The sequence below is a fragment of the Methylobacterium sp. D53M genome (assembly GCF_053345625.1).
This window is the reverse complement of record NZ_JBKFAL010000016.1, coordinates 55,581-108,670: the sequence shown is the minus strand read 5'-3', so window position 1 is coordinate 108,670 and position 53,090 is coordinate 55,581. Positions and strand designations below refer to the sequence as shown.

Sequence of the window (53,090 nt, the reverse complement as noted above, 5' to 3'; positions counted from 1 at the left end):
TCGTCGCCGTCTACACGCTGGCCCAGGCCCGCTCGGACGTCGACGCCCCCGGCGCCGTCCTGATCGGCGTCCGCCGCGGTGATGACGGGCTTGCCCGCATCGTCGGCGTCGGCTGGCGCGGCACGATGGCCGAGGCCGCCGAGCTCGCCGCGGCTGACGGCGCCACCGAGATGCACGCGCACCGCCTCGCCGACTCCGACGAGGACCGCGAGGGGATCGTCGAGGACCTGGTGGGTGACGACGCGCTCTGAGCCGCGCCCCCACCTCGACCTCTGGTCGCTAGTCGCGATCTACGCGGCCGCGGCCACGATCGTCGTCGAGGCGAGCTACCAGCTGCCCATGGCTCTGCTCGACGAGTGGGGCCGGATCCTGCGGGACCGATGATGTTCCGCGCCTGGTACCGCCGCTTCGCGCTGGGCTTCGCCCGGGCGTTCGCCGCCTGATTGGATCCGGGTTTGGCCGGTCCAAACCGCACGCCAAACCGGCCAATTACTACACCTCTTGAGATGTAGTAATTGGCCCCAAGGCGCTCCCAAAACATAAGCAAAAACAGGGGCTTGCGGGTGGCTGCAAGTAGCGCCCGCGCCCGGCGCGCGCTGCGTAGGAATGCTGTCCAGGCGGCCGAGCGCGAGGAAGTCCGGGCGCTCGCCGTCGGCTACCTGCGGGTGTCGACCGACGAGCAGGCCCAGCGCGGCAACAGCTTGCCCGAACAGGAGCAGGCGATCCGCGCCTACGCCACGGCCGTCGGCCTCGAGCTCGTCGAGGTCCTCGCCGACCCCGGCGTCTCCGGCACTGTGAAGCCGGCCGACCGGCCGGGCTTCAGCCAGGTCCTGCAGCTCGCCGCCGATCGGCGCTTCAGCGTCCTCCTGGTGAAACGCTTCGACCGCCTGGCGCGCAACATCGCCCTGGCGGTCACCACCTCGTCCGAGCTCGACACGCTGCACGGCGTGACGATCCGCTCGGTGACGGAGGCGATCGACACGGGCTCGCCCTCGGGCAAGCTCATCTTCGGCGTTCTCTCGGCGATGGCAGAGCAGGAGCGCTCGGTCATCATCGAGCGCACCAAGGGCGGCCGGGTTCAGAAGGCGGGCCGCGGCGGCTTCGCCGGCGGCGTCATTCCCTACGGCTACCTGTCCGATGGGAAGGGCGGCCTGCTGATCGACGTCGAGCGCGCGCCGATCGTTCGCCGCATCTTCGACGAGAACGGCACCGGCCGCACCCTCAAGGCGATCGCCGACGGCTTGAACGCCGACGGCGTTCCGTCGCCCAAGGGCAAGCGCTGGTGGCCCTCAAACGTGAGCTACCTGCTCAACAACCAGGTCTATTCGGGCAAGGTCGAGTACGTCTTCGTGACGGACGGCGCCGTGACCCATGTGAACCGCCAGGGCGCGCACGCCCGCATCGTCCGGTGAGCCCCTTGGCCGAAGACATCGACCGCCAGCTGGACCGCCTCGAGGTCCGGCACGGCGACATCCTGGTGCTGCGCACGTCGCAGAAGCTGCAGCCGGCGACGGCCGCGCGCTGGCAGGACGACCTGATCCGCATGTGCGCGGCCGCCGGCGTCCGGGACGTGACCGTCCTGGTCCTCGACAACGCCGCCGAGCTGTCGATCGAGCGGCCGGCCACGCGCCTCGTGCAGCAGAGCCGGGACGTCCCGCAGCCGATGCAGGCCTGCTGACCATGGCAGCGCAGACGCTGACGATCCTCGATCCGGTCTCGGGCGAGCTGAAGACCATCACCGTCGGGCGCTGATCCCATGCTGGTCCTCGACGCCAGCGAGTTCGGGCTGAAGGCCGAGGCCGTCGGGCGCGCCGCCAAGCAGGTCCCGTTCGTCACGGCCGTCGCGCTGACCAACGCGATGAAGGATGCCCGGGAGGCCGAACGCGAGACCATGCGGTCCGTGTTCGATCGGCCCACGCCCTACACGCTCAACGCGCTGCAGGTGCGGCCGGCCACGAAGCAACGGCTCCAGGCGGAGCTCGGCTTCAAGGAAGGCTTCGGCGGCACGCCCGCCTGGAAGTACCTCGGGCCCCAGGTCGCCGGCGGCGAGCGGAAGCGGAAGCGCTTCGAGATCGCGCTGACCCGGGCCGGCATCCTGCGCTCGAACGAGTACTGCGTGCCCGGCCGCGGCGCCCAGCTCGACGGCTACGGCAACATGAACCGCGGGCAGATCGTCCGCATCCTGTCCGCCCTCGGGGCCGCGTCCGACGCGGCGCAGAACACGATCCGCCGGCCGAAGCGGTCGACCCGCAGGCGCAACCTGGATTACTTCGTCCTGCGCGGGACGCGGGCGCCCGACGGCGTCTACCTGCGCGAGGGGCGCGCCGCGGTACCGATCCTGATCTTCGTGAAGGGGACGAGCTACACCAAGCGCTTCCCCTATTACGAGAAGGGGCGCACAGTGGTGCCGGTCGCCTATCGGAAGCATTTCCGGGCGGCCTGGGAGCGCTTCGTCGTCAACGACGTGCGCCGGAAGGGCTGACCGCGCCGAGGCCGCCAGCGCTCCTCGCAGGGCACGGGCGGGGCCGACCAGGCCCCCACCCCCCCCAGCCAAATCCAGGGTCCTTCCCGGGAGGGGGTGCCGGTGAGGGGAATTCGGACCCCACCGGTTCACCCTCTAAGAAATTTTGAAATCGGGGGTTGTTGTTGATGTCCGGCGCCATCGATGGCCGGCTCGTGAACCGGGCTGACCTCGCCGGGATCTTCGGCGTCAGCGTCAACACGGTGACGAGCTGGATCGAGAAGGGCTGCCCCTACGTCGAGCGCGGCAGCAACGGCGTCGAGTGGCAGTTCGACACCGCCGCCGTGATCGACTGGAAGATCCAGCGCGCCGTCGAGAACGTGGCGATGAGCGCCGGCGACGACGGCACGAAGGACAGCAGCAAGGCCCGGCGCGAAGATGCGGACTGCCGCCGGGCGGTGGCCAACGCCATCGTCGCCGAGATCGGCGCCGATGAGGCGCTGAAGGCGGTCGTGTCCCGACACGACGCGGTCGCCGACATGGCGACCTTCTGCCAGGTCCTCCGGACCGGCCTCTCGAACATGGCCTCCAAGGTCGCCGGGCGGGCGGCCACGATGACCAACGCCTCCGAGATCGAGGCGATGGCCAAGGCCGAGATGAATCGAGCCTTCACGGCCGCTCGCGAGGAGATCGCGCGGCGGTGGTTTGCAGGACGCGACCCCGACGATGACGCTGGCGGAGCGGATCGGAGCCCACCGGCGGGGTGAGTACCCGGCTGGCCGCCGCGCGACGCGTACCGAGTTGGACCGGCTCTTCGACGAGGCTCTGGTCTTCAAGCCGCATATGTCCGGCTCGCAGTGGGCCGAGGAGCACGGCCGGATCCCGAAGAGCACCGGATCCGAGAGCGGGCCGGTGACCCTCTACGGGTACCAGCGCGGTCTCATGGACGCGATGTGCGACCCGACGCTGCCGCTGGTGACGGTGCTGAAGGCCGCCCGCGTCGGCTACACCCGGCTCGCCACGCTGGCGATCGGCTACCACCTCCACCAGGACCCGACGCTCTGCGCGGTGGCGCAGCCGGTCGAGGACGACGCGGAGGAGTTCGGCGCTACCGAGATCGCGCCGATGCTGCGCGAGACCCCGGTGCTCGCGAAGATGCTGCGGCCCGTCCGGAAGGGCGAGAAGCAGGACTCGGCGACCTTCTACCAGCTGTCGAACGGCGCCCTCGTGCGCGTCGTCGGCGCGGCCTCGGACGACGCCTTCCGGCGCTACTCCGCCCGGTTCCTGTTCGCCGACGAGATCGACGGCGACGGCTGGACGCCCGGCGCCAAGACGCAGGGCGACAAGCTCAAGCTGTTCTGGACCCGCGGCGAGACCTTCTACAACCGCAAGCAGGTCCGGGGCTCGACGCCGCTCCTCGAGGAGACCAGCCGGGTCTGGAAGCTCTGGCTGGCTTCGGACCAGCGGCGGTACTTCGTGCCCTGCCCGCAGTGCTCGGAGACCGCCGGCGAGCTCGACGGCTGGCAGTACCTCGACTGGGGCGGCAAGGACACGCCGCACGGTCTGAAGTGGGATCTGAACGAGGACCGGTCGCTCAAGTCCGTCTGGTACCAGGGCACCTGCGGCTGCATCATCGACGAGGGCAGCAAGGCCTGGATGGACGCCCACGGCGACTGGCGCCCGACGGCGACGCCGAAGACGCCCGGGCACGCCGGCTTCCATCTCTGGACCGGCATGTCGCTCAACGCGAACGCCGCGTGGCCGGTGATCGTGCAGGAGTGGCTGGAGGCCCAGGACGACCCGGCGAACCTCGTCCAGCCGTTCGTCAACCTGCGCCTCGGCCGGCCGTATCGGCAGACCTACGGCCAGGAGATCAAGCCGACGGCGTTCGTGGAGCGCTGCGAGGAATACGGCGCCGAGGTTCCGGATTTCGTCACCACTCTGACGCTCGGCGGCGACGTGCAGTCCGGCGCCAACGCCCGCATCGAGGGCGCCATCTGGGGCTGGGGCCCGGGCCTGGAGAGCGCCCTGATCGGCCATTTCGTCCTGATGGGCGACCCGGCCGAGCCGGGCGTCTGGCAGGCCCTGGACGCCCTGCTGAAGCGGACCTTTCGGAAGGCCGATGGCACCGAACTGCGCGTGACTGCGGCCGCCATCGACTCCGGCGGCCACCACACGGCCGAGACGTACGCCTTCTGCACCGAGCGCCGGAAGCGCAAGGTCTGGGCGATCAAGGGCAAGTCCGAGGCGCGCGGCGCCCGCACGAAGGTGTGGCCGCGGCTCGCGTCCACGAAGCTCGGCTCGTCCTGGTACATGATCGGCGGCAACGCCGCCCGCGACTTCGCCTACGGCTCGCTGCCGCTGGTCGATCCCGGTCCGCGCTACGTCCACTTCCCGGTGGTGCCGGCGCGCGGCTCCCGGCCGATCGACGCCGAGTACTTCGAGCAGCTGACCCGCGAGAAGCTCGTGGTGCGGCGGCAGGGTTTCACCGAGTGGGAGAAGCCCAAGGCCGCCCACGAGGCAGGCGTGTGCTTCGTCTACGCCTACGTCGCGATGTGCGGGCTCCAGAGCCTGTCCCGCCGCTACGTGGCGCTGGGCAAGATGCCCGACGCGCCCGACCCCTCCGACACGGTCGTGGCCGCTGAGGAGCCCGACGAGGCGCCTCCAGTCGCCGCGTCTGCTCCGGAGGCACCCGCAGCTCCGGCACCGCGGCCCGCACCGCCACCACCGCCGCCGGCACCCGCCGCGGCCACACCCCGGATCAGGCGTTCGTCATGGCTGTAGACCACACGGCGCAGATCGTGGCGATGGAGGCCGCGCTCGCGCAGGGCGTCCTGTCGGTGGCCTACGAGGGCAAGTCCGCCTCGTACCGCTCCTTCAAGGAGATGATCCAGGTCATCGCCTACCTGAAGCGGCAGCAGGCCAAGGCCAACGGCCAGGGCCGCGCCGTCGCCGGCGTGGCGGGCTTCTCGAACGGCTACCGGACCCGCGGGTCGGGCTACGGCGGGTACTAGCATGGCCGCCCTCAGGAAGGCGGCCCCCGGGCCCGCACCGCGCCCCGAGCGCGGCGTCCCGGGCAAGATGGCCCGCAGCTACGATGCCGCAGCCTCGACGCGCCTGCGCGAGCCGTGGCTGACGCGGTTCGCCTCGGCGGACACCGAGATCTTCGGGAGCGCGCGCACGCTGCGCGACCGCTCCCGCTACCTCGTCCGGAACAACCCGTACGCGGCCAAAGCGGTCGCATCCCTCGTGTCGAACATCGTCGGCGAGGGCATCGTCCCCCGCCCGGTGACCGGCAACAAGGCGAAGGACAAACGGCTCCGCGAGGCCTTCGAACGCTGGTCGTTCCGGTGCGACGCGGCGGGCCAGCTCGACTTCTACGGCCTGCAGACGCTGCTCTGCCGCGAGATGATCGAGGGCGGTGAGGTCCTGGTCCGCAAGCGGCTGCGCAAGAAGATCGGCGCCGGCGACGTGCCCTTGGAGCTGCAGCTCCTCGAGGCCGACTTCCTCGACCCGGCCCGCAACGGGATGCTGACGCCCGGGACGATCGCGATCCAGGGCGTCGAGGTCGACATCAAGACCCGCAAGCGGGCGGCCTACTGGCTCTACCCGCAGCACCCGGGCAACCTCTGGATCAACACCGGCGAGCCGACGGTCTCGGCGCCGGTGCCGGCCGATGAGGTCCTGCACGTCTACGAGCTGCAGCGGACCCAGACGCGCGGCGTCCCCTGGGGCACGCCGGCGATCGAGAACCTGCAACTGCTCGCCGATTACGAGATCGCGGAGATCACCCGCAAGCGCACCGAGGCGTGCATCGCCGGCTTCGTCGTCGACGCCGAGGATGCCGAGGACGAGGCGATCGCGCCCCAGGTCCTGGCGGCCGACGGCTCGGTCTACGAGAAGTTCGAGCCGGGCATGATCGCCCGCCTGCGCGGCGGCAAGGACATCAAGTTCAACGCTCCGAACGCGGTCGGCGGCTACGGCGAGTACAAGGTCAGCCAGCTGCAGACGATCGCGGCCGGCTACCGCGTCCCCTACGAGCTGGTCTCCAACGACCTCTCGAAGGTCAACTTCAGCTCCATGCGCGGCGGCCTCGTCGAGTTCCGCCGCCTGCTGCGCACCATCCAGTGGCACATCCTGATCCAGCTGGCCCTCCAGCCGATCTGGGAATGGTGGTGCGAGATCGCGTTCCTCGCGGGCGTGATCGACGAGCCCGTGATCCCCGTGCAGTGGGCGCCCCCAAAATTCGAGTGGGTCGACCCGATGGCGGACGCCCAGGCAGCCCAGCTCGCGATGCGTACCGGCATCCGCTCCTACCAGGACGTGGTGTCGGAGACCGGGCGCAACCCGGACGACGTGCTCGACGAGATCAACGACTGGAACACCAAGTGCGATGACCTCGGCATTGTCCTCGACTCCGACCCACGCGTCACGAACGTCGCCGGCCTCCAGCAGCCGGACCGGGAGATCAGCCCCGGGGACGAGCCGGAGCTCTCCCGACCGAACCGAGCGGCGCTCGTCCGGCTCGAGCGACGACAACGTGGTGCGCCTGCCGCCCGTGCACCGGGACGCCAGCGTTCGGCCTGAGAGCTTCGACGCCAAGGCCAACACGGTCGAGATCGTCTGGAGCACCGGTGCGAGCGTCCGCCGCTTCTCGTGGTGGGACGGCGAGGAGTACGACGAGGTCCTGTCGATGGAGCCGGGCGCGGTCCGGCTCGATCGCCTGAACGCGGGCGCGCCCTTCGTCGACACGCACGCGACCTACTGCCTCGACAACGTCATCGGCTCGGTGGTGCCCGGCACCGCCAAGATCGAGGACGGGCGCGGCATCGCGACGATCCTGCTCTCGGCCGCCCCCGGCGTCGCCGACACGGTGCAGAAGATCCGCGAGGGCGTGATCCGCAACATCTCGGTCGGGTACTGGCTGCACAAGGTGGTCAAGACCGAGGCCGACGACGGCAGCGTAGCCCGCCACGACGTCGTCGATTGGGAGCCGCTGGAGATCAGCGCCGTCCCCGTGCCGGCCGATGCCGGCTCACAGATCCGGTCCGCTGGGGGTGATGAGGGCGAGGCGATCGCCCGCTCCTCCTGCCTCATCGTGACCCGAACCCCGGCCTCCGGGCCGTCCCCGCAGAGCCGTGGAGACCAGTCCATGACCACCCGCAAGCCCGCCAAGCCGAAGGCCCAGCGCAGCAAGACCCCCGCCCAGATCGAGGCCGAGAAGAAGCGTCAGGCCGAGGCCCGCCGCGCCGCCGCCGAGCGCGCCAAGCGCGACGAGGACGACGCCGAGGACGAGGACGAAGCCGAGCGCGACGAGGAGATGGACGAGGAGCGCGAGGGCGACGAGGGCAAGAAGGACGACGATGCGGATGCCGACGACCAGCGCGACGGCGACGACGACGCCGAGGACGACGAGGATCGTGACGGCGACGACGACGAGGACGAGTCCAAGAAGGACGACGAGCGCGCCGCCGGCGCCGCGGCCAAGCGGGCCGCTGAGGCCGCGGTGAAGGCCGAGCGCGTCCGCTCCGCGAAGATCACCGAGATGGCCGAGCGCGCCGGCCTGCCCAAGCTCGGGCGCAAGCACCTCGACCAGGGCACGTCGGTCAAGCGCTTCGGCGAGCTCGTGCTCGAGCGGATGCTGAAGAAGCAGGAAGCCCGCGGCCACGAGACGCTCGCCGGCACCGGCGCGGAAGAGATCGGGCGCGACGTCGCCCGCTCCGGCTCGAAGGCCGCCTTCCAGCGCGAGGTCGAGGAGGGCGCGGCCTTCTTCCGCCGTCTCAGCGGCAAGCCCGACCCGAAGAAGAACTGATCCTGCCGGGCGCGCGGGCAACCGCGCGCCGCCCATCCGACGCGGCCGGCCTGAAGGCGGCCATCCAGGAGACCCGCCCGAATGACCGTCTTCACGAACTTCCATCCGACCGCGCTCTACGCCGGCGACTTCCCGCGCGCGACCCGCTCGCTCGTGATCGCCTCGGGCGCCAATGCCGCGGGCGTGCCCCTGAAGCGCGGCACGCCGCTCGGTCGCGTCACCGCCACCGACAAGTACATCCCGAGCGTGAAGACCGCTTCGGACGGCTCCCAGGTCCCGACGCACGTCCTGACCTTCGAGGTCGACGCCAGCGCCGCCGACGTCCGCGCGAAGGCCTACGAGACCGGCGAGTTCGCCGGCGAGGTCATGCCGATCGACGCCTCCTGGACGATCCAGACGCTGGACGACGCCTTCCGCATCGCCGGCCGGGACATCTTCATCCGCTCTGTCGGCACGGTCGCCTGACCGCACGCCGCTCCCCGCAACAATCCGGACTGACACAGGGCGCCTCGGGCGCCCTTCTCTTTTGGAGAGCCGCCCGTGCCCCTCGACAACACCTCCGTCTACTCCACCGCGTTCCTGCTCGGCGCCTACGGCGTCATCGACCGGCCGAACCCGTTCCTGTGGAACCTCGCGTTCGGCATGGAGCAGCAGTTCGAGACCGAGGAGGTCTACTTCGACAAGGTCGAGCGCGCCCGTCGCCTCGCCCCCCTGGTCCACCCCGGCGACGTCGGCCAGCCCGAGCGCCTGCGCGGCTTCAACGCCGCGAGCCTCGTGCCCGGCTACGTGAAGCCCAAGCACGTGATCGAGCCGAACCGCATGCTGCGGCGCCGGCCCGGCGAGCGGCTGCTCGGCGAGTTCTCCCCCGAGGAGCGCCGCGCCATGATCGTCATGGACACGCTCAAGATCCAGGACGACCAGATCACCCGCCGCGAGGAGCTGATGGCCTGTCAGCTCATCCAGACCGGCGGCCTGGTCCTCTCCGGTCCGAACTACCCGCAGCGCACCGCGGTCGACCTGCAGCGCAATCCGAACCACACCGTGGCGCTGACCGGCGGCGCGCGCTGGGGTGAGACCGGCGTCGACGCGCTGGACTTCCTGCGCACGTCCGCCGCCACGGTGCAGAAGAATTCGGGCTTCCACCCGAGCGTGGTGGTGCTGGATCCGCTCGCCGGCAACCTGCTGGTGAAGTCGCCCGGCATCCAGCAGATCATGAACTCGTTCCGCCAGACCAAGGGCAACGTCGACCTCGGCGGCGTCGTGGTCGGCGGCGTCGGCCGCGAGGCGAAGTACCTCGGCGACACCGGCGAGTTCGAGTTCTGGGTCTACCAGCAGTACTTCACCGACGACGTCGGCAACGTCACCCAGTTCATGCCGGACTACACCTGCATGATGCTGGATCCGGTCGGCGCGCAGGGCACCCGCCTCTACGGCGCCATCCAGGACGTCCGTGCGCTGCGCGCGATGCCGCGCTTCCCGAAGAACTGGATCAGCGAGGACCCCTCCGCGGAGTACCTCATGACCCAGTCGGCGCCGCTGCCGGTCCTGGGCTGGGTCGACGCGACCTTCTGCGCGACCGTCCGCTGATCCCGCCGGCGCCGCTCCGGCGGCGCCTCTCGCTCCCGCTGAGGTGAGGCCCGGCCTCCATGCCGAAGAAGACCATCGTCACCAAGATCGCCCTCGGCGTCGAGGACCCGGACCACGACGTCGCCGAGGTGCGCGACACCACCGGTACCGTGCTCGTTCCCGCCTCGCGCGGGATCGCGCACAAGAAGGCCGGCGAGGCCGTGACCCTGGACGCCGACGAGGCCGACCGGATCATCGCCCGCTTCGGCGGCGAGGTCCTGGAGGAGATCCCGGACGAGGGGCCGGCCGCCGACGCCAAGCCGGCCGGCAAGGCCGCCGCGAAGCCGGCCGCCGCGTGATCGACTTCGCCGCCCTGGCGCTCGGGCCCGGCATCACCGCGTTCGGGCGCCCGGTGACGGTGACGCCGCTGCCCTCGACGCCGCCTAAGCCGCCGTTCGACACGACCGGCGTCTGGTCGAAGCGGAACGTCGACGTGCCGCTGATTGAAGGCGGGAGCCTGAACACGGTCACGATCACGCTCGGGATCCGGCTGTCCGACTGGGCCGTGACGCCGGTCCAGGGCATGGCGATCTCGGTCCCGGCCGCCGGCTTCTACCCGGATGAGGGAACGCTCTGGATCGACGACGTCGATCCGGACGGCCAGGGCGGCGCGACGCTCACCCTCAAGACCAAGAAGAAACCCAAGGCGGCGTGATGTCATCGGAAGCCACCAAGATCCGCGAGGCGATCATCGAACGCCTCACGGGCCAGGACTGGCTGCCGGTGAACGGCTTCCGGCGCCAGGTCCGCCCGCAGCTCCAGGAAGAGGAGCTGCCCGCGCTTCTGGTGGTGATCGTCGACGAGCTGGAGTCGCCCGAGGACGAGGCCAACTGCGGCCAGCCGCGGTTCATGAACGAGGTCACCATCGGGATCTCGTACTGCGTCGACGAGATGCCGCCCGAGCAGCTCGACGAAGCGCTCGACGCGGCGACCAACGGGGTCCGGAAGCGGCTCCTGCAGGACCCGACCTTCGTGCGTGGCGTCGACCCGTCGAAGGCCCTGGACGACCCCGACCGCTGGCCGCTGTTCGAGGCGGTCACGAAGGTCCGGCGCGGGCGCCTGTTCCCGCAGGAGGGCGCCACGTACTTCGCGGAAGGCCGGCTGGAGATCACCTTCCAGTTCCGCACGTCCTACGACCCGGACATCGACGACGTGCTCCAGCACGTCGTCATCACCGCCCGGCCGGCCGGCGCCGGCCCGGGCACGCCCCCGATCGGGCTCACGATCGACATCCCCACGACCTGAGCCGGCCCCCGCCGCTCCCTTCCCGAAGGACACAGCCATGGCCGGTGAAACCACGGTCGCCGTCGAGGCGACCGAGGAGCGCTTCCGCGCGCTCAAGCACTACCCGTCGCAGACCGGCTTCGAGGCGGACGGCACCGCCCGCTGGCCGGCCGACCAGTTCACGTTCGCGCTCGCCCGGGACGGCACCATCCGCCTCCTGGAGGACCTGCACGATACCGGCGCGCCCGCCGCGTCCTCCGCCGCGCCTGCCGGCGCTCCCGCCGCCACCGAGCACCAGGGCTAAGCCGCGATGGGCATCACCACGATCCCGGACAACTACAAGCTCCCGGGCCCCAACGTTCAGATGGATCCCTCGCAGGCCGGTACGCCGGTCGCGCCGAAGTGGATGCTGCTCGTCGGGCACGCGATCGCGGCCGGCACCGCCAAGCCGAACGTCGCGATCCCCACCGGCACCAACAACGACGCCGACGCGCAGTTCGGCGCCGGGTCCATGCTCGCGCGCATGTTCAAGACCGCCTTCAAAGGCGTCACCAGCGTGCCGATCATCTGTCTTCCGGTGCCGGAGCCGGCCGCCGGCGTCGCGGCCACCGGCACCATCACCGTCGCGGCCGCCCCGACGGTCGCAGGCACCCTCGCGCTTTACATCGCCGGCCAGCTCGTCCCGGTTGCGATCGTCTCGGCCGACACGACCGCGACGGTAGCCGCCAAGATCGCGGCTGCGATCGCCGCGACCCCGGACCTGCCGGTCACCGCCTCTGCGGCGGCCGCCGTCGTCACCCTGACCTGTAAGTGGAAGGGGCTCACCGGCAATGGCATCACCGTGCTCGATAGCTATCGCGGCACATACGGGGGCGAGCAGCTGCCGGCCGGCCTCGCGCTGACCTATCCGACCGGCAACCTGCTCGCGGGCGGGACCGGCACCCCGGACTTCACCAACGCGATCGCGGCGCTGCTCGACCGACCGTTCAAGTTCGTCGGCCTGCCGTTCCACGACAGCGGCTCGTACGCGGTGTGGGACCAGGAGTACGGCTTCTCCGACTCCGGACGATGGGGACCGTACCGGCAGAGCTACGGCCAGATCTTCTCGGCGCGGCGCGGCACCTACGCCGATACGTTCCTCTGGGGGCAGTCGAACAACTCGGCGCTGATCTCCACGATGGGCTTCGAGCTCCAGAGCCCGAGCCCGGGCTGGGAGTGGACCGCGGCCTACACCGCGGCGGCCGCGTTCTCGATCAACGCCTACGCGGCGCAGCCGCTGCAGACGCTGCCGCTGCTCGGCGTCCTGCCGGCGCCGGCGGACTACCGCTGGAACAAGGCGCAGCTGAACTCCCTCGCCCAGGTCGGCATCGCCATCCAGGGCACGGACGTCTACGGCGGCTCCACGGGCCAGCCGATCATCCTGCGCGAGCAGACGAACTACCAGAAGAACAGCTACGGCCAGGCCGACAACGCCTACGAGCTCGTGACCACGCTCGCCACCCTCGACGAGCGCTACACCCGGGTGCGCCAGGCGCTGACGAACAAGTTCCCGCGCTGCGCACTCGCCAACGACGGGACGAAGTTCGGCGCGGGCAAGCCGATCGTCACGCCGCTGATGATCAAGGCCGAGCTCGTCTCGGAGTACCGGGACATGGAGGCGGACGGCCTCGTCGAGAACGCGGCGCTGTACATCGCCAACCTCTCGGTGACGCGCTCGGCCACCGAGTCGAACACCGTCGAGATCCTGGATCCGCCGGACGTCGTGAACCAGCTGCGGCGGCTCAACATCAAGGGCCAGTTCCGCCTCCAGTTTCCGCTCAGCGCCTCCGGCACCTGATCGGCCCTCCACCCTCTCGGCAACATGACCCGCCCCTGGTGGCGGGTTTTTCTTTGGAGAGCCCATCATGGGTCAGAAGATCGGCGGCACCGCCTACCTGAAGGCGGGCGGCAAGCAGTACGACCTGCGCGGCTCGTTCATCGTCTCGCCCTCGCGGATCAAGCGCGAGGGCGTGGCCGGCCAGGACGGCGTCCACGGCTACATCGAGACCCAGCGCGTCCCGTTCATCAAGGCGGACCTCTCGACCACCGCCGGCCTCAGCATCGCCGAGCTCGACGCGATGGAGGACGTGACGGTCACGGCCGAACTCGCCAACGGCCGGAACTACGTCCTCTCCGGCGCCTGGACCGAGGCCGCCCACGAGATCAGCACCGGCGACGGCAAGGTCGCGGTGAACTGGGGCGGCCAGTCCTGCGACGAGCTCTGATCCACGCGCTGACCTGAGGGCCGACGATGTCCTGGCGCGACGAGCAGCGGCCGGCCTCGTTCCGTGGCGTGCCGTTCAAGGTCCAGGCGAACACCCGCATCGGTGGGCGCCGGGGCTTCACCTACGAGTTCGCCAAGAGCGAGCGGAGCGTCGACGAAGATCTCGGCCGGCGCGTCTCGCGCGCGAGCGTCTCGGGGTACGTCATCGGCCTCGATTGCCTCGAGCAGGCCGACGATCTGGAACTCGCGCTCCAGACGGAGGGCGGAGGGCTCCTCGTCCTGCCCACGATGGGCCAGGCGATCCTCCGGTGTGAGGTCTACCAACGGATCGAGACGAAGGACGAGGGCGGCATCGTCCGCTTCGAGATGAACTTCGTCCGCTCTCAGTCCGGCGCGGCCTCGCAGGCGAGGCCCGAGGACACGCAGGCGGCCTCGACCGCCTCCGCGGCGCAGCTCGCCGACGCGTCGGTGCTGTCGGCCGGCACCGACGACGACTGGAGCTAAGACCGGATGACCTTCGCCCAGCGCCGCGTCGCCGTCGCGGCGCTGAAGGCCGTCCTCGACGCGCTGCTCGCCTCCGGCGTGGACGCCTCGAGCCAGGACGGGGCGACGCTCCGGCAGCTGTGCGGCGCGCTCTCGGCCGACGCCGTTGATCGGGTCCAGGCCGGGACGTTCGCCGTGCCGTTGCTGGCGTGCTTCCGGGCGGCGACCACGGCCGGCGCCACCTTCGCGGGCATGGATCGGGTCCGGCAGCAGGCGCAGAGCGTCACGGCGGCCGACCTGCCGGTGCAGCGCGTCGCGCAGACCGCGGTCCGGCTCGCGCTCGCCGAGATCGCCCGGATCCTGGCGACGACGACGTTCACGAGCCGCCAGGACATCGACGCGGCGCTGGCTCGGGTCAACGCGGCGTTCATCCCGGCCCAAGACTTCGCCGCCGCCCAGTTCAACAACGTGGTGTGGCGCGCGCTCCTCGCCTCGCACGGCGACGTCGTGCGCGATCTCACCGCCCGGGCGCGCCCGCTGCCGCGGATCGTCACCTACAGCTTCGGCACGCGCATGCCGCTCCTGACGCTCGCCAACCGCCTGTTCGGCGATGCGGGCCGCGCCGACGAGGTGCTCGCGGAGAACCGCGACACGGTCCACCCCCTGTTCATGCCGGCCTCGGGCCGCGCACTCTCCAACTGATCCGGAGCGATCCCTTGTCCGACGCCAAGCCCATCGTCGTCCCGCTGAGCAAGCCGTGGACGCTGCCCGACGGCGACGTGACCATGGTCCTGGAGATGCGCGAGCCGGTGGCCGCCGACTTCATGGCGCTGGACAACATGCCGGTGACCATCAACCTCGCGCGGAAGGACTTCGAGCCGGTGTTCCACCCGACGGCCATGACGGCCTTCATCGGCCGCCTGGCCGGGCAGCCCCCGTCCTTCGTGGGCAAACTCCCGCCGTCCGACTGGGTGGCTGCGGCCTGGGCGGTCGTCCCTTTTTTCGTGCCGGGTTCGGACCCCAAGCCGTCCGCTGCGCCCTCCAGCTCGGTCTGACTTTTCGCTGCGATCCGAGCGGCTTCCTGGACAAGCCGATCCCCGAACTCTTCGCCCTGTTCGACAAGACCATGGATGAGCTGGAAGCAGCTCGCGAGGCGTCGGACGACTGACCTGAGGGATTGCCGTGGCCGACGACCGTCTCAGGATCGTAGCGGCGGTCGACGATCAGTTCTCGAAACCCCTGGAGAAACTGCGCGGCGAGCTGGCGAACACGGCCCGGGTGCCGGGCCTGGACGACCTGCGCAAGCGCTTCAGCGACATCGAGGGGACGATCACGCGGCTGCGCCAGACCGGCGCGCAGCTCAACACCGCCGGCGGGATCGGCGGTATGCTCGGCCTCGGCAGCCTCACCGGCATCGCCTCGGTCGCGGGGTTGGCGGCCAGCATGCGCGATCTCGCGCGCACGCAGGTCGAGATGCGGCACTTCTCCCGGGAGACCGGGATCGCCGCCGGCCAGCTGCGGGAGTTGCAGGAGCTCGGCAAGCGCTTCCAGATCGCCCCGGAGGCGGTGACAGGCGCGGCGACCAGTTTCGCCGACACGATGTACGATGTCCGGCACGGCCTCGGTGAGGCCTACGGGCAGATGCTCCAGAAGGCGCCGAACCTCGCCAAGGAGCTGCGCAACTCGAAGGACAACACCGAAGCGCTCGGCCACGCCCTCGGGTGGTTGAGCAAGCAGACGGACGCGATCGAGCAGAAGCGCTGGGCCGACGCGCTCGGCCTGGGCGGCCTGACCCGCCTGTTCACGGACGGACCGAAGGCGCTGCAGGACGCCTGGAAGCAGGTCCAGGCCTCGGGCATCGGCAAGCCGAACCCCGAACTGGAGAAGCAGTCCAAGGCGCTAATCGACGCCATGAACCGCTTCGACACGTCCGTCGAGACGATGAAGCGGACATGGGGCCCGACCCTGTTGGGCGAGATGGCCGGCGCCGTCGACAAGCTGACGGGCTCGTTCGGCAAGTTTGCGGAGGCCTACGAGAAGTTCCGCAACGGCCACCCGATCGATGCGCTCAAGACGATCGACGAAGCGACCGATCTAGGTATCGGGCAGCGCAAGAACGCGCCGCCCTCGAAGCCCGCAACCAACCTCGACGAGCAGCTCGACGCGCAGATGCGCGGGCAGAGCGCGCAGTCGCCGGCCGAGAAGGATCGCGCCGCCCGGCTCGCAGCCGCGGAGGCGCGGCTCAACAAGGCTCGGGAGGACCTGGGTTACGAGCAGCGCCGCTTCCCCGTGAAGGACGAGGGGGCGATCAAGACGCTGACCGAGGAGGTGCGCAAGCTCAACGAGGAGCTTCGGCAGATCCGCGACGGCGGTGCGACGCGGCAGGGGGCCAGCTTCGACGGCGCGAGCCCCGGTGGGCTCGGTGGCCTGATCCAGAGAGCGTCGTTCGGCGGGTTCGGGGGCGGGTTCGGCGGTGGCTTCGGGGGCGGCGGGTTCGGCCCGGGCAGCCCCTACGGGGCCGGTGTTCAGCCCTTCAAGCGGTATCGCGGCGATGACGGTGGTGGCGCTGGTGACCGCCCGGGCGGCGGTACTCCGACCGGTAGTTCGGCTGGCAGCCTGACGAAGCTGGTCGAGGACGTGGCCAAACAGGTCGGGATCGACCCACGCATGATGCACGGTATCAGGGCGGGTGAGAGCGGGAAGAGGCACAACGGCAGCAACCCGGACGCAGCCTACGATCGCAAGGATGACGCGATCGAGAGCTCCTGGGGGCCGTTCCAGCTCAACCGTCGCCGCGGCCTCGGCGTCCAGTTCGAGAAGGAAACCGGCCTGGACGTGCGCGATCGGCGCACGATCCCGGACCAGGTCCGATGGATCGCAGAGGGACTGAAGAAGCACGGTCGGTCCTGGCTGCGGAACTGGATGGGCTATCGCGGCGATCGCGATGCTGGTCCGAATTGGGGCGACTCCGGCTATGTCCCAGAGGGCGATACCGCAGGCCTGCGCCTGAAGAGCGCCGAGGCGACCGCCGGCGGTGCCGCCGCTTCCGGTCTGACGACGCTGCTGAAGCGCCTGCAGGACGGCGAGCTACCCGGCGGCCTCGACCGCGTTACGGCGCTCAACGATCGCTTTCATCACCGGGCCAACCCGGCATCGAAGCACACGAAGGGCTTGGCCGGCGACATCACGCTGCGCGATGCGCGGCGGTCGGTGGAGGCGGCCGAGGCCATCCGGCAGCGACTCCGCGAGGCGGGCCTGTCCGACCGCGACTTCAAGGTGATGGACGAGTATCGCAATCCGTCGGGTCACGCGACGGGCGGTCACATCCACACTCAGTTCAGCACCCACGAGGCGGCGGAGCGGTACCGCGCCTACGTCGAGGCGCAGGACAAGAAGCGGGAGGAGGCGCGCGCCAACGGGCGGCGCCCCGATATCCTCGCCGACCCGAACGACGAGCGCCGCAAGGCGCCCGGCGGCATGCTTAAGCGCGCGCGGGAGGCGGGCGTGGTCGGCGGAGCGGGCAAGGGCGCGGACGGCCAGAACGGTCGCATCCTCGGCGAGATCAGCCTGAAGGGCTTCCCGGCCGGCACCCGCGCCGACTTCAAAGGCGAAGGCGTGGTCCAATCGGTCAAGCTCAACCGCGGCTCGACCATGTCCGCCGCGGAAGCGTGATCCGATGCCCAACCCGAAGCTCGTCGCCCGCATCGCCGCGGGCGGCGACCTCTACGACAACTGGACCACGGTCAGCGTCACGCGGACCTACGGCTCGCCGACCAGCGAGTTCGTGTTCAGCTGTGCAGAGCCCAGCTCAGGCACCAATGCCAAGAAGCTGATCAAACTCAAGCCGAACGACCGGGCCCAGATCTTCCTCGCCGGTATCCAGGTAATCGACGGGTTCATCGAGATCCGCAACGCCGGCTACGACGCGAACCAACATCAGGTCCTCGTCCAGGGCCGATCGAAGGTCTGCGATATCGTCGACAGCTCGGCCGATCCGCGGGAGTACAAGGGCTACAAGCTCGACGCGATCGTGCGCGGCCTGCTGAAGCCCCACGGCCTCAACCTCGTGACGAAGAGCCTACCGGCCGAGGCTCAGAAGGCGATCAAGGCGTTCCGCACCCACCATGGGGAGACCGCCTGGGAGGCGATCGAGCGCCTCGGACGAATGCGCGGGGTGATCTTCACCGACGACAAGGACGGCAACCTCGTCATGTCGCAGGTGGAGAACCAGGGCGGCTCGGTCGCTGATTTCGTGGAGGGGGTGAACATCCTCGCGGCTTCGGCAATGCTGCGCAGCGATGGGATGTTCGGCCGGCTCCAAGTGAGCGGCCAGGATCGCGGGTCGGACGAGAAGAACGGCGCCGCGGTCGCTCAGGTCGCGGCCGTCGCGAACGACTCGGGCACGCGCGCCAACCGCCAGCTCATCATGCTGGCGGAAGAGCCGCTCGACACGAAGGATGCGCAGGCGCGTGCCGATCGGGAGATGGCAGAGACCATCGCGCGCCAAGTCGAGGCCATCATCACCGTGCCGGGCTGGACGCGCCCCGACGGCAAGCTCTGGGACGTCGCCGATCACTGCACGGTCAAGTCGCCCATGCTGTTCCCGACACGGGACGGCTCACTCGATCTTGCGATCCGGCAGGTCAACTTCGTGCAGTCGGCGCCCGGTCAGACGCTGACGACCCTCTCGCTTTGCCTGCCGAACGCCCTGAACATCCTGCCGGGCAACGACGCGACGCGCGGGGCTGCGCCGAACATCCTGTCCGGTGCCTACACGCCGGCGCAACCGCAGGCGGGGTCGGCCTGAGGGGCGAGGCGCCGAGCCCGTAGAAGGATACAGCGAGCGCTAGCGGCGCGTGCGGGGGCGAGCGACAGGGAACACGTCACCGGCGCCCATCTCGTGCAGATAGCGACGCTGATCTTCGCACCATCGCTGCTCGCCGGTGATCTCGACCTCCGCGACCCGCCGTTTGATCTCGGTCGGCATCATCTCAGCCACACGATCGCTCGCGAAACGTTCTGCAGCCTTCATGTAGACACTGCCGTAGGTACGAGCGCGGCTCACGTCGGTTGGTATGAGCGTGGGGCAGACCCGCGCGATAGCTTCGAAGCGTGAGGCGGAGCGAATTACCTGCTCCAACTCGGCGTCGTCCGACGCGATCACGACGCTGGCCGATAGAAAAGTGGCGGCTAGCGCAGTGGATAGCGTGGCCCAGGCCATCCTCGAATGATCAACCCAATCGGGGCGTTCAACAGCAGCTCGGAGCATCGTCAAGGCTTCCGAAAATTCAGCGGATACAACGAACGTACGATTTTCCGTCGACCTGGAGGCGAGTTGCGCTTCGAACAGACCATGTTTCTGATCGCTGCTCGCCGTCTTTGTTCTTCTCGTAATCTTCCCAGAACTCGTGACACCGTAGCGTTACGCGAATGGAACGGCCAGCTGGTTCTCGGTCGAGGATTTTGCAATGCCATTCATAGCGGTCTGCGAGGGGGCCACCCTTCGATCCGAGATCAATCAGTAGCCGCGAGTTGGGACCCTCGTCGTCTCGGCATTCCTTGTCCGTGCGAGCCCAGACCCCTTCAAAGGGCTCGCGAGCCTGAGCGGGAGCGATCAGTAACGCGGCTGCAGCGAGTATCGCAGATGCGCGGACGTGAATGCCGATCATCGATCGTACCCACTGGCCGCCACGTATCGCTCTCGGAGCGTGAGATCCGCACCGTCCATCTGTTTGCCTCCCAGTGTGCCGGCGTTGTCGTTTTCGGGCGTTCGCCGGCCCGCTCAACAAGCCCGGTCGCAGCATGATCCGCAAGACCCTGTCGGCGGCCGCCCGCGGGGCGATGCTGGCATTCTCCCGTGGGACGCTGACCAAAGCGAGCGATGCCACGAAGATGCAGGAGGTCGACGTAAAGACCCTCCTGGGCGAGGCCTTCAGCGGCATCGAGCACTGGCACCCCTACGGGATCACCCACGTACCGCTGCCGCCGGACAGCAAGGGGGCCGCGGAAGCGCTCGTCGCATTCCTCGGCGGCTCTCGCTCCCATCCGGTGGTGATCGCGATCGCGGACCGGCGTCACCGCCCGAAGAACCTCAAGCCCGGCGAGAGCTCGCACCACGACGATCAGGGCCAGCACAACCACCTGACCCGGGACGGCATCAACCAGACCGGCAAGAAGGTCACGATCACGGGCGGAGACGACGGTTCGGGCCGGGCGGTGAAGCCCGCCACCGACAATTTCGAGCTCAACGAGCAGCTGAAGGGCATGGCGGCCCGCCTGTCGCAGATCGAGGACTCGCACCACGCCATGCACAACGTGTTGTCGATGCTGCGCGACAACACCGAGCAGTTCGTGCCGGGCCTCAAGGCCCTCAACCTCGCCACCAAGGTCACAACGGCACTCAGCGGTCTTCCAGCGGGTCTGGACGCCATGAAGGCGCTCGCGGAGGGCAAGCTCACCGGCTACCTGCAGAACGCCCTCCAGCGCGGCCTGAAGACGTTCCTGGACCCCGGCCGGCTCATGGGCATGACGAGCCTGCTGTCGGGCGGGATCGAGGGCCTGATCGCCGGCCTCGAGGCGCAGATCGCCGGCCTGATCGCCAACAACCCGGTGATCGGGATGGTGGACGACCTCGTCGACGAGCTCGAGGCGCTGAACGCGAGCGGCGGCCCCGAGGCGGCGGTCGCCGCGAAGACCGCGGAGCTAACCGGCCAGATCGAGCAGCTGACCGGCGCCAACCCGGTGATCGGCCAGATCGCCAACCTGCGCGGCCGGCTCCAGCAGCTCGCCGACCAGGCTGGGCCGGCCATGAACTTCCTGGAGCCGCAAAAGCGGCTCGTGCAGGGCCAGACGAAGTCGATGCGCTTCGGCGGCCCGGGCTGAGAGACCCGCCATGACGGACGTCCGGATCGCGCCGAAGGGCACAGGCCCGGGCCAGCCCTTCCAGGCCGTCGACCTCGACCTGCTGCTCACGCCGGCGGGCCAGCTCGACACCTCGGACGAGCTCGCCACGGCCGTCGTCGTCGCCCTGATGACCGACGCGCTCGCCGGACCGGACGACGATCTGCCGGACTCGCGCGACACCGACCGCCGCGGCTGGTGGGGCGACGTCGACGCGGCCGAGATCTGGGACGGCTGGCCGATCGGCTCGAAGCTCTGGCTCCTGTCCCGGACCACGATCACGGGGGCGGCAGCCCGCAAGGGCGCCACCACCGTCCAGGTCGAGGACTACATCCGCGAGGCGCTCCAGCCGTTCCTCGACCGGAAGATCGCGACACGCTTCGACGTCACGGTGGTCCGCGCCGGCGTCGAGCGGATCAAGGCGCGGATCGTGATGTACCGCGGCGACGAGCTGCTGCTCGACCTGCGCTTCTCCGACCTGTGGGCCGGGGTCGTCGTCTCTGCGCCGACCGGCTGACCACCCGCCACCACCCGAGCCGACCCGCCGAACGCCGCATCCGCGCGGCGCGCGAGAGGATGTCCCATGCCGTTTGCCCTGCCGGACCTGCCGACGGTCCGCCGGACCAACCGGGACAACCTGGCGGCCTTCCTGGAGGGCGCCGACGCGAGCGTGCCGAACAGCGCGCTGCGCGTGCTCTCGGACATGAACGCCGGCGGCGCGTTCCTGAACCTCAAGTACCTCCAGTGGCTCGCCAAGAACTTCCTGCCGGATATGGCGGAGAAGGGCTGGCTCGACCGGTGGGCCAGCATCCTGTTCGGCGGCCGGAAGGCGGCGACCTTCGCGTCCGGCACGATCTCGGTCACCGGCACGCAGGGGACGAAGCTCGCCGCCGGTTCGATCCTCGCGACCTCCGACGGGGTCCAGTACCAGACCGCGGCCGACGTCTACCTCTCGGCCGCCGCGACACCGGTCGCCGTCACCTGTCTGACCGCCGGCGCGATCGGCAACCGCGACCCGGGCGCGCTGCTCTCGCTCACGGTCGCGGTCTCCAGCGTCAACGCGCAGGCCACCGTCGTCCTGATCGACGGCGGCGCCGACACCGAGAGCGACGACGACCTGCGCGTTCGGATCCTGCTGCGGATCCGCAACCCGCCGATGGGCGGGTGCGCCACCGATTACGAGCAGTGGACCCTGTCCCTGCCCGGCGTCTCCCGCGTCTGGGTCGCGCCCATGGAGATGGGCATCGGCACGGTCACGGTGCGCTTCGCCTGCGACGTGCTGCGGGCCTCGAACGACGGCCTGCCGACCCTCGACGACTGCGCGATGGCCAAGGCCTACCTCGACACGGTCCGGCCCGTGACGGTCGCGGACCTGTTCGTGGTCGCCGCGCTCCCGCAGGGGATCATCCCGCGGATCCTCAACCTGTCGAACGACACGCCCTCGACGCGGCTGGCGATCGCGGCCGGCCTCCAGGCGATGCTCCTGGAGAAGGCCGCGCCCGGGCAGACGATCTTCGCCTGCTGGATCTCGGACGCGATCACCGAGGCCGTGGGTGACGCGACCTTCGACCTCGCCACCGGGGACTTCGCGATGGCCAACGCCGGCTCGATCGCCTCGCTCCGGCAGCAGTTCGGCGGCGGGATCGCGTTCACATGAGCGACGCCTTCATCCGCCGCGACGGCGAGGACTACGCGGAGGCGTTCGCGCGGCTCCTGCCGACCGGTGAGGCGTGGTCGCGCGATCCGGCCTCGACCCTGATGCAGCTTGTGCGCGGCCAGGCCGAGATCTGGGGCGCCGTGGTCGACCCACGCGCGGCCGACCTCCTGGAGATCGAGACCGACCCGCGCTTTACCCTGGAGCTGCTCGCGGACTGGGAGCGGGCCTACGGCCTGCCGGATCCGTGCGTGCCGGTGGTCCAGACGCTGCCCGAGCGCCGTCAGCGCCTCGCGCAGAAGATCGCCATGCAGGGCGGCCAGAGCCGCGCCTTCTTCATCGGCGTCGCGGCCTCGCTCGGCTACGCGATCACGATCAAGGAATACGTGCCTTTCCAGTTCGGGCTGTCCTCGTTCGGTGGCAGCCACGGCCGGATGAACCCGCCCGGCTTCCGGTACTGCTGGTCGGTCACAGTCTCCGGCGCGCGCCTGACGCGCTTCCAGTTCGGCGTCTCCTCGTTCGGGCGCGACCCGCTCCTGTCGATCCGCCGGGCCGAGGACCTGGAGTGCATCTTCGGGCGCCTCAAGCCCGCGCACACCCTGCTGTTCTTCAACTACGGCGCGCCGGCCCCGACGGTGCGCCAGCAGCGCTTCTCCTTCGGCACCTCGACCTTCGGCGGCGATCCGCTCCTGCGCCTGATCGCGAGCTGACGCGCGCCCGCGCCGACCACCAGCACCTCTGATCCGGCCGCCCGCGCGGCCCTCAACCGGCTCCCACCGGAGGCATCGTCTTGCGCAAGCACTTCCCGCTCAACAGCAACGGCGCCGAGGATGCCGGACAGCTGCCCTGGAAGGACGGCGTGCCGTCGACCGGCGTCGAGGGCTCCTACCCGGGCCAGGCGCTGTTCGTCGACACGGAGGCCGAGATCCTCGCGGCGATCGACGCCTCGGGCCAGGCCCGCAACGGCTCGGACCTGACGCAGTTGGTCCAGGCGATCGCCCGCGGCCTGTACCTCGGGCAGTTCACCGGCACGGCCAACGCGCTCACGGCGGTGCTCGCGAACAACGTCGCCTTCGCGAGCCTCCTGCGCGGCGTGCGCTTCACCGGCTACGTCACCGCCACCAACACCACCGGCGTCACGGTCGCGATCACCTGCCTGACCGGCGCCAACGCCGTCGTCCAGGCACCGCTCCTGACCAAGGGAGGTAATGCGCTCGCCGCCGGCGACCTTCCGGTCAATCAGGACTTCGAGATCCGCTGGGACGGTGCGGCCTTCCGGATGGTCGGCTCGGTCGCCAGCGAGGGAATTTCCCCGTCGCAGAGCCTGACGATCGTCCAGGCGGCCGGCGCACCCTTCGGCCTCAAGCAGTACGTCAACACGAACCGGCGCGTGATGTCCGGCCAAGGTACGGACGTGCAGCAGAGCGCCTGGGATGCCTTCACGCATCCGAAGCGTAGCGCGAATAGTCGCCTCCGCCTCGATCTGGGCTTCGACTTCCGATCATCGACGGCGCCCGGTCAGGGCAACGGTCCGTCGATCGTATACCTCAACGTCGGCGGGCAGATCTTCCGGATGCCGATGGTGAACTCCTATCCGGGGTCGCAGGCTCTCAACCGCATCAAGGTCTTCTTCGATGGGCTGCCGGCGGGGAACACGTCGGTCTCCGTCGGCTTCGGCCGCTACGACACGGCCGCGTGGGCGGGGACCTTCGGCCCGACCAACACGGATGACTCGGGTCGCCTTCCGGTCAGCACCAGCACCCTCGACATCGATGAGGTCATCCTGACGTCATGACTGCTCTCCTCACCGGCCCCTACGACGCGCTCGTCTTGAGCGACCTCCTTCATGCGCAAAAAGGCGGCGGCTTCGTCGAGCTGCAGCCGGTGGAGGAAGGCCAGCAGCCTTCCTTCCTGCTATCCGACGATCTCGCCCGCGACACGGACGGCACGCCGAGCGGCTACGCGGCTGCGGTGACCTCCCGCCTCCAGGGGGTGAAGAGCAGCCTCAAGGCGCAGGTCGACGCCGAGGCCGAGGCGCTGCGCCTGACGCTGATCACGCCCGGCTCCGGCCAGGCAATGGAGTACCAGGAGGCCTACGCCGAGGCAGTCCAGGTCGACGCGGCGATGAAGGCCAACGCGTCCGCCACCTTCGACCCGGCGGCGTTCCCGATGCTCGCGGCCTCGCTCGGCTTCGATCTCGACCCCCAGACGGGCAAGGCGACCACCGACATTCCCGGCGAGGCCCGGGCGGTGCTCGCCGCCTACGACGCCTACCAGAAGGCGGGCGCCGCCATCCGGGGTGTGCGCCTCCGGGCCAAGGCCGCGATTGATGAGGCGGCCGACGCGGCGTCGGCGTCGGCCGCCGCCGCGGCGATCGTCTGGCCGACGCTGGCCTGATCCGGCCCTCCACGACCTGTCCGCCCCGCGCCGCCTCCGGGCGGCATTTTCATGCCCGTCGCCCTGAGGTGAGCGCGTGTCGAACCTCGCCCTGATCCAGCCGCAGCGGGTCGATTTCGACACGACGCAGCTGACCGACTGGCTCGACGGCCTGCCGATGATCGGCACGCCAGGCCCGGGCGGGACGGTGGCCGGGGCGGCCAACCTCGGCACCGGCGCCCTCGCGGTCGGCGGGGTCGCGGCCGGAACGTCCTACGGAGCCCACACGGTCACCGTCACGGCGATCGCGGGCGGCCTCACGTACCTCGCCGTCACGGACCCGGCCGGGCTCGTGACCGGTCAGGGTGTGGTCGGGGCGCCCCTCTACGCGGCCGGCATCACGCTCACGGTGGCGCAGGGTGCAACGCCCTTCGCCGTCGGCGACAGCTTCGCGGTCTCGGTCCTCCCGGTGGCGGTCGACATCACCGGCCTGCGCTTCGATCTCGATGCGCGCGCGTCCGTCGGCGACCTGTCGATCGCGCTGCGGGCGACGAGCACTGGCACGCTGCCAACGATCGTCACCGGCGGCGCGGGCGGCACGGTCGCCATGCAGGTGCCCCAAGCCGTCATGGCGCAGCTGCCGCCCAAGCCCGACGGCTACCCCTACGCGATCGTCGCGACCGACCCAGTGACCGGTCTCAAGGTCCCGGCCTTCTACGGCCTCATCCACCACACCGCCGTCCCCGCACTGATCGGACAGGGAGCCTGAGAGCATGGCGATCCGAGGCTCGTCGCTCGCCGGCGCGATCATCCCGGTCGGCGGCCCGGCGGGCTTGTCCGGCCAGAGCGCATACGCGGCGTGGCTCGCGCTCGGCAACACCGGTTCGATCGGCGATTTCATCGCGTCCCTGAAGGGCGCGGACGGCCTCGTGCGCTCGATCAACGGCGCTTCGAAGTCCGCCCTGTCCCTCGGCGACATCGGTGCGGCGCCCCTGCAAGCGTTCGGGCCGACCCGCGCGCAGATCCCGAACCGGGTGATGCTCGTCTCCGCGTTCCGGGTGTCGGGCTTCACCAACGTCGGGGATTACGGCGCGGGCGCCGTCTACGTCGCCGGCAGCTCCACCGGGCCGATGGCGATCCAGGACGCTTCGGGGGCGTGGTACCAGCTCGATCTCGGCGCACCGGTTATGTTCGCCGGCTGGTTCGGCGTCGCGCCGGGCATCCTCACGCCCGCGCAGGGTGCGCTCAACCGGATCGGCCTCGCGCTCGCCTCGACGTACCTCTCGACCGGGCGCGTGCTGTACACGCCGACGGGCAAGATCGCGCTGACGCCCGATCCGGCCAACATCAACGCGCCGGCCTGGAACCTCGGCGACGGTACGACGAACTCTGTCGCCACCACCGCGGCCTGGACGATCCGGCCGGTCGGTGGGTGCTCGACCCCGGGTGCGGGCGAGCTCGGTGGCCCCGGCGGGACGGAGTTCGTCGCGGTCGGCGCCTACGGCACGGGACCGATGATCCGGGTCAACGGCCCGATCCCCGGCATCGACGTGCGCGCCTCGGTGAACGCCGCCGGGCTGGCCGCCACAGGCGTCGACATCATCCACCCCTTCCGCTCGCACCTGGAGATCGAAGCGCAGGGCTACACCGTCAACGGGGCGGTGCTGCGCACGATCAACGGCCCGACCTTCAGCGGCCTGACCCAGGGCTTCATGGAGTGCACCGGCCGGATCACCGCGACGCAGCCGGCGAACCGGACCGCCGAGGGCGTGGTCCTGCGCGCGTGCGAGGCGACCGTCGCCAAGGCGAACCCGGCCTACTTCTACCAGGGCTTCTCGCGCAACGAGATGCGGATCAAGGCGGAGATCCCGGGCGCGACGGGATGCGCCGGCATCGTCGTCGACCGGATCGACAACAACGGCCTTCCGCTGTGCTTCCCGTTCATCGGCGGGGGCGGTTTCGATGCCGGCGCCGGCGGCGTGCGCGGCATCGCGTCGAGCGACGGATTCTTCCCGTGCGAGAACAACTTCGCCGGCGGCCACGTCATCGGCGGCTTCATCGGCCAGTGGGGCTCGGGCGGCAACTTCGCGGTCCCGTACTCGACCTCCGACGGCGAGCCGCTGCCGGCTCTCGGGTCCGGGTTCCAGTTCTGGACCTACACGGGCCTGATCGGCTACCCGCGCCGGATCTACGGCGACAGCAGCTCCACGCTCACCCAGCCGACGTACAGCTGGGGTGCATGGCAGAACACCGGCCTCGGCCTCGCCGCCGACGGCTCGGGCGCAGGTTTCCTCGTCGCCGGCGGTATCCTCGGCCTGCAGTGGGACACCTCGGGCCGGGTCGGCCTCGGCATGGCGCCGGTCGCCGGATACGGGGCCGCGATCAACGGCGACCTCAACCTGTCGGGCGGATCGCGCACGATCTACCAGAGTTCCGGGAGCTACTTTCAGCTTCAGGCTCAAGTCACGATCTTCCTGGCCACCGCAGGTCAGCAGCAAGTCACGGTCGACGCCAACGGCATCTACCCGTCGACGACGAACCGGAACTGCGGGCTGTCCAGCTCGCAATGGCTCAACGTGTTCTCGGCCGCCGGCACGTTCTCGGGCCCCGTCAAGGTCGGGACCTACACGGTCGCGACCCTGCCGACGGCGGGCGTGGCCGGGCGGCTCGCTTTCGCTACCAACGGCCGCGCCCTCCAGTCCGGCGGCGCGCTCGAGGCGGCGGGCTCCGGAACCGGCTGCCTCGTCACAGACAGCGGTTCAGCGTGGCGCATCGCCGGCACCAACATCACCGTCTCAGCCTGAGGGCCCCATGGCACGCGCGATCCACATCGAGGAGTTCTGCTGGCGCGGTCGGCCGGAGGGAAGCGATCAACCGGCCGACTGGCACATCCGCCTGATGGCCACCGGCGGCATGGACGACTTCAACAAACCGATCCCGGCCGCCTTGAGCGATCCGATGACGCCCGAGCAGGCCGCGGCAGCGGGGTTCCCGCTGCCGACGATCTTCGCGGCCATCAACGCTGACGCTCTGGCGCAGGTGACGAGCCTGCAGGCGACGATCGCGACCTTGCAGAAGACCTTGGCCGACGAGCGTATGGCCAGCGCCGATCAGGTTACGGCGCTCCAGGCCAAATTCGATGCGCTTGAGAAGCTCGTCGAGCTCCAGGGCCGGGCCGCCGCCGCAGCCTGACCTGCGGACGGCCGGCGCGCGCCGCCTCCGCCCAGACATCCCGCCCGAACGAGGTCTCCATCCATGGCCGCCACGGTCATCGACACCGCGGGCTGGCAGGTCGTCGTGCCGCTCAAGCCCGCGGTAAACCTGGCCGGTGCACACCTCACCGCGACGGTCGCCGAGCGCTTCGGCGGCATCGTGGTGGCGCTCGACAGCACCGTACTGGTCCCGGGCTACGGCGCGCGCCAGATCGACTGGAGCGTCGACGCCAACGGTCTCTCCGACCGCCTCGTGCTCACTATCACGCGGGCGATGCGCGGCGACTGGCTCGCCACGGCAGCCAACGGCCTGCCGGGCCTCGTCACCCTGTTTGCCGACGTGAAGCGGACCGTAGCGGGCTCGACCCGCGATCCGGAGACGCTTGGCCGGACCAGCATCGTCGTCGTGCCGGGCACGGACTCTCCGGCGGTCGCGGCGGCGCGGGGCAGCTTCCAGGCGGTGCTGGCACCTGTCCCGCAGCTCCTGCCGGTCTCCGGGACCGCGCTGGTGATGGGGCCTCAGGGGCCGGGCTTCCCGCTCCCGGCCTTCGACCCGATCGCCGACGAGGGCAAGACCTTCGGCATGCGCGTCGTGAACGGCGCCCTCGTCTGGGTGGTGCTGGACGGCGGCGGCGCGACCGTCGTGGCGCTCTCTGGGGCGATCCCGGGAGGCGGTCTCATCGGCGGCAATCTCAGTCGGATCGCCGCCGCGGCGCTGGCTGGGTCGCTCCCCGGGCTCGGCGGTCCAGCCGGTGGGCTCACGATCGTCAACGCCGGCGTCGCCGCGCTGGCTGGCGCGGTGGCGGCGGGAGGCGCCCCGACCGGCGCCCTCGGCGTCGTCGCCCCGGCGGCGTTGGCAGGTGCGATCGCGGCGGGCGCAGGCCCCGTCGGCTCGCTCGGGCTCGCCCGCGCGCTCGCAGGCGCGCTCGGTGCCGACGGGCTCGCCCCCGGCGCCCTGACCGTGGCGATCCCGCTCGTGGGTGCTCTGCAGGGCGGCGGCGGACCCGGCGGGGCGCTTGCGGTCGCGATACCGCTCGCGGGCGGCCTGCAGGGCGGCGGCGGGCCCACCGGCGCCCTGAGCATGGGCGCCGCGCTCACGGGCGTGGTGCCTGGCTCGGGCGCGCTCGCGGGCGCCCTGTCCGTCGCCGTGGCGATGGCCGGCGCGCTGCCCGCCGCGGCCGGCCCGGCCGGTGCGCTGACCGTCCTCGCCGCGACCGCCCTCGCCGGCGCCATCCCGGCGCCGCTGGGCCCGCGCGGCGCGCTGACGGTCGCGCCCGGCCTCGTGAACGCGCGCAAGGGCCGCCTGATGGCCGCGCTCGCCGCCTGATCCCCTTCGACCCGATCCCCCTCAGGAGACCACGACCATGTCCGGCAATTCGACTTATGCCGCCCAGGCGTTCCTCAACTGGCTGCGCGGCACCGCCATGCCGACGGCTCCGACCACCCTCTACTTCGCCCTGTTCAACGGCGACCCGACCGACGCCGGCACCGGCGGCACCGAGGTGACCACCAGCGTGCGCGCGGCCGGCCGCGTCGCGGGCACGTACGGCGCCCCCTCGGGCAAGAGCATGACCAACGGCAGCGCGGTCAGCTTCGGCAATGCGGCCAACGCGGTCGCGAGCGTCACGCACTTCGCGGTCTTCGACGCAGCGACCGGCGGCAACATGCTCGGCTCCAACGCGCTCGGCTCCGGCGCCGGCGCGATCTCGTCCGGCGCCGCCGTCTCCTTCGCCGCAGGTGCGCTGACCTGGGGCGCGTGATCGGCCGCCCGCCGACAGCCCGCCCGAGCCCCGCTTGATCGCCGAACCCCCGAGAGACTGACCCATGGCCGGCCAGACCAGCATCACCGTCCAGTCCGATGCCTCGGGCTCGGCGATCAACACCCTGCCGGCCTGCGGTCAGGACGCGCCGGCCGGCTCGCTGCCGGTCGTGCTGGACACGAGCGTCGAGACCGCCGTCGGGACCGCCGGCACCCGCGCCGTCACGGTTCAGGGCGCAGCCGGCGGCGTGCCGCTGCCGGTCGATACGGTCGTGCGCGGCACGGCCACCAGCCACAGCGGCACGATCGCGGCCGGCGGCACCGCGCAGCAGCTCATGGCGGCCAACGCGAGCCGGCGCGGCTTCGTGGTCCAGAACCAGTCGAGCGGCGACCTGTACGTGAACGGCCTCGGAACCGCGACCGCCGATCAGAACAGCCTCAAGATCGCGGCGGGTGACTTCTACGAAACCTCCGTGCAGCACGTCGGCACCGGTGCGGTCTCGATCATCGGCGCCACGACCGGCCAAGCCTTCTACGCGCGGGAGTACTGAGCATGCCGCTCAAGCGCGCCTTCGCCGGCATCGCGTCGGCGACCGCCGCGGCGGTTGCCGGGCAGACCACGATCACCGGCCTCGTGCCCGCCGGCTCGACCGCGACCGCCTACAAGAACGGGTCGGCCGCCGGCGCCGCCACCGTCTCGGCGCTCGGCGTGGCGAGCTACACCTTCTCGGCGGCGCTGGCCGGCGGCGACAAGGTCTATTTCGCCTGGAGCCTCACCGGGCAGACCCCGCTTTTCACGGTTCCGGGCATGGCCAAGACCGTCACCGGGATCCTGGGCAGCGGCGACAGCATCACCCGCGGCTACGGGCTGCCCGCGCCGACCACCGACAACTGGCTCGCGCAGCTCGCCGCGCTCGCGGGCCTGCCGTTCTACAACGACGGCGTCGACGGCAAGAAGCTGCAGGCGATCGACGCGGACTGGGCGACCTCGGGCAACGCGGGCCGCTATAGCGCGGCGAGCCTGAACACCTACGTGCAGATGGGCGGCTGCAACGACCTCCGCGCGGGCGCGCTCGCCACCGATCTCCAGACCTACATCCAGAGCGTCATCGGCAAGGCGAAGTCGGCCGGTTACACGGCCTGGGTCTGCACCATCCTGCCCGAGACGGGCTATGCCGGGTGGGGGAGCTCGGCCGAAACCCAGCGCACGAACTACAACACGTGGCTGCGCAACAACTACGCCTCGTTCGCGGACGGCCTCATCGACTGGGCGACCGCCTCGCAGATGCAGGACACGTCGAGCACGGTCTACTACCAGGACAGCCTGCATCCGGCGAAGGCCGGCGCCGCGGTCCTCGCCCAGTTCGCGCAGACCGCGATGGCGCTGCCCTCCGCCTCCTCCACCAGGGCGCTCGGCGGCGCGGTCAGCGGGGTCAGCAAACTCACCGGTGCGCTGACCTCGACCGTCGCCGCGGGCGCGCTCGCCGGCGCGATCGGGGCGGGCCCGGCGCTCACCGGTGCCCTGACCGTCACGGCGGCCGCGTCCGGGGCCACGGTCCAGTGGAACGCCAGCGACAAGAACGCCGCCGTGACCAGGACCTCGGCGACCCGCGTCGATCGCGCCTCGACGGCGGGCGGCACTTGGGCGTCGATCCGCTCGGACACGTCGAAGAGCTCGGGCGTGCGCTACGTCGAGTTCACGGTCAACGTCTCATCGTCGGACGGCCTGATCCTCGGGTTCGCCAACGCGACCGAAGCGCTCACCAACTATATGGGCCAGTCGGGAAACTCGACCGGCGTGTGGTCGAGCGGTACGACGATGATCGGCCCGACCTTCAACACGAATTTCGGCACCTGGGCGGCCGGAGACGTGATCTGCCTGCTCTTGGACTTCGGAGCCAAGACGTTCTCGGTCAAGCGGAACGCCAGTGCCTGGGCTACGCCGCAGAACGTCGCGAGCCTCGTCGGCACCGGAGCGTTGTTCGTTGGCGCCACGATGAAGAGCAACGCCGAGCTGCCGGCGGTGACGGCCAACTTCGGCGATCAGGCCTTCGTCTACACGCCGCCGACGGGCGCCGTCGCCTGGAACGCGTAGCCGACGTCTGAGCCCCGACCGTTCCCGAAATCTTCGGGAACGGTGGCGGCCCGCCGCTCTCCGTCCTCAGCGAAGCCAGGCGATGATGTACAGGAGCGCGCGGGCGAGCCCGGTCGCGGCGAACCACGTGCCGAACACGATCCACGCCGCGGTGGCACCGAGGCCGACCACGAACAGGGCAACCGCCATCAGCTCGCGCAGCAGCTCCCACTGACGCGCCATCCATCCCGCCATCGCCGTCTCCCGGTGAACGGCATCGCGTGGCCCACGGCCTGACAGTTCGCTTCTAGCGGTCGATCGGACGCCCGCCGCCTACCCCTTTCGATCCATCGGAGACCACCATGATCCTCCAGCGCCTCGCGCTGCGGGCGGCGATCGCCTGCGCGCTGCTGCTCGTGCCCGGCCACGTCTGGGCCATGGACGGCATCGCGTCGACCTACGGCCGCGAGATCTTCCGCATCAACCCGAAGGGGCTGACTGCCAACGGCGAGCGGTTCAAGCCGATGGGGCTGACGGCGGCGATCTGGGACGTCCCGTTCAACACGCGGCTCCGGGTGACGCACCTCGCGACCGGCCGGAGCATCGTCGTTCGTGTGAACGATCGCGGGCCGCATCGGAGGCTCGGCCGCCTGATCGACCTGTCGACCGGCTCCTGCCGGGCGCTCGGCGCGTGCGGCCTCGCCCGGGTGCGGGTCGAGATCGTGTCGCCCGGGCGGCGCGTCGCGGACGCGCGCTGATGCGGGCTCGGATCCTGGCGGCGATCGCCGCCGTCCTGGTGGTCGGCGCGCCGGCCGCGGCCGCCGCCCGCTCGCGCATCCCGCACCTGCCGGGCCGGCCGAGCGCCGCTAGCCTCCTGGCCGCGGCGCCGATCGCGCCGAATGGCCTGCTCATCCACGACGCCGGCCGCCTGCGCACCCTCGAGCTCGACGAGCTCGCGCCGCTGCGCCTGCGCCTCTCGATTCCGTTCTGAGGACCTGACCGATGACCGACTGGAAGCGGATCCTCCCCGCCGTGGCGCCGCGCGCGCGCGCCGACGTCATCGCGGCGTTCGTGGCCGCCGACGACCGGATCGCGGCCGCCGAGATCACCACGCCCCTGCGCATCGCCCACTTCCTCGCGCAGCTCGCCACGGAATCGGGCGGGATGACGCGCCTCGAGGAGAACCTGTTCTACACGGCCGAGCGGCTGTGCGTGGTGTGGAAGAAGCGCTTCCCGACGCTCGCGTCCGCGCGGCCGTACGCCGGCAACCCGAAGGCGCTCGCCGAGAAGGTCTACGGCGGCCGGCTCGGCAACGTGAAGCCCGGCGACGGCTGGCGCTACCGCGGCGGCGGCCTGATTCAGAACACCGGTCGGGCGAACTACCGCGATGCCGGGTTCGAGGCCGATCCCGACCGGCTGCGCACGCCCGCCGGGGCGATCTCGGCCGCGCTGACCTACTGGACGGACCATGACTGCAACGCGCTCGCCGACGCCGACGACGTCGCGGCCTTGCGTCGGCGCGTCAACGGCGGCGACATCGGCCTGCCCGAGTGCCGTACCTACCTCGCCAAGGCGAAGGCGGCGCTGCGCGTCATCCCGGCCCAGGCGAAGCTGAAGGCGCTGCGCTACCCCGTCGGCGCGGTCGATGGAGAGCACGGCGATCGGACCACGGCGTCCGTGCAGCTGCTGCAGAAGAAGGCCGGCCTGCCCGTCACGGGCGAGCTCGACGACGACACGCTCGCCGCGCTCGACACCGCCGCGCCGCTGGCCGCGCCGGCGAAGGACGCGAACCTCGCGAAGAGCCGCACCATCCAGGGCGGCGCCGTCGCGGCCTCCTCCGGCACCGGCCTGACGATCGACAACGCGATCGAGCTCAAGGAGCAGCTGGAACAGGCCAACAGCCAGATCCAGGCCGGCACCGTGCTGGGGCTGATCGTCGGCGTCGTGATCGTCGCCGGCGCGCTCTACGCCCTCTACGCGCGCTGGGACGATGCCGGCCGGCCCGTGCCCGGCTTCCTGGCGCGCCGCTTCCCCCACCTCGCTGGAGCGCGCGCCTGATGTTCGACTTCTCCTGGACTGGCATCCTGCTCGCGATCGCGCCCCTGCTCTGGGCCGCGATCTCGCCGGTGACGCTCAAGATCCTCGGCGCTGCCGTCGCCATCCTGGTGCTCGGGCGGATCCTTCTGCCCACCCGCCTGCGCATCGTCGCTCAGACGGCCGCCGCCGGCATCGCTGCCTTCGCCTTCTGCTGGCAGGTCGCGGCGGGCGACGGCGCGCGCCGCATGCTCGTCCACGATCACGCCGTGGCGCTGAAAGCCGAGCAGCTGCGCGCGGAAAAGGCCGAGGCGATCACCCGCGAGGCGGTCGAGCTGCGCGCCCGCGACCAGGCCGACCGGCAAGCCGACCTCTCCAAGATCAAGGAACTGACCGATGCGCTCGCCCGTGATCCGCGCCGCGATGGCGTCTGCCTGCCTCGGCTTTGGTCTCAGCGGCTGCGCAAGCTTTAGGGCCGGCCCGCCGGCGATCAATCCGCTCGCGCCGGCCGACATCCGGGTCACGCTGCCCGAACCGCCCGAGGGCGTGACCGACTGCCTGCGCCAATCCTTCCCGGAGATCCCGGATCGATCGCTGACCCGGGGCGACGTCGTGCGCATCATCGGCCGAGCCAAGGTGCTCGACCGGGCGAAGGTGGCCTGCGGCGGCCGGGCGCTCGCCTGGATCGAGGCCGTGCGGCGTGAATTCGCCAAGCCCTGACCGGCACCGCAAGCCCGTGAAACTTTCACGGGCTTCCCCACCCGACATCCGGCCCCTCGCGCACGCGAGACAGGGCCCATCCGCGCGCGACCGGAACACCGGCGCGACGCCTCTCCGGCCATGGGGGCCAGGATGATGACCTCTCAGCTCCAGCAGCAGCAGATCCAGCCCATGACCGGACGGCCGACGGAGGAGCGCCTCGGCGCGCTCGAAGTGCGGGTCGGCGGCATCGAGGACGGCATCCGCCACATCGTCACGAAGCTCGACAGCCGGGACAAGGTACCGTGGGGGGCCATCATCGGCTCGTGCCTCGGTGCCATCACGCTGATCGTCACCCTGGTCAGCGGCATCGGCGCGCTCGCGTTCTCGCCCCTGTCGGCCGGCATCACCGACATGAAGGCCGCCTTCGTGAAGATGGAGGCGCGCGCCGACCGCTACGTCCCGCGCGAGGACCTGGACGCGCGCTTCTCCGTCATCACCCAGCGGCGTGACGATCTCCAGCGCCTGACCGACGCCCGGGTCGAGCGGATCGAGCGCGATCTCGACGCCGCGACCAAGCAGATCGTCCCGCGCGGCGAGCACGAGCAGATGTGGGCCGCCCAGCGCGCCCGCGATGCGGATCTCCAGCGCCAGGCCGACCAGAACCGGCAGGGCCTCTACGACCTGAACACGCCGCGCGACACGATTCAGGGCATGCAGCGCCGGATCGACGAGCTGGAGCGGGATGCGCGGGCGCCTGCGCGGCGCTGAGTTTTGCAACACCGGCGCACCGCGCGCCGTTCATCGCGACGTGGCGCCCTGGCTTCGGCCGGGGCGCTCTTTTCGCGTTTCAGGACTACCGGTAACCGGTACCTACCCGACTTCCGTACCTCTGCCGGAACGGGCGAAGGCCGTATGGTCATGTGTGATTTTTCGCACCGCCCGGTTTGATTTCGGAACCCACGATTTGATTTCCCGCCGACAATCAGAGGGCGTGCACCGGTACAACGGCGCGGGGTTGTGATTGCGCTGTGGCTCATTATCTCTGGTCAGGAACTTATCACGGTGATAAGTCATAACCCCGCTGAGAGGCGAGATGGTGCCCAGCCAGCCATGGAAACCGGCGGATGCGACGATCCAGATCCGTGCACTAGCTCGTCATGATCGGTTGACGATGACCCATACGAACCACGTCAGGGAGCGCCTCGAACAGAGGAGGCTCACCATCGGTGACGTGCTCTACGTGCTGAAGAACGGGTTCGTGTACGAACAACCGGAAGAGGCAACTCGACCCGGCTGGTACAAGTACAGGGTAGAAAGTGGATCGCCCAACTCCGGAAGGCGTATCTTGCGGGTGGTCGCCATTCCGTCGATTAGCGATTTCCAAATCAAAACGGTGACAGTCATGTTCGTCGACGAATCATAGATCGCTATGGGGCAACCGCCCCTGTTTGGGGCGCGCCAGCGCCCCGCGCTGTACAAGAATTTGAGGACTAAAATGAGCGCGTATCGCTACACTGAGAGCGGCCTCACCAATGTGTTCATCGAGGGCGCGACGCTCGTGCATGATGACGCTGGTGAGGAATGCGTGACCATTCCGAACATCAACGGGCTGCACCGCGCGATCGCGCATGGGATCGTGACGAAGCGCTCGGCCATGATCGGCAACGAGCTGCGATTCCTCCGGACAGAGATGGGGCTGACGCAGGCCGAGCTGGCCGCCATGGTTCACCGTGAGCCACTGGCCGTGAGCCGCTGGGAGCGGAATGAAAACGAGATCGATGAGAACGCCGAGGCGATCATCAGGCTGCACGCGATCCAGGCGCTAGACCTGCCGACCGACGCTAATGTGCGTGAGCTGGCGGGATGGTGCGTGCCGAGCGCAGAGACGGTGCCGCTGCGCATCGATGGTTCGGACCCGTCGAACTATAAGATCGCTGCCTGAAGCACCTCGGTAGCTCACAGGGCCCGCCCGGCGAACAGCCGTGGCGGGCTTTGTCGCGTTTCAGGGGTGCGCGAGAGGCCTCCCGGTCCGCGCGCTCCACGCCTTCGCCCTGCCCCACGCGGCGGCCAGCGCTTCGATCGCCTCGTCCCGGGTCGGGGCCTCACCGTTGAGCGGGCGCACGCCCTCGGCCTCGTGGCCGCGCTGACAGCCTGTGCAGCTCCAGGTCCACGTGCCGTTCTGCGGGCCGCCCTCCATCCGCTTGATGCGGCCGACGTGCTGGCCAGCTTCCTCGGCCACGAAGTCGTGGTGCGTGTTCGGGAAGGTGCGGCGCCACGCGAAGGTCACGGCTTGGCGCTCTCGCGGATCCCGAGCGCGATCAGGAGTTCGCGTCCGCCCGGGGTCAGGTGCCATGCGCGTCGACTGGTCCGCCCGCGGGTCGGGCGATCCTCGACGTACCCGATCTCCTGCAGGATCGGCATGGCGGACGGGTAGGCCTCGTGCCGCATTCCCTGCGGGTAGAGGAGGCAGGCGCGGAGCGCTTCGAGCTGGCGGCCGCGGACCGGTGCTGACGGTTCGGAGGGCACCGTTCAGCGAGCCGCGAGGAGCATCCACTGCCGCGCCTCGGCCTGGCGGTGCACGTCGTCGGCGTTCGGCAGGTCGGCGATCACATGCTCAACGATCTGCTGCGCTGTAGCGTCGTCGAGACCGAGTCCCTGCGCGTAGCCGTGGAGCTGGCGCATCAGGCGCTGAACGGCTTCTCGGTCCGGATCGGAGGGTTCGTCCATCACGTTCCGGCGGCTGGTGGGGTAGATGGTGGGGTGGAGCGCCCCGCCCGTGAAATTCGTGAGCAAAAACAACGATGGCTGGCGGAGAGGGGGGGATTCGAACCCCCGATGCCCTTGCAGGCATGCCGCATTTCGAGTGCGGTGCATTCAACCGCTCTGCCACCTCTCCGCAAGGTGCCTCGATGAGACGGGCGGTGCGTAGCACGCGTGGTCCCGCTTCACAAGCGAGACGTCGCGCGGCGGCGCCGGATCAGACCACCACGGTGATCGCCTGCGCCGCGCGGGTCAGGCCGGTGTAGAGCCAGCGCGCCCGGTGCTCGCGGAACGCGTAGGATTCGTCGAACAGCGTGACCCGATCCCACTGCGACCCTTGAGCCTTGTGCACCGTCAGCGCGTAGCCGTAGGTGAACTCGTCCGTCTCGCGCCGCAGGAACAGCGGGATCTCCTCGTCCGTGCCGGAGATCATCGCGCGCAGCACCTTGATGTCGGTGGGCTTCCGGCGGAGCGCCGGGTCGTCCTCCGGCACCACGTCGAGGCGGATCAGGTCCGGACGCGGCGGCGCGCGCAGGGCCTGCACGGTCCAGGTCGAGCCGTTGAGCAGGCCCTTCACCCGGTCGTTGCGCAGGCAGACCAGCTTCTCGCCGATCGCCGGCATCGGGTCCGTGTGGCCGGCGAGCTCCCGCAGCCGGGCATTGTAGAGGCGGCGGGTCTTGTTCAGGCCGACCAGCACCTGATCGCACTCGAGCACCTCGGCCGGATCCAGGGCGCGGCGCGACACGATCCGGCTCTGCCCGTAGCTGCCGAGCTCCAGCCGGCCGCCCTCGCGCACGGTCATGGCCATGCGGACGATCGGGTCGTCCTTGGCCTGCCGGTGCACCTCGGTGAGCATGACGTCGGGCTCGGCCTCGGTGAAGAAGCCGCCGCCGCGCACCGGCGGCAGCTGCGCCGGGTCGCCCAGGACGAGGACCGGCCGCTCGAAGGACAGGAGATCGTTGCCGAGATCGGAATCGACCATCGAGCACTCGTCGATGATGATCAGGTCCGCCTTGGCGGCCGGGCCCGAGCGGTTCAGCGTGAAGGTCGGGCCGCCCTCCTCCGCCTCCTTGGTGCGGTAGATCAGCGAGTGGATCGTGGCGGCGTCGTAGCAGCCCTTCTGGCGCATCACCGAGGCCGCCTTGCCGGTGAAGGCCCCGTAGACCACCGTGCCGTCGACATCCTCGGCGATCCGGCGGGCGAGCGTCGTCTTGCCGGTGCCGGCATAGCCGAACAGCCGGAACACCTGCGATCCCCCGTCCCGCCGCCACGCGGCGATCGCCTTCAGCGCCGCGTCCTGCTGCGGCGCGTAGGCGGCCGGCAGACCCGCACTCACGGCCAGCGCACGGTCGGCGGCATCGAGGAGAGGATGGAGGCGACGTTGCCGCCCGTCTTCAGGCCGAAGATCGTGCCCCGGTCGTAGAGCAGGTTGAACTCCACGTAGCGGCCCCGCCGCACCTGCTGCTCGTGGCGGTCCGCCTCGGTCCAGGGCGTGCCGAGATTGTCGCGCACGATCTTCGGGTAGGCCTCCAGGAAGGCCCGGCCCACGTCGCGGGTGTAGGCGAGGTCGGCCTGCGGCGTCCCGCTCCAGAGGTAATCGTAGAAGATCCCGCCGATGCCGCGCGGCTCGTTCCGGTGCTTGAGGTGGAAATACTCGTCGCACCACGCCTTGTAGCGGGCGTGGTCGATGCCGTGCGCCGCGCAGGCCCGCGCCAAGCAGGCGTGGAAGTGGCGGCTGTCCGGATCGTCCTGCGTGCGGCGCCGGTCGAGCACCGGCGTCAGGTCGGCCCCGCCCCCGAACCACGCCCGCGTCGTCGCGACGAACCGGGTGTTCATGTGCACCGTCGGCACGTGCGGGTTCCACGGATGGGCGATCAGCGAGATGCCGGTGGCGAAGAAGCGCGGATCCTCAGCGGCGCCGGGCATCTGGGCGCGGAATTCCGGCGCGAACTCGCCGTGCACCGTCGAGATGTGCACGCCGGCCTTCTCGAAGACGCGGCCCCGCAGCATCGCCATGACGCCGCCGCCGCCCGGCCGCCCGGTATGGTCGGTCCGGTTCCAAGGGGTCTTCTCGAACGTCCCGGGGCCCTCGGGCGCGTCGGGGTGGAACGGGCCCGCCGCCTCCGCCTCGAGGGTCTCCAGAGCGGCGACGATCCGGTCGCGCAGCGTCTCGAACCACGCTGCGGCCTCGGACTTCATGGCCGTCACGTCGGCCTCGGAGGGAGGCGCAGCCAGGGCTGCGCGCGCGTCGTCCGGCATCGTCATGACACAGGCTTTTCCACCCTGCCGGGCGCACGTCAATGCGGTCGCGGCCCCGCACGGGCGCGCAGGGCTCTCGCGCCGGTGTCCCGACCGGCGACAACGCCCTTACGCGGCCCCTACGCGACCCCTACGCGGGCGCCGGCCGCTCGCCGACGGGCTTGAGCAGCCCCGTGGCGGTCGCCACCAGCTCCCCGGCCTCGTCGCGGATCTCGGCCTCGCAGAAGATCACCGACCGCCCCGCCCGTGTGACCCGTCCCTCGGCGGTCAGGACGCCGCGGCCGGGGGCGAGGAAGCGGGTCTGCATGTCGAGGGTCACCACGGGGCGCCCCGCCCGCAGCCGCGCCGCCGTCCCCAGGGCGACGTCGAGCAGGGTGCAGAGCGCGCCGCCATGGGCGATGCCGAGGTTGTTGGCGTGCTCCGGCCGCAGGGCGAGGCGCAGCCGCGTCCGGCCCGCGCGCACGTCGAGCGCCTCGATCCCGCAGTGATCCACGAACGGGATGATGGCGCCGAAGACGGTGCCCGTCTCCGAGCGCTGATCCACTTGCTGATCCACTTGGTGATCCCCTTGCCGGTCCACTTGCTGGTCCACGCCGATCGCCCCGGATCCTGCCCCGCCCGGATCCTTATCGCCCGGCCGCCTCCGAGGCCATGACCGGTCCGCGGCAGATCACGTGACAGTCCGGCCGAAACGTTCGTCCCGTCCCGAAGGCTCACGGGACATCGCGGCGGGCCGCCGCGTGAAGTTCTGCGCCTCTCATCAGACCGGAGACGGATCTTCGCAGAGGAAGCCCGCGGCGAGATCGCGGCGGAAGGCATAACCGGCGCCCGTCCGCGTCGCCCGGTCTCGTCCAACTTCCGCTCCGGGGTGTCGGTTTGCTCGACGGTCGATTTCAGCTCGACCCACGGTTTGAATAATATGCGTGTTCATGGCAGGGGCATTGTGTAGGGAAATGCTCGACGACGACTTGATTTTGCTGCACAGACGTTAGAACCGTCTCACGACGGTCGGATAGAGGGAATCATCGATGGACGACAACGCCACTGAGCAGCAGCAGACCTTTATCGAGCAGGCGTCCGACATCGTCTCGGCGTATGTCTCGAACAATTCCGTGCCGATCAGCGAATTGCCCGGTCTGCTCGCCGGCGTTCACGCCGCGCTGACGAAGCTGTCCGCCCCCGCGGCGACGGTCACCGAGGCGGCCGACAAGCCGACGCCGGCCCAGATCCGCAAGTCGGTGACGCCGGACGCCCTGATCTCGTTCATCGACGGCAAGCCGTACAAGACGCTCAAGCGGCACCTGTCGCGCAACGGCCTGACGATCGAGCAGTATCGCGAGCGCTTCGGGCTGCCGCGCGACTATCCGTCGACGGCCGCGAGCTACTCGGCCCAGCGCTCGGAACTCGCCCGCAGCCTCGGCCTCGGCCAGCAGCGCCGCAAATCCGCCGCCCCGGCGCCCGAGCCCGAGCCCGTCGCGGAAGTGGCCGAGAAGCCGAAGCGCGCCAGCCGCTCCCGCAAGGCCAAGGAGACGGCCTGAGCCCGGCCTGAGCCCGGCAACGCCCGGGCTCGTGGTTACCGGCCGGCGCGCGACCCGCGCGCCGGTCCGTTACGCGAAATCGGCGAGGTCGTCGGCCACGTCGCCCGCGGCGATCTCCGTCTCGGCCTTGTGCCGCTCGACCGCCTCGGCCTCTGGCCCGACCTCTGCCTCGGTCATGCCGGGCCGCGGGCCCGGCCCCTCGGGCGCCGGCGCTGTCTCCGGCCGCGCCTGGCCGGCCTCCCATTCGGAGGCTCGATCCGTCACCCGCCCCGTCATGCTGCGCGCTCCCCGATCCGCCGACGGGAGAGCAAAGCGCGGACGGCCCGGCGCGTTCCGCGCGCGCCGGAGCCGATCCCGCGGTGATCGCGATCTGCTGGACGGCGCCGCGTCTGAGACCAGGAGCGCGACGCGCCGGGTCGAGAGGCCTCGCCACGCGTTGAACCGCCGGACATGCATGCGCCGGACATGCCGATCGGGAGCGGGATTTGGGCAATCGTTACGGGCTGGAGATCCGCGCCGCCGCGGGGCCGGACGCCGCGGGTCTCGCGGCGCTGCTCAGCGAGGCGGGGGTCGCGGTCGGCGCCGCGGACCTCGCGGCCCGGCTCGAGGCCCTGCAGCGGGACGGCGGCATCGCCCTCGTCGCCGTGGAATGGGGGCCGCCGAGCGGCCTCATCGCCGTCGCCCCCGTGCGGACGCTGGACGCGCCGCGGCCCTTCGGCCTGATCACCGGCCTCGCCGTCGCCGCCGAGTCGCGCCGCCGGGGCATCGGTCGGGTCCTGCTGAAGGCGGCCGGCCGGGCGGCGCGGCAGGCGGGCTGCGACCGGCTGCTCCTGGCCGCGGGGCCGGACCAGGCCGCCCTGCGCGCCTTCTGCGCCGCCGCCGGCTTCGCCGACGAAGGGACCGTGCTCGCGCGGCCGCTGCTGAAGCGGGGCACCGGAGACGGCTGAGATCCGCGACATCCTGGCCGAAGCCGACGGGGCTCACCGGGCGTTACCCCCGGAGAGTGGAGCCCCCCGATGACGCTGCGATCCGAGACCCCGCCGCCGCCCGCGAACCTGCCCTGCGATCCGCCGCCGGATTCCGAGGCGCCGACCGCCGCGCAGCTCAAGGGCGACATCGACAGCGGCCGCACCGCCGACAAGACCCCGCACATGGATATCGGCGCGGCCCCGCTCGGGACCTGCGAGGAGGCCGGCGGGACGCCGCCGACGCCCCGGGAGGTCCGGATCGCCCGGCAGAACGAGCGGGCGCCCTCGGAGCGGGCGGCCAAGGGTTACCCGCATCAGCGGCAGCCCTGGGTCCTGCCGCTCTACGCCGGCATCATCGTCGCGGCCGCCGTGGGGCTCGGCCTCGTGCTCTGGCTGACGCGCTGACTGCCGCACTGACGGATGCGCTGACGGTCCGGCCGGGTTGGGACCGCGCCGGTTCCATCCTGGCGCAGGACGGCACGGTCGCCGCGGAGGCGGTTTAAAGGTCGATTCACGTCGATGCGGTTAGCGTGACCTTACTGCAGTCTTGCGTAACCGATCCTCCATGCCCCCTTCCGTCGATGCTCCGCCGGACCTGTCCGGGCTCCTCGAACTGTCACGCATTGAGAATCTCGATCTCAAGCCGGTGATCCTCCGGGTTCAGACGGACCTGTTCGTCCGGGCCGCGGCCCGGGACCGGACCGAGATCGAGATCTTCGAGTCCCTGGCCTGCGGCCTCATCCCGACGGTGGACGAGGAGACGGCCCGGGTCGTGGCCCGCAAGCTGGCCCCCTGCTCCGAGACGCCGCCCGCGGTGCTGGAGGCGCTCGCCCTGCGCGGCGGCGGTGCCCGCGACGCGGTGGTGGAGCTGGCCCCGACCCTGAGCCACCGCCTGATCGAGGCGGCCCTGGCCGAGGGGTCGGACATCGCCGCCCGCATCGCCGCCCGAGCCGGGCTGAGCCGGGAGGCGGTGGACGAACTCGCCCGCGAGGGCCGCCCCGAGATCGACCGCGCGCTGGCGGCCAATCTCGGCCACACCCTGCGGGGCGCGGCCCTGTCGCGGCTCGTGGACCGCGGCCGCACCGCCCCCGACCTCGCCCGGCTGCTGCTGGTCCGGCCCGACGTTTCGGCCGCCGACCTCGTGCCCCTGTACCTGCACGCCGACCCGATGCGCCGCACGGTGATCGGCCGGGCCGTCGAGGCGACCGCCGCCCTGCGCCCCTGCCCGCCGCCGCCCCGCGGCCTCGGCGAGACCCTGACCGGCCTGTCCGCCGCCCGCGACGTTCCCGCCTTCATGGCGGCGCTGGCCGACGGGCTCGGCCTGCCCCGCGATTTCCTGACCGTGGTCGCCGATGCGGGCACCCGCTACGACCTCCTGACCCTAGGCCTGCGGGCCGCCGGCCTGCACGAGGAGGAGGCGGTCTACATCTTCCTGACCCTCAACCAGGGGGTGGCGCGATCGGCCGAGCGCGTGGCCGACCTCGTCCGGCTGTTCCGCACCGTGAGCCGTCCGGCCTCGCGGGACCTGATCGCCGCGATCCTCGACCGGCCGCTCGCCGAGCGCGGTCGGAGCGAGGCCCATCAGCCGGCACACGGCCCGGAGGCCAAGCTGCGCCAGGGCGCCGAGCGCGTCGCCGCGCAGCGGCCGCCCCTGCCGGCGCGGGCCCGGACGGCGAGCGGCGGGGAGCCGGGCTGACCGGCCGGCCGTCAGCGCGGGCCGGTCCGGAGATCGCTTTTCGGATCGTTCTGCGGATCGCTCTCCGGGTCGGCACCCCGCCAAGCGGGCTGCCGGTCGGTCTCCTGCAGGGTGTCGTTCGAGGGCGCCTCCGCGGCGCGGCGGCTCAGCTCCGCCATCAGGCCGCGGGCCAGCACGGCGCGGACCGCCCGCTCCCGGGTCTCGGGCGGGACCGCCTCGAGGGCGGCCGGCACGACCGCCTGAGCGCTCGGGACCGCCCCGGCGAGCCTGCGGGCCTCCGCGGCCGGGTCCGCTCCGGTGCGAAGCATGGCGAAGTAGGAGAGCACGCCGATCACCAGCGCGGCGCGCAGCAGGACGGTCATGGAACGGTTTCTCCGCTCGAGATCGCGCGAAGCATTCGACGGATTTCGTGAACCGGGCCTCTACCGACCCGAGCTTTCCCGCACGATGGTGAATGAAGCTTGTTCGCGATCGGCTGGTTACCTCGCGGAAAGCATCCCGACCATTCGGACAAGTCCCGCAACACTCGTTTAAGCCGGCTCTGCGACCGTCCGGTAGTCGTTCGAAGTCGAACCGGAGGCGCGACGGATGCGGGAACGCAGCCAGCGCGACGCGTGCCAACCTTGACCATCAAGACCGTCCTGACGTCGCTGATCGATGACCGGCTCGCGGGCCTCGTCCACGAATCCGTGGCCGACAATCCGGCCGCCCGCGCGCGCCACCAGCGCTTCCTGGTGTCGCGGCTGGCGACCGGCGCCGTGATGATGGCCGGGCTGCCGCCCTACCTACTGTGGCGCGGGGTGCCGTCGGGCTTCGAGGTCCTGGCGATCGCGAGCCTGCTGCTGCCGGTCTTCGCCGCCGTCCTCCTCACCCGCACCGGCTCCCTCTGGGTCGCCCACGCGGTCTCGTCGGCGGGCCTGACCGGCCTCGTCGTCGCCCTGGCGGGCGTCACCGGCGGCGTCACCTCGCCCGCCGCGGTCTGGCTCGTGGCGATCCCCCTCGAGGCGCTGGTCTCCGGCTCGCTCCGCGCGACGATCGCGGCCGCCGCGATGGCGGTCCTCGGCGTCCTGACCGTGGTGGCCCTCGGCGCCTGGGCCGGCTCCCTGCCGGTCATGGATATCTCGGCCGCGATCGCCCTGCCGGCCTTCGCCATCACGGCGATCGGCCACGTCGCCGCCCAGGCCCTGGAGCACATGCGCAACGAGGGCGTCTGGCGCGAGCGGCTGCGCGACAACGAGGCCCGCGACCGGCTGCTGCTCTCGGCGATCGACGACCTCGTGACCTGGCACGACCGCAACGGCCGCGTGCTGGAGGCCTCGGTCTCGGCCGTCCGGCTCCTGGGCAGCGCCCCGGCCCGCCTGCGCGGCCACGGCCTGCTGGAGCGCGTCCACGTCGCCGACCGCCCGGCCTTCCTCAAGGCGGTGAGCGACGTCGCCGCGACCGGCCGGCCCGCGACCCTGCCCCTGCGCCTGCACGTCGAGCCCGAGACCGGCCGCGCCGACGGCGCGAGCCTGATCTACGCCGAGATGCGCGCCCACCGGATCGAGCACGGCGCGCACGACGCCGCCACGGCGGTCGTGGCGGTCACCCGCGACATGACCGAGCACCACCGGCACGCCGTCGAGCTGGAGCGCGCCCGCGCCGAGGCCGAGCGGGCCGACGCGATCAAGGGCCGGTTCCTGGCCAACGTCACCCACGAGCTGCGCACGCCGCTCAACGCGATCATCGGCTTCTCCGAGGTCCTCGCCGGCGAGGGCGCCGTCAGCCTCGGACCGGTCCAGGCACGGGAATATGCCGGCATCATCGGCGCCTCCGGCCACCACCTGCTCGGCGTCGTCAACACGCTGCTCGACATGAGCCGGATCCAGAGCGGCAATTTCGACTGCGCCCCCGAGGCGTTCGACATCGCGGACCTGCTCCGGGCCTGCTGCGACATGATGCGCCTGAAGGCCGACGCCGCCGGCGTCGTCGTCACCGCCGCCCCGTCGGGACCGGTGGAGATCACGGCCGATCCCGCCGCCTGCCGGCAGGTGCTGATCAACCTCATCTCGAACGCCGTGAAGTTCACCCCGGCGGGCGGCCGCATCGACCTGTCCCTGCGGCGCGGCGCCGGCACCCTGGACATCGTCGTGGCCGATACGGGCGTCGGCATCGGCGCGGACGACCTGCCCAAGCTCGGCACACCGTTCTTCCAGGCCGGGAGCGGCGGCTACAAGCGCCAGCACGAGGGCACCGGCCTCGGCCTGTCGGTGGTCCAGGGCCTCGTCGGCCTCCACGGCGGCTCCCTGCTGATCGAGAGCGCGCCCCAGGCCGGGACGGTGGTGACCGTCACCCTGCCCCTCGTCTGCCAGGCCCCCGCGGCCGCCCACGGCCCGGCCCCGATCCGCACGGCCGTGCGCGGCGCCCCGGCGCCCCGCCGCGTGGTGCGCCTGCCGCTCGGCCTGTTCGACGCGGAGCCGGGCCTCGCCGCGGCCCCGGCCGACCCGGTCCTGCGCCGCACCGGCTGACCCGAAGATCCCCGGAAGGAGACATGATGTCAGGCTACCGCGAGATCACCGTACCGGGCGAACCCGGCCGCGCGCGCCGCGCCGCGCCGCGCCGCCCCGCGGTCCAGGGCGACTGGCGCGCCGTCCTCGTCGGCGCGCTGAAGGCGACGGGCGCCACCTGCCGGACCAGCCCGGGCGCCGTTCTCGGCAGCCTCGTCGCCCTCGGCGCGGCGGGCTTCGTCTGCGTCAACGCCCTCGGCTACCAGACCGGGCGCCACCCGGCGCCGATCCTGCCGAAGCTCGCCCAGAAGGCGCCCGCCCCCCGCGAGGCGCCGCCGGCCGCCAGGGAGGCCCTCCGGGAACCCGCGCGGGATCCGGTGCGGGTCATCGAGGCCGACCGCGCCGCCGCGCCGGTCCCCGCCAAGCCGGCGGCCCGGGACGCGATCGGCGAGCTGATCCGGTCCGAGGAGACCACCGCCTCGGTCACCCCGAAGGCGTCGCCGGTTCGGCCGGCCGCCAAGCCGGCCGCGAAGGAGACGGACGCCAAGGCGGCCAAGTCCGAGAAGGACGGCGATCCGGTGCTGCGGGCCCAGAAGGCGCTGTCGAAGCTCGGCTACGCGGTGAAGCCCGACGGCGCGATGGGCCCCGGCACCCGCGCGGCGATCGAGAAGTTCGAGCGCGGCGCCAAGCTGCCGGTGACCGGAGAGGCGACGGGCCGGACCCTGCGCGAGCTGATGGCGCGGGCGGGCCACGGCTAGCGGGACGGAAGCGGCGCCCGCTCCGCGGAAGCGGTGCGGGTGCCGGTCGTCGTGAGAGCGCGACCCTCAGTACTGCGTGCCGGTGAACCGGCAGATCGTCTTGCAGCGCGGGCCGCCATTGGCCTGCCAGGACTTCGCGTGGCCGATCGATCCGGTCATGTCCTGCGTGGGATTACCGCCGGGCCGGTGCACGACGATGTTGCAGGCATCGCTCGGCGTCCGCTGGTAGCGCGGGCAGGACGCGGAGTCGCGGTGGCCCAGTAAATCCATGAGCGTCTCCGGACGGGCGTGGGCCGACGGCACAACACCGCACAGGCAGGCGACGATCAGCGTCGCGAGCGAGGTCATTCTCCGCATCGGATTGCTCCTTAAATCATCGTGACATGCGAATTCAGGCGCCCTTTGCTCAGTTAATCAGCAAGAAATACTGTAGATGTGCGCTGAAGCACATGGATCAATTCTTTTTTAATCCCGAAAAAGACTGGATTTTTTGACGGAATATTCGGTGCGCTGAACCGTTATTTCCAGATGGTCCGCGTCGCGCATCCGCGCTTGCCCGCGCCGGCGCTTTCGCGCATGGCGGAGGCCGCGCCGCTCCGAACCGGCCGGGTTTCAGGGGCCGACCGCCGCGCCGGATCGCCCGCCCGCGGCGCGGGCCGCGCGATTCACAGGGCTACAGACGCATGCGCCTGCGCTCCGATTTCTGGGTTTCGGCCCATTTGCGGCGTCTGGACGTCGCGGGCATCCCGGCGGCGCTGCGCCGGCGCGGATCCGCGGAGGCGGGCGCGATCTTCGTGAAGGTCGATCGGCTCGACGGCAGCGCCGACCTCTACGGACCGGCGCCGCAAGCGCTGTTCGAGGCCGAGGAGAGCGGCGACCGCCGCTTCGCCGCGATCGTTACCGGCGGCAGCCCGCTCGACGTGGAGGAGCGCCTGACCAAGGAGATCCGGTTCGATTCCGATCTCTGGATCGTCGAGATCGACGACCGCCAGGGGCGGCATTTTCTGGATCTGGCGGAGTGATACCGTTTCCGGTTGGAGACCTCGCCACCGTCTTTGCGGGCGCAGCGACGCAATCCAGCGGCGCCACGCCGACCGATGGCGCGCCGCCCCGGGTCACTTCGCTCCGCTCGTGATGACGGAGCGAAGCGAAGGCAGCGCCCGTCAGCCCTCGATGATGCGCTCGTCGAGCTTGCGGTCGACGGTCTCGACGGTGCGGTCGATCTCGGCGTTCGGCTCGCCGAGCTGGTGCGAGATGAGCTTCACCAGCAGGTCGACCCGCTCGATGTAGGGCGCGCCGTTCGCCACGGCCCGCGCGGCCGAGGACGGCTTCAGCAGGCTCTCGGCAGCCCTGGCGTACTTCTCGAACGGCACCTGGTCGGCCGCGTCGGCGCCGAGCTTCCGGGCGATGCCGTCGACGTGGTCGTAGATCGCCCGCGAGCGCGCCAGGTCGCCGTGGACGGCGTCGTGGATGGATTGCGGCTCGCCCGGGGTGATGCAGCGGTAATTGCCGGTGAGCAGCATCGACCACTTGGCCAGCGGCACGAACAGCGAGTCGAATACCTTGAGCTTCACCGGCACGTCGTGCCCGTCGAGGCGCACGGCGTCGATGTCGGCCTCCAGCTCCCGGAGCAGCCGGTTATGGGCCTCGTCCGCGAAGGTCGCGGCCTTGAAGTTCGTCGGCAGGCCGACGTGGAGGACGTTCGCCTCCTCCTCCGGCGGCCGGAAGGCCTGCGGATCGGGGGAGCAGAGCGACACCAGACCCGGCTCGAACCGGTCCCACACGCCGGCATTGGTGTAGGCGTCCTCGAGGTCCATGGCGGCGAGCGCCGGGATCCGCTTGAGGTAGGGCAGCGGCGGCATGTTCATGATCGACAGGCACGGCAGCTTCGCCGCCGCGATCTTGATCATGAGGACGCGGATCGTGTGGTTGTTGTACTGCGGCTCCTGCATGGCGAGGCCGACGAGGTCGTAGCGCGACACGTCGACGTCCTCCGGCGGCATCGCGTCGACCTTGCCGGGCAGATCGCGCGAGTGAATCGCGCGGTGCTCCTTCTCGTCGCGCAGCTTGATGCGGACCTCGGTCCCCTCGCGGTTGATCAGGTCCGCGGTCTTTCGCCGGCACACCAGGGTCACGTTGTGACCGGCCATCAGGAGCTTGGTGCCCAGGAGCGAGCCGTAGGAGGCCCCCAGGATCAGGATGTTCTTGGCCACGTCGGTCCTCCCCAGCATTGAGACTTGCTGTGTGTTGTCTGGCTGCTGGGAACAGTGCGTCCACGCCACGGCCCCAAGCGCACATGCGATGGATGGCAGCCGGGCGAGCGGAAGGCAAGCCTTCTGGTATACCTAATCCCAAACCCTTTGTGAGGCCCTGCCGGTGACAGGCGGAGCGATCCCTATCCTCCGCACCCGGGATCTCCACAGGGTGGCGCCTCCGGGACTTCGCGCGGGACCCTCTCGGGACCGCGGACGACGACCGCCCCGCCGCGGGCCCTAGCCCCAGAGGTCCGGCGTCGGCGGGTGCATCAGGCTGCCCTCGTAGCGCAGCGGCGGCTCACGGTCCCGGGCCAGCAGCAGCGGCCCGTCGAGGTCGACGAACTCCGCGTCGTTGGCGAGCAGGGCCGCCGGCGCCATGCCCAGCGAGGTGCCGAGCATGCACCCGACCATGATCGAGAGCCCCCGGCCCCGCGCCTCGCGGGCGAGGAGTACCGCCTCGGTCAGGCCGCCGGTCTTGTCGAGCTTGATGTTGATCGCGTCGTAGCGCCCGGCCAGCGCGTCGAGGCCGGCGCGGTCGTGGAGGCTCTCGTCGGCGCAGACCGGCACCGGGTGGGGGATCTCGGCGAGCAGGGCGTCGGCGTCGGCCGGCAGCGGCTGCTCGATCAGCGCGACGCCCGCTCGCAGGCAGGCCGCGAGGTTGGCCTCCACGTTCTCGGGCCGCCACGCCTCGTTGGCGTCGACGATCAGCCGGGATTCCGGCGCGCCGGCCCGCACCGCGGCGATGCGCTCCGGATCGCCGTCCCCGCCGAGCTTGACCTTGAGCAGCGGCCGGTGGGCGGCCTTGCGGGCGGCCTCCGCCATGCTCTCCGGCGTGCCGAGGCTCAGCGTGTAGGCGGTGATGGCCGGCCGGGGCTCGGCGAGACCCGCGATCTCCCAGGCGGGACGGCCCTGCCGCTTCGCCTCGAGGTCGAACAGCGCGCAATCGAGGGCGTTGCGCGCGGCGCCCGCCTTCATGCGGGTCATGAGCGCGTCCCGCCCGATCCCGGCCGCGATCGCCTCCGCCTGGCCCTCGATCAGGGCACTGACGCTCTCGACGCTCTCCCCGTAGCGCGGATAGGGCACGCACTCGCCGCGCCCGACCGCGTCGCCGTCCGCGATCGTCGCCACTACGACGGCGATCTCGGTGCGGCTGCCGCGGGAGATCGTGAAGGCGCCGGCGATCGGGAAGCGCTCGACGGCGAGGGTCAGGCGGCGGGCCATGTCGTACGGTCTCCGGTTCAGGCCTGCGGTCGATGCAGCCCGCTCCGTCATCACGGGCGGAGCGAAGTGACCCAGGGCAGCGAGCGGCCGGTTGGCATGGCGCTGCTAGATCGCTTCGCTCGGCTCACGGGGACGGAGTGAGAGCCGGCACAGGGAAGCGGTATCAGATCGCCGGGAAGTCGGCGACGATCCGGTCGACCAGCCCGTCGACGCCGAAGCGCACCGGGTCGGTGGCGGGCAGGCCGTGCTCGGAGCCGAGCGCGTCGAGGAGCGCCCGGGCCTCGCCCTCGGCGAGCGCCTGGGTGTTCACCGCGATGCCGACCGGCTTGATCCCCGGATTGGTCAGGCTGCCGAGCTGCACGGTGAGGTCGATCACCTGCCGGATGGTCGGAAGCGGGTGCTTCACGCCGCGCATGTTGGTGCGGGTCGGCTCGTGGCAGACCACGAAGGCGTCGGCCTGCGCGCCGTGCAGCAGGCCGAGGCTCACGCCCGCGAAGGACGGGTGGTAGAGCGAGCCCTGACCCTCGATCAGGTCCCAGTGGTTCGGCTCGGCCTCGGGCGAGATCGTCTCGACGGCGCCGGAGATGAAGTCGGCCACGACGGCGTCGATGGCGACGCCCCGGCCGGAGATGAACACGCCGGTCTGGCCCGTGGCGCGGAAATCGGCGTCGAGGCCGCGCTCGCGCATGCCGCGCTCCAGGGCCAGCACGGTGTACTTCTTGCCGACCGAGCAGTCGGTGCCGACGGTGAGCAGACGCCGCCCGGCCCGCTTGGTGCCCTTGCCGGTGGGGAAGCGCTCGTCGGTGTGGCGGACGTCGTGGAGCTGGCGGCCGCGGCGGGCGGCGGCCTCCGCGATGGCCGGGACCGCGCCGAGCTTCACGTGCAGGCCGCTCGCCACGTCGAGACCGGCCTCGATCGCCGCGACGATCTCCTTGACCCAGTGGTCCGGCAGGACGCCGCCGGCGTTGACGACGCCGATCACCAGGGTCCGGCAGCCCTTCGCTAGGGCCTCGGGCAGGGTCATGTCGGGGATGCCGAGATCGGCGGCGCAGCCCGGCAGGCGCATCTGGCCGACGCACCATTCGGGGCGCCAGTCCTTGATCCCGTAGGCGGTCTTGGCCGCCAGCGTGTCGGGCACGTCGCCCAGGAACATCAGGTAGGGCGTGGCGATCTGCATCGGTCGAGCAACCTTCTCCGGGAGGCCGGCGGACCGTCTATGCGGGATCGCGGGCGGCGTGCGCAATGCATGGGGCTGGCCAAGGCGGTCGATGCGGCTGCCCCACGGAGCATACCGGCTCTGCACGCCGTCATCGCGAGCGCAGCGAAGCGACCCAGGGCAGCGCGACGTCATTGAGCGGGGCGCGACCCTGGCTCGCTTCGCTCCGCTCGCGAAGACGGTTCGTCGCCTCAGATCGGCGGAGCGCCGAAGCCCCGTTCAGGCGGCGCGTCGTCGCGCCACCCCCGCCTCGTTGGCCACCGCGCCCACCGGCGCCGGCACGCCGGTCGCCCGGACCATCCCCTCGGCGCCCGCCAGCGCGCCCGCGCGCAGCTCGAGACCGAGGAAGCGCGCGCGCTCGAACGGCCCCGGCAGGGTCAGGCCCTCCGCGAGCGCCCGGTCGAAGCCGAAGCGCGCGTAGTAGGGCGCGTCGCCGACCAGCAGCACGGCGCCGTGTCCGAGGGATTCCGCCCGGCCGAGGGCCGCCTGCATCATCACCGAGCCGAGCCCCTGGCCCTGGATCGCCGGATCGACGGCGAGCGGGCCGAGCAGCAGCGCCGGGCGGGCGAGCCCGGCCTCGACGTGCCACAGCCGCAGGGTGCCGACGAGCCGTCCCGCCCGGGTCGCCGCGAAGGCGAGGCCACGGGCCGGCAGGCGGCCCTCGCGCAGGCGCTCCGAGGTCTTGGCGCGTCGATTGCCGGGAAAGCACGCGTCGAGCAGGCGCTCGCGCGCCGGGACGTCGTGGAGATGCTCCGCGCGGATCTCGATCATGGCTGTGCCCTCCCCGGGCCGGCGAGCGGGAGAAGCGATTGTCTGTGACCGAGAGCCGGACGCCCTCGGTCGACGCGGTGGTGGACGTCAGCGTCCAGCCGGGTCGCCCTCCCCGTCATCACGAGCGAAGCGACGTGACCCAGGGCAGCGAAACGTCGGAAGGCGTCGCGCGTCCCTGGATCGCTCCGCTCCGCTCGCGAGGACGGAGGAGCCTGCGTCCCTCAGCCGGAACCCGTCCTGATCCTAGGAAGGATCAGATGACGATCTGCTGAAGGGGCGGGAAGCCGTTGAAGGCCACCGCCGCGTAGGTCGTGGTGTAGGCGCCCGCCCCCTCGATCAGCACCTTGTCGCCGATCGAGAGCGAGACCGGCAGCGGGTAGAGCTGCCGCTCGTAGAGCACGTCCACCGAGTCGCAGGTCGGGCCGGCGATGACGCAGGGCTCGGTCGCCTCCCCGTCCCGCGCGGTGCGGATCGGGTAGCGGATCGCCTCGTCCATGGTCTCGGCGAGCCCCCCGAACTTGCCGATGTCGAGGTAGACCCATCGGACCTCGTCGGCCTCGGCGGACTTCTTCGACACGAGCA

67 protein-coding genes and 1 tRNA gene (1 of these 68 only partly in view) are annotated in these 53,090 nt (G+C 71.0%); 51 read left to right on the top strand and 17 right to left on the bottom strand.

Going from position 1 to position 53,090, the window contains the following annotated elements:
• The first annotated feature begins 125 nt into the window (after positions 1-125).
• The 23 genes from ACLBYG_RS20850 to ACLBYG_RS20740 all read left to right on the top strand — a co-directional run bounded on the left by ACLBYG_RS20850 (position 126) and on the right by ACLBYG_RS20740 (position 18,676).
• Positions 126-251, top strand: coding sequence for a hypothetical protein (locus tag ACLBYG_RS20850; protein ID WP_447682685.1), 126 nt, complete (start codon positions 126-128; stop codon positions 249-251).
• On the top strand, positions 235-384 hold the full coding sequence (locus ACLBYG_RS20845) for a hypothetical protein (RefSeq protein WP_447682684.1): 150 nt from the start codon (positions 235-237) through the stop codon (positions 382-384). The genes ACLBYG_RS20850 and ACLBYG_RS20845 overlap by 17 nt, the downstream gene beginning before the upstream one ends.
• Before the next feature lie 179 nt (positions 385-563).
• Positions 564-1,412 (top strand): recombinase family protein, encoded by an 849-nt coding sequence (locus ACLBYG_RS20840; RefSeq protein WP_447682683.1) that lies wholly within the window; start codon positions 564-566, stop codon positions 1,410-1,412.
• A 5-nt stretch (positions 1,413-1,417) separates the two neighbouring features.
• Complete coding sequence (locus ACLBYG_RS20835) at positions 1,418-1,678, top strand: hypothetical protein (protein WP_447682682.1); 261 nt, start codon at positions 1,418-1,420, stop codon at positions 1,676-1,678.
• Between the two features lie 78 nt (positions 1,679-1,756).
• A complete protein-coding gene (locus ACLBYG_RS20830; RefSeq protein ID WP_447682681.1) occupies positions 1,757-2,482 on the top strand; it encodes a hypothetical protein in 726 nt (241 codons plus the stop codon).
• Between the two features lie 167 nt (positions 2,483-2,649).
• Positions 2,650-3,228 (top strand): terminase small subunit, encoded by a 579-nt coding sequence (locus ACLBYG_RS20825; RefSeq protein ID WP_447682680.1) that lies wholly within the window; start codon positions 2,650-2,652, stop codon positions 3,226-3,228.
• Entirely contained in the window at positions 3,188-5,245 is a 2,058-nt protein-coding gene (locus ACLBYG_RS20820; RefSeq protein WP_447682679.1) for a phage terminase large subunit family protein, read from the top strand. The genes ACLBYG_RS20825 and ACLBYG_RS20820 overlap by 41 nt, the downstream gene beginning before the upstream one ends.
• Positions 5,236-5,475: a phage head-tail joining protein gene (locus ACLBYG_RS20815; protein ID WP_447682678.1), complete on the top strand. Its 240-nt coding sequence runs from the start codon at positions 5,236-5,238 to the stop codon at positions 5,473-5,475. Before ACLBYG_RS20820 ends, ACLBYG_RS20815 begins: the two co-directional genes overlap by 10 nt.
• A gap of 1 nt (position 5,476) precedes the next feature.
• Positions 5,477-7,048, top strand: coding sequence for a phage portal protein (locus tag ACLBYG_RS20810; RefSeq protein WP_447682677.1), 1,572 nt, complete (start codon positions 5,477-5,479; stop codon positions 7,046-7,048).
• Positions 7,005-8,273 (top strand): HK97 family phage prohead protease, encoded by a 1,269-nt coding sequence (locus ACLBYG_RS20805; protein WP_447682676.1) that lies wholly within the window; start codon positions 7,005-7,007, stop codon positions 8,271-8,273. The genes ACLBYG_RS20810 and ACLBYG_RS20805 overlap by 44 nt, the downstream gene beginning before the upstream one ends.
• A gap of 81 nt (positions 8,274-8,354) precedes the next feature.
• Positions 8,355-8,738 (top strand): head decoration protein, encoded by a 384-nt coding sequence (locus ACLBYG_RS20800; RefSeq protein WP_447682675.1) that lies wholly within the window; start codon positions 8,355-8,357, stop codon positions 8,736-8,738.
• A 75-nt stretch (positions 8,739-8,813) separates the two neighbouring features.
• Complete coding sequence (locus ACLBYG_RS20795; protein WP_447682674.1) at positions 8,814-9,860, top strand: major capsid protein; 1,047 nt, start codon at positions 8,814-8,816, stop codon at positions 9,858-9,860.
• A gap of 59 nt (positions 9,861-9,919) precedes the next feature.
• The gene (locus ACLBYG_RS20790) at positions 9,920-10,198 is read left to right on the top strand and encodes a hypothetical protein (protein ID WP_447682673.1); all 279 of its coding nucleotides are present in this window, start codon (positions 9,920-9,922) and stop codon (positions 10,196-10,198) included.
• Positions 10,195-10,554, top strand: coding sequence for a head-tail joining protein (locus tag ACLBYG_RS20785; RefSeq protein ID WP_447682672.1), 360 nt, complete (start codon positions 10,195-10,197; stop codon positions 10,552-10,554). Before ACLBYG_RS20790 ends, ACLBYG_RS20785 begins: the two co-directional genes overlap by 4 nt.
• Entirely contained in the window at positions 10,554-11,144 is a 591-nt protein-coding gene (locus tag ACLBYG_RS20780; RefSeq protein WP_447682671.1) for a hypothetical protein, read from the top strand. The genes ACLBYG_RS20785 and ACLBYG_RS20780 overlap by 1 nt, the downstream gene beginning before the upstream one ends.
• 37 nt (positions 11,145-11,181) lie before the next feature.
• Positions 11,182-11,427 (top strand): hypothetical protein, encoded by a 246-nt coding sequence (locus tag ACLBYG_RS20775; RefSeq protein WP_447682670.1) that lies wholly within the window; start codon positions 11,182-11,184, stop codon positions 11,425-11,427.
• 6 nt (positions 11,428-11,433) lie between these two features.
• Positions 11,434-12,960 carry a phage tail sheath C-terminal domain-containing protein gene (locus ACLBYG_RS20770; protein WP_447682669.1) on the top strand — a complete coding sequence of 509 codons (1,527 nt, stop codon included), beginning with the start codon at positions 11,434-11,436 and terminating at the stop codon, positions 12,958-12,960.
• Positions 12,961-13,027: 67 nt separating this feature from the next.
• Entirely contained in the window at positions 13,028-13,387 is a 360-nt protein-coding gene (locus ACLBYG_RS20765; protein WP_447682668.1) for a phage tail tube protein, read from the top strand.
• 26 nt (positions 13,388-13,413) lie between these two features.
• Positions 13,414-13,890, top strand: coding sequence for a DNA circularization N-terminal domain-containing protein (locus ACLBYG_RS20760; RefSeq protein WP_447682667.1), 477 nt, complete (start codon positions 13,414-13,416; stop codon positions 13,888-13,890).
• A gap of 6 nt (positions 13,891-13,896) precedes the next feature.
• The gene (locus ACLBYG_RS20755; RefSeq protein WP_447682666.1) at positions 13,897-14,571 is read left to right on the top strand and encodes a hypothetical protein; all 675 of its coding nucleotides are present in this window, start codon (positions 13,897-13,899) and stop codon (positions 14,569-14,571) included.
• Positions 14,572-14,585: 14 nt separating this feature from the next.
• Positions 14,586-14,924: a phage tail assembly protein gene (locus tag ACLBYG_RS20750; protein WP_447682665.1), complete on the top strand. Its 339-nt coding sequence runs from the start codon at positions 14,586-14,588 to the stop codon at positions 14,922-14,924.
• Between the two features lie 331 nt (positions 14,925-15,255).
• Positions 15,256-17,541 (top strand): hypothetical protein, encoded by a 2,286-nt coding sequence (locus tag ACLBYG_RS20745; RefSeq protein ID WP_447682664.1) that lies wholly within the window; start codon positions 15,256-15,258, stop codon positions 17,539-17,541.
• Between the two features lie 4 nt (positions 17,542-17,545).
• Positions 17,546-18,676: a phage baseplate assembly protein gene (locus ACLBYG_RS20740; RefSeq protein WP_447682663.1), complete on the top strand. Its 1,131-nt coding sequence runs from the start codon at positions 17,546-17,548 to the stop codon at positions 18,674-18,676.
• A gap of 39 nt (positions 18,677-18,715) precedes the next feature.
• Here ACLBYG_RS20740 and ACLBYG_RS20735 read toward each other — a convergent pair whose 3' ends face one another.
• Entirely contained in the window at positions 18,716-19,090 is a 375-nt protein-coding gene (locus ACLBYG_RS20735) for a hypothetical protein (protein ID WP_447682662.1), read from the bottom strand.
• 581 nt (positions 19,091-19,671) lie between these two features.
• Here ACLBYG_RS20735 and ACLBYG_RS20730 point away from each other — a divergent pair.
• The 13 genes from ACLBYG_RS20730 (at position 19,672) to ACLBYG_RS20670 (ending at position 31,865) form a co-directional block, all read left to right on the top strand.
• The gene (locus ACLBYG_RS20730; protein WP_447682661.1) at positions 19,672-20,751 is read left to right on the top strand and encodes a phage baseplate assembly protein domain-containing protein; all 1,080 of its coding nucleotides are present in this window, start codon (positions 19,672-19,674) and stop codon (positions 20,749-20,751) included.
• A gap of 10 nt (positions 20,752-20,761) precedes the next feature.
• Positions 20,762-21,286, top strand: coding sequence for a phage GP46 family protein (locus tag ACLBYG_RS20725; protein ID WP_447682660.1), 525 nt, complete (start codon positions 20,762-20,764; stop codon positions 21,284-21,286).
• A gap of 66 nt (positions 21,287-21,352) precedes the next feature.
• Positions 21,353-22,426, top strand: coding sequence for a baseplate J/gp47 family protein (locus ACLBYG_RS20720; protein WP_447682659.1), 1,074 nt, complete (start codon positions 21,353-21,355; stop codon positions 22,424-22,426).
• Positions 22,423-23,133 carry a YmfQ family protein gene (locus ACLBYG_RS20715; RefSeq protein WP_447682658.1) on the top strand — a complete coding sequence of 237 codons (711 nt, stop codon included), beginning with the start codon at positions 22,423-22,425 and terminating at the stop codon, positions 23,131-23,133. The genes ACLBYG_RS20720 and ACLBYG_RS20715 overlap by 4 nt, the downstream gene beginning before the upstream one ends.
• Positions 23,134-23,213: 80 nt before the next feature.
• Positions 23,214-24,218 (top strand): hypothetical protein, encoded by a 1,005-nt coding sequence (locus ACLBYG_RS20710; protein ID WP_447682657.1) that lies wholly within the window; start codon positions 23,214-23,216, stop codon positions 24,216-24,218.
• Positions 24,215-24,820 carry a hypothetical protein gene (locus tag ACLBYG_RS20705; RefSeq protein ID WP_447682656.1) on the top strand — a complete coding sequence of 202 codons (606 nt, stop codon included), beginning with the start codon at positions 24,215-24,217 and terminating at the stop codon, positions 24,818-24,820. The genes ACLBYG_RS20710 and ACLBYG_RS20705 overlap by 4 nt, the downstream gene beginning before the upstream one ends.
• Positions 24,821-24,896: 76 nt before the next feature.
• Positions 24,897-25,568, top strand: a complete 672-nt coding sequence (locus tag ACLBYG_RS20700) for a hypothetical protein (RefSeq protein ID WP_447682655.1) — start codon at positions 24,897-24,899, stop codon at positions 25,566-25,568.
• Between the two features lie 4 nt (positions 25,569-25,572).
• Positions 25,573-27,603 (top strand): hypothetical protein, encoded by a 2,031-nt coding sequence (locus tag ACLBYG_RS20695; protein ID WP_447682654.1) that lies wholly within the window; start codon positions 25,573-25,575, stop codon positions 27,601-27,603.
• A gap of 7 nt (positions 27,604-27,610) precedes the next feature.
• Entirely contained in the window at positions 27,611-27,991 is a 381-nt protein-coding gene (locus tag ACLBYG_RS20690; RefSeq protein WP_447682653.1) for a hypothetical protein, read from the top strand.
• Between the two features lie 63 nt (positions 27,992-28,054).
• The gene (locus ACLBYG_RS20685; protein WP_447682652.1) at positions 28,055-29,338 is read left to right on the top strand and encodes a hypothetical protein; all 1,284 of its coding nucleotides are present in this window, start codon (positions 28,055-28,057) and stop codon (positions 29,336-29,338) included.
• A gap of 37 nt (positions 29,339-29,375) precedes the next feature.
• Positions 29,376-29,771, top strand: a complete 396-nt coding sequence (locus ACLBYG_RS20680) for a phage tail fiber protein (RefSeq protein ID WP_447682651.1) — start codon at positions 29,376-29,378, stop codon at positions 29,769-29,771.
• A gap of 64 nt (positions 29,772-29,835) precedes the next feature.
• Positions 29,836-30,321, top strand: a complete 486-nt coding sequence (locus tag ACLBYG_RS20675; RefSeq protein WP_447682650.1) for a hypothetical protein — start codon at positions 29,836-29,838, stop codon at positions 30,319-30,321.
• A gap of 2 nt (positions 30,322-30,323) precedes the next feature.
• Positions 30,324-31,865 (top strand): GDSL-type esterase/lipase family protein, encoded by a 1,542-nt coding sequence (locus tag ACLBYG_RS20670; RefSeq protein ID WP_447682649.1) that lies wholly within the window; start codon positions 30,324-30,326, stop codon positions 31,863-31,865.
• Positions 31,866-31,931: 66 nt separating this feature from the next.
• Here the strand turns inward: ACLBYG_RS20670 and ACLBYG_RS20665 are convergent, their stop codons facing one another.
• The gene (locus tag ACLBYG_RS20665; RefSeq protein ID WP_447682648.1) at positions 31,932-32,099 is read right to left on the bottom strand and encodes a hypothetical protein; all 168 of its coding nucleotides are present in this window, start codon (positions 32,097-32,099) and stop codon (positions 31,932-31,934) included.
• A gap of 107 nt (positions 32,100-32,206) precedes the next feature.
• Between ACLBYG_RS20665 and ACLBYG_RS20660 the strand changes: the two genes are divergently transcribed.
• The 8 genes from ACLBYG_RS20660 (at position 32,207) to ACLBYG_RS20625 (ending at position 36,522) form a co-directional block, all read left to right on the top strand.
• On the top strand, positions 32,207-32,602 hold the full coding sequence (locus ACLBYG_RS20660) for a septal ring lytic transglycosylase RlpA family protein (RefSeq protein ID WP_447682647.1): 396 nt from the start codon (positions 32,207-32,209) through the stop codon (positions 32,600-32,602).
• Positions 32,602-32,835, top strand: a complete 234-nt coding sequence (locus ACLBYG_RS20655; RefSeq protein ID WP_447682646.1) for a hypothetical protein — start codon at positions 32,602-32,604, stop codon at positions 32,833-32,835. The genes ACLBYG_RS20660 and ACLBYG_RS20655 overlap by 1 nt, the downstream gene beginning before the upstream one ends.
• Before the next feature lie 11 nt (positions 32,836-32,846).
• On the top strand, positions 32,847-33,902 hold the full coding sequence (locus ACLBYG_RS20650; RefSeq protein ID WP_447682645.1) for a peptidoglycan-binding protein: 1,056 nt from the start codon (positions 32,847-32,849) through the stop codon (positions 33,900-33,902).
• Positions 33,902-34,351, top strand: coding sequence for a hypothetical protein (locus ACLBYG_RS20645; protein ID WP_447682644.1), 450 nt, complete (start codon positions 33,902-33,904; stop codon positions 34,349-34,351). The genes ACLBYG_RS20650 and ACLBYG_RS20645 overlap by 1 nt, the downstream gene beginning before the upstream one ends.
• On the top strand, positions 34,287-34,598 hold the full coding sequence (locus tag ACLBYG_RS20640; protein WP_447682643.1) for a hypothetical protein: 312 nt from the start codon (positions 34,287-34,289) through the stop codon (positions 34,596-34,598). The genes ACLBYG_RS20645 and ACLBYG_RS20640 overlap by 65 nt, the downstream gene beginning before the upstream one ends.
• A gap of 132 nt (positions 34,599-34,730) precedes the next feature.
• Positions 34,731-35,348 (top strand): hypothetical protein, encoded by a 618-nt coding sequence (locus ACLBYG_RS20635; RefSeq protein WP_447682642.1) that lies wholly within the window; start codon positions 34,731-34,733, stop codon positions 35,346-35,348.
• A gap of 325 nt (positions 35,349-35,673) precedes the next feature.
• A complete protein-coding gene (locus ACLBYG_RS20630; RefSeq protein WP_447682641.1) occupies positions 35,674-36,003 on the top strand; it encodes a DUF4258 domain-containing protein in 330 nt (109 codons plus the stop codon).
• A 72-nt stretch (positions 36,004-36,075) separates the two neighbouring features.
• On the top strand, positions 36,076-36,522 hold the full coding sequence (locus ACLBYG_RS20625; protein ID WP_447682640.1) for a helix-turn-helix domain-containing protein: 447 nt from the start codon (positions 36,076-36,078) through the stop codon (positions 36,520-36,522).
• Between the two features lie 60 nt (positions 36,523-36,582).
• Here the strand turns inward: ACLBYG_RS20625 and ACLBYG_RS20620 are convergent, their stop codons facing one another.
• The 7 genes from ACLBYG_RS20620 to ACLBYG_RS20590 all read right to left on the bottom strand — a co-directional run bounded on the left by ACLBYG_RS20620 (position 36,583) and on the right by ACLBYG_RS20590 (position 40,143).
• Positions 36,583-36,867: a hypothetical protein gene (locus ACLBYG_RS20620; protein WP_447682639.1), complete on the bottom strand. Its 285-nt coding sequence runs from the start codon at positions 36,865-36,867 to the stop codon at positions 36,583-36,585.
• Entirely contained in the window at positions 36,864-37,106 is a 243-nt protein-coding gene (locus ACLBYG_RS20615; protein WP_447682638.1) for a hypothetical protein, read from the bottom strand. The genes ACLBYG_RS20620 and ACLBYG_RS20615 overlap by 4 nt, the downstream gene beginning before the upstream one ends.
• Positions 37,107-37,109: 3 nt before the next feature.
• Positions 37,110-37,307, bottom strand: coding sequence for a hypothetical protein (locus ACLBYG_RS20610; protein ID WP_447682637.1), 198 nt, complete (start codon positions 37,305-37,307; stop codon positions 37,110-37,112).
• Between the two features lie 79 nt (positions 37,308-37,386).
• A tRNA-Ser gene (locus ACLBYG_RS20605) sits at positions 37,387-37,476 on the bottom strand.
• Between the two features lie 81 nt (positions 37,477-37,557).
• Positions 37,558-38,676, bottom strand: a complete 1,119-nt coding sequence (locus ACLBYG_RS20600; RefSeq protein ID WP_012321591.1) for an ATP-dependent DNA helicase — start codon at positions 38,674-38,676, stop codon at positions 37,558-37,560.
• Positions 38,673-39,605, bottom strand: a complete 933-nt coding sequence (gene hemF, locus ACLBYG_RS20595; protein WP_020091129.1) for an oxygen-dependent coproporphyrinogen oxidase — start codon at positions 39,603-39,605, stop codon at positions 38,673-38,675. The genes ACLBYG_RS20600 and hemF overlap by 4 nt, the downstream gene beginning before the upstream one ends.
• Before the next feature lie 124 nt (positions 39,606-39,729).
• Entirely contained in the window at positions 39,730-40,143 is a 414-nt protein-coding gene (locus ACLBYG_RS20590) for a PaaI family thioesterase (RefSeq protein WP_056526422.1), read from the bottom strand.
• Positions 40,144-40,627: 484 nt separating this feature from the next.
• Between ACLBYG_RS20590 and ACLBYG_RS20585 the strand changes: the two genes are divergently transcribed.
• The gene (locus tag ACLBYG_RS20585; RefSeq protein ID WP_091675820.1) at positions 40,628-41,137 is read left to right on the top strand and encodes a MucR family transcriptional regulator; all 510 of its coding nucleotides are present in this window, start codon (positions 40,628-40,630) and stop codon (positions 41,135-41,137) included.
• Between the two features lie 69 nt (positions 41,138-41,206).
• Here ACLBYG_RS20585 and ACLBYG_RS20580 read toward each other — a convergent pair whose 3' ends face one another.
• Positions 41,207-41,413, bottom strand: coding sequence for a hypothetical protein (locus tag ACLBYG_RS20580; protein ID WP_447682636.1), 207 nt, complete (start codon positions 41,411-41,413; stop codon positions 41,207-41,209).
• Positions 41,414-41,622: 209 nt separating this feature from the next.
• Here ACLBYG_RS20580 and ACLBYG_RS20575 point away from each other — a divergent pair, with 209 nt between their 5' ends.
• The 3 genes from ACLBYG_RS20575 (at position 41,623) to ACLBYG_RS20565 (ending at position 43,801) form a co-directional block, all read left to right on the top strand.
• The gene (locus tag ACLBYG_RS20575) at positions 41,623-42,084 is read left to right on the top strand and encodes a GNAT family N-acetyltransferase (protein ID WP_056526425.1); all 462 of its coding nucleotides are present in this window, start codon (positions 41,623-41,625) and stop codon (positions 42,082-42,084) included.
• Positions 42,085-42,153: 69 nt separating this feature from the next.
• Positions 42,154-42,510 (top strand): hypothetical protein, encoded by a 357-nt coding sequence (locus tag ACLBYG_RS20570; RefSeq protein ID WP_020091135.1) that lies wholly within the window; start codon positions 42,154-42,156, stop codon positions 42,508-42,510.
• 160 nt (positions 42,511-42,670) lie between these two features.
• Positions 42,671-43,801 (top strand): DUF2336 domain-containing protein, encoded by a 1,131-nt coding sequence (locus ACLBYG_RS20565; protein WP_447682635.1) that lies wholly within the window; start codon positions 42,671-42,673, stop codon positions 43,799-43,801.
• Positions 43,802-43,812: 11 nt separating this feature from the next.
• Here ACLBYG_RS20565 and ACLBYG_RS20560 read toward each other — a convergent pair whose 3' ends face one another.
• A complete protein-coding gene (locus tag ACLBYG_RS20560) occupies positions 43,813-44,163 on the bottom strand; it encodes a hypothetical protein (protein ID WP_447682634.1) in 351 nt (116 codons plus the stop codon).
• A 252-nt stretch (positions 44,164-44,415) separates the two neighbouring features.
• Here ACLBYG_RS20560 and ACLBYG_RS20555 point away from each other — a divergent pair, with 252 nt between their 5' ends.
• Both ACLBYG_RS20555 and ACLBYG_RS20550 read left to right on the top strand, forming a co-directional pair.
• A complete protein-coding gene (locus tag ACLBYG_RS20555; RefSeq protein ID WP_427508488.1) occupies positions 44,416-46,308 on the top strand; it encodes a sensor histidine kinase in 1,893 nt (630 codons plus the stop codon).
• Between the two features lie 26 nt (positions 46,309-46,334).
• Entirely contained in the window at positions 46,335-47,045 is a 711-nt protein-coding gene (locus ACLBYG_RS20550) for a peptidoglycan-binding domain-containing protein (RefSeq protein ID WP_447682744.1), read from the top strand.
• 66 nt (positions 47,046-47,111) lie between these two features.
• On the opposite strand, the gene ACLBYG_RS20545 is transcribed toward ACLBYG_RS20550, so the two are convergent.
• Entirely contained in the window at positions 47,112-47,402 is a 291-nt protein-coding gene (locus tag ACLBYG_RS20545; protein WP_447682633.1) for a hypothetical protein, read from the bottom strand.
• A 326-nt stretch (positions 47,403-47,728) separates the two neighbouring features.
• Here ACLBYG_RS20545 and ACLBYG_RS20540 point away from each other — a divergent pair, with 326 nt between their 5' ends.
• Positions 47,729-48,067 (top strand): DUF1491 family protein, encoded by a 339-nt coding sequence (locus tag ACLBYG_RS20540; protein WP_103984560.1) that lies wholly within the window; start codon positions 47,729-47,731, stop codon positions 48,065-48,067.
• Between the two features lie 141 nt (positions 48,068-48,208).
• Here ACLBYG_RS20540 and ACLBYG_RS20535 read toward each other — a convergent pair whose 3' ends face one another.
• From ACLBYG_RS20535 to ACLBYG_RS20515, 5 genes are all read right to left on the bottom strand, one after another.
• A complete protein-coding gene (locus ACLBYG_RS20535; RefSeq protein ID WP_056526436.1) occupies positions 48,209-49,258 on the bottom strand; it encodes a ketopantoate reductase family protein in 1,050 nt (349 codons plus the stop codon).
• Between the two features lie 279 nt (positions 49,259-49,537).
• Positions 49,538-50,521 (bottom strand): N-acetyl-D-Glu racemase DgcA, encoded by a 984-nt coding sequence (gene dgcA / locus ACLBYG_RS20530; RefSeq protein ID WP_447682632.1) that lies wholly within the window; start codon positions 50,519-50,521, stop codon positions 49,538-49,540.
• Positions 50,522-50,684: 163 nt separating this feature from the next.
• A complete protein-coding gene (dgcN, locus tag ACLBYG_RS20525; protein WP_020091144.1) occupies positions 50,685-51,698 on the bottom strand; it encodes an N-acetyltransferase DgcN in 1,014 nt (337 codons plus the stop codon).
• A gap of 258 nt (positions 51,699-51,956) precedes the next feature.
• On the bottom strand, positions 51,957-52,508 hold the full coding sequence (locus ACLBYG_RS20520; protein ID WP_091928083.1) for a GNAT family N-acetyltransferase: 552 nt from the start codon (positions 52,506-52,508) through the stop codon (positions 51,957-51,959).
• Between the two features lie 253 nt (positions 52,509-52,761).
• Positions 52,762-53,090: the final stretch of a type III PLP-dependent enzyme gene (locus ACLBYG_RS20515; RefSeq protein ID WP_091928082.1), read on the bottom strand. 838 nt of this gene lie beyond the right edge of the window; the window shows 329 of its 1,167 coding nt (coding positions 839-1,167); its start codon lies off the right edge, out of view; it ends in the stop codon at positions 52,762-52,764.

What these genes read in the sequence shown, in the direction of transcription:
- ACLBYG_RS20850 (WP_447682685.1), top strand. Translation starts at nt 126, where the DNA reads ATGGCCGAGGCCGCCGAGCTCGCCGCGGCTGACGGCGCCACCGAGATG.
- ACLBYG_RS20830 (WP_447682681.1), top strand. Translation starts at nt 1,757, where the DNA reads ATGCTGGTCCTCGACGCCAGCGAGTTCGGGCTGAAGGCCGAGGCCGTC.
- ACLBYG_RS20825 (WP_447682680.1), top strand. Translation starts at nt 2,650, where the DNA reads ATGTCCGGCGCCATCGATGGCCGGCTCGTGAACCGGGCTGACCTCGCC.
- ACLBYG_RS20820 (WP_447682679.1), top strand. Translation starts at nt 3,188, where the DNA reads ATGACGCTGGCGGAGCGGATCGGAGCCCACCGGCGGGGTGAGTACCCG.
- ACLBYG_RS20815 (WP_447682678.1), top strand. Translation starts at nt 5,236, where the DNA reads ATGGCTGTAGACCACACGGCGCAGATCGTGGCGATGGAGGCCGCGCTC.
- ACLBYG_RS20810 (WP_447682677.1), top strand. Translation starts at nt 5,477, where the DNA reads ATGGCCGCCCTCAGGAAGGCGGCCCCCGGGCCCGCACCGCGCCCCGAG.
- ACLBYG_RS20800 (WP_447682675.1), top strand. Translation starts at nt 8,355, where the DNA reads ATGACCGTCTTCACGAACTTCCATCCGACCGCGCTCTACGCCGGCGAC.
- ACLBYG_RS20790 (WP_447682673.1), top strand. Translation starts at nt 9,920, where the DNA reads ATGCCGAAGAAGACCATCGTCACCAAGATCGCCCTCGGCGTCGAGGAC.
- ACLBYG_RS20780 (WP_447682671.1), top strand. Translation starts at nt 10,554, where the DNA reads ATGTCATCGGAAGCCACCAAGATCCGCGAGGCGATCATCGAACGCCTC.
- ACLBYG_RS20775 (WP_447682670.1), top strand. Translation starts at nt 11,182, where the DNA reads ATGGCCGGTGAAACCACGGTCGCCGTCGAGGCGACCGAGGAGCGCTTC.
- ACLBYG_RS20770 (WP_447682669.1), top strand. Translation starts at nt 11,434, where the DNA reads ATGGGCATCACCACGATCCCGGACAACTACAAGCTCCCGGGCCCCAAC.
- ACLBYG_RS20765 (WP_447682668.1), top strand. Translation starts at nt 13,028, where the DNA reads ATGGGTCAGAAGATCGGCGGCACCGCCTACCTGAAGGCGGGCGGCAAG.
- ACLBYG_RS20760 (WP_447682667.1), top strand. Translation starts at nt 13,414, where the DNA reads ATGTCCTGGCGCGACGAGCAGCGGCCGGCCTCGTTCCGTGGCGTGCCG.
- ACLBYG_RS20755 (WP_447682666.1), top strand. Translation starts at nt 13,897, where the DNA reads ATGACCTTCGCCCAGCGCCGCGTCGCCGTCGCGGCGCTGAAGGCCGTC.
- ACLBYG_RS20745 (WP_447682664.1), top strand. Translation starts at nt 15,256, where the DNA reads ATGCTCGGCCTCGGCAGCCTCACCGGCATCGCCTCGGTCGCGGGGTTG.
- ACLBYG_RS20740 (WP_447682663.1), top strand. Translation starts at nt 17,546, where the DNA reads ATGCCCAACCCGAAGCTCGTCGCCCGCATCGCCGCGGGCGGCGACCTC.
- ACLBYG_RS20735 (WP_447682662.1), bottom strand. Translation starts at nt 19,090, where the DNA reads ATGGCCTGGGCCACGCTATCCACTGCGCTAGCCGCCACTTTTCTATCG.
- ACLBYG_RS20730 (WP_447682661.1), top strand. Translation starts at nt 19,672, where the DNA reads ATGATCCGCAAGACCCTGTCGGCGGCCGCCCGCGGGGCGATGCTGGCA.
- ACLBYG_RS20725 (WP_447682660.1), top strand. Translation starts at nt 20,762, where the DNA reads ATGACGGACGTCCGGATCGCGCCGAAGGGCACAGGCCCGGGCCAGCCC.
- ACLBYG_RS20720 (WP_447682659.1), top strand. Translation starts at nt 21,353, where the DNA reads ATGCCGTTTGCCCTGCCGGACCTGCCGACGGTCCGCCGGACCAACCGG.
- ACLBYG_RS20715 (WP_447682658.1), top strand. Translation starts at nt 22,423, where the DNA reads ATGAGCGACGCCTTCATCCGCCGCGACGGCGAGGACTACGCGGAGGCG.
- ACLBYG_RS20705 (WP_447682656.1), top strand. Translation starts at nt 24,215, where the DNA reads ATGACTGCTCTCCTCACCGGCCCCTACGACGCGCTCGTCTTGAGCGAC.
- ACLBYG_RS20695 (WP_447682654.1), top strand. Translation starts at nt 25,573, where the DNA reads ATGGCGATCCGAGGCTCGTCGCTCGCCGGCGCGATCATCCCGGTCGGC.
- ACLBYG_RS20690 (WP_447682653.1), top strand. Translation starts at nt 27,611, where the DNA reads ATGGCACGCGCGATCCACATCGAGGAGTTCTGCTGGCGCGGTCGGCCG.
- ACLBYG_RS20685 (WP_447682652.1), top strand. Translation starts at nt 28,055, where the DNA reads ATGGCCGCCACGGTCATCGACACCGCGGGCTGGCAGGTCGTCGTGCCG.
- ACLBYG_RS20680 (WP_447682651.1), top strand. Translation starts at nt 29,376, where the DNA reads ATGTCCGGCAATTCGACTTATGCCGCCCAGGCGTTCCTCAACTGGCTG.
- ACLBYG_RS20675 (WP_447682650.1), top strand. Translation starts at nt 29,836, where the DNA reads ATGGCCGGCCAGACCAGCATCACCGTCCAGTCCGATGCCTCGGGCTCG.
- ACLBYG_RS20670 (WP_447682649.1), top strand. Translation starts at nt 30,324, where the DNA reads ATGCCGCTCAAGCGCGCCTTCGCCGGCATCGCGTCGGCGACCGCCGCG.
- ACLBYG_RS20665 (WP_447682648.1), bottom strand. Translation starts at nt 32,099, where the DNA reads ATGGCGGGATGGATGGCGCGTCAGTGGGAGCTGCTGCGCGAGCTGATG.
- ACLBYG_RS20660 (WP_447682647.1), top strand. Translation starts at nt 32,207, where the DNA reads ATGATCCTCCAGCGCCTCGCGCTGCGGGCGGCGATCGCCTGCGCGCTG.
- ACLBYG_RS20655 (WP_447682646.1), top strand. Translation starts at nt 32,602, where the DNA reads ATGCGGGCTCGGATCCTGGCGGCGATCGCCGCCGTCCTGGTGGTCGGC.
- ACLBYG_RS20650 (WP_447682645.1), top strand. Translation starts at nt 32,847, where the DNA reads ATGACCGACTGGAAGCGGATCCTCCCCGCCGTGGCGCCGCGCGCGCGC.
- ACLBYG_RS20645 (WP_447682644.1), top strand. Translation starts at nt 33,902, where the DNA reads ATGTTCGACTTCTCCTGGACTGGCATCCTGCTCGCGATCGCGCCCCTG.
- ACLBYG_RS20635 (WP_447682642.1), top strand. Translation starts at nt 34,731, where the DNA reads ATGATGACCTCTCAGCTCCAGCAGCAGCAGATCCAGCCCATGACCGGA.
- ACLBYG_RS20630 (WP_447682641.1), top strand. Translation starts at nt 35,674, where the DNA reads ATGGTGCCCAGCCAGCCATGGAAACCGGCGGATGCGACGATCCAGATC.
- ACLBYG_RS20625 (WP_447682640.1), top strand. Translation starts at nt 36,076, where the DNA reads ATGAGCGCGTATCGCTACACTGAGAGCGGCCTCACCAATGTGTTCATC.
- ACLBYG_RS20610 (WP_447682637.1), bottom strand. Translation starts at nt 37,307, where the DNA reads ATGGACGAACCCTCCGATCCGGACCGAGAAGCCGTTCAGCGCCTGATG.
- hemF (WP_020091129.1), bottom strand. Translation starts at nt 39,605, where the DNA reads ATGACGATGCCGGACGACGCGCGCGCAGCCCTGGCTGCGCCTCCCTCC.
- ACLBYG_RS20585 (WP_091675820.1), top strand. Translation starts at nt 40,628, where the DNA reads ATGGACGACAACGCCACTGAGCAGCAGCAGACCTTTATCGAGCAGGCG.
- ACLBYG_RS20580 (WP_447682636.1), bottom strand. Translation starts at nt 41,413, where the DNA reads ATGACGGGGCGGGTGACGGATCGAGCCTCCGAATGGGAGGCCGGCCAG.
- ACLBYG_RS20570 (WP_020091135.1), top strand. Translation starts at nt 42,154, where the DNA reads ATGACGCTGCGATCCGAGACCCCGCCGCCGCCCGCGAACCTGCCCTGC.
- ACLBYG_RS20565 (WP_447682635.1), top strand. Translation starts at nt 42,671, where the DNA reads ATGCCCCCTTCCGTCGATGCTCCGCCGGACCTGTCCGGGCTCCTCGAA.
- ACLBYG_RS20560 (WP_447682634.1), bottom strand. Translation starts at nt 44,163, where the DNA reads ATGACCGTCCTGCTGCGCGCCGCGCTGGTGATCGGCGTGCTCTCCTAC.
- ACLBYG_RS20550 (WP_447682744.1), top strand. Translation starts at nt 46,335, where the DNA reads ATGTCAGGCTACCGCGAGATCACCGTACCGGGCGAACCCGGCCGCGCG.
- ACLBYG_RS20545 (WP_447682633.1), bottom strand. Translation starts at nt 47,402, where the DNA reads ATGCGGAGAATGACCTCGCTCGCGACGCTGATCGTCGCCTGCCTGTGC.
- ACLBYG_RS20540 (WP_103984560.1), top strand. Translation starts at nt 47,729, where the DNA reads ATGCGCCTGCGCTCCGATTTCTGGGTTTCGGCCCATTTGCGGCGTCTG.
- dgcA (WP_447682632.1), bottom strand. Translation starts at nt 50,521, where the DNA reads ATGGCCCGCCGCCTGACCCTCGCCGTCGAGCGCTTCCCGATCGCCGGC.
- dgcN (WP_020091144.1), bottom strand. Translation starts at nt 51,698, where the DNA reads ATGCAGATCGCCACGCCCTACCTGATGTTCCTGGGCGACGTGCCCGAC.
- ACLBYG_RS20520 (WP_091928083.1), bottom strand. Translation starts at nt 52,508, where the DNA reads ATGATCGAGATCCGCGCGGAGCATCTCCACGACGTCCCGGCGCGCGAG.